The 52,256-nt window shown below is 69.3% G+C and carries 51 protein-coding genes and 1 riboswitch (1 of these 52 only partly in view); of the genes, 28 read left to right on the top strand and 23 right to left on the bottom strand.

Features of this window, described 5'->3' with window-relative positions:
• Positions 1–173 precede the first annotated feature (173 nt).
• The 5 genes from ACODT0_RS07920 to hppD form a co-directional block, all read right to left on the bottom strand.
• Positions 174–1,103 carry an MBL fold metallo-hydrolase gene (locus ACODT0_RS07920; RefSeq protein WP_489041005.1) on the bottom strand — a complete coding sequence of 310 codons (930 nt, stop codon included), beginning with the start codon at positions 1,101–1,103 and terminating at the stop codon, positions 174–176.
• On the bottom strand, positions 1,104–2,801 hold the full coding sequence (locus ACODT0_RS07915) for an AMP-binding protein (RefSeq protein WP_489041004.1): 1,698 nt from the start codon (positions 2,799–2,801) through the stop codon (positions 1,104–1,106).
• Positions 2,802–2,959: 158 nt separating this feature from the next.
• The gene (gene phhA / locus ACODT0_RS07910; protein WP_395349897.1) at positions 2,960–3,832 is read right to left on the bottom strand and encodes a phenylalanine 4-monooxygenase; all 873 of its coding nucleotides are present in this window, start codon (positions 3,830–3,832) and stop codon (positions 2,960–2,962) included.
• 15 nt (positions 3,833–3,847) lie between these two features.
• A complete protein-coding gene (locus tag ACODT0_RS07905) occupies positions 3,848–4,654 on the bottom strand; it encodes a transporter substrate-binding domain-containing protein (protein ID WP_489041003.1) in 807 nt (268 codons plus the stop codon).
• A gap of 29 nt (positions 4,655–4,683) precedes the next feature.
• Positions 4,684–5,811: a 4-hydroxyphenylpyruvate dioxygenase gene (hppD, locus tag ACODT0_RS07900; RefSeq protein WP_057597001.1), complete on the bottom strand. Its 1,128-nt coding sequence runs from the start codon at positions 5,809–5,811 to the stop codon at positions 4,684–4,686.
• Positions 5,812–5,959: 148 nt separating this feature from the next.
• Here hppD and ACODT0_RS07895 point away from each other — a divergent pair, with 148 nt between their 5' ends.
• From ACODT0_RS07895 to lnt, 4 genes are all read left to right on the top strand, one after another.
• Positions 5,960–6,433 (top strand): Lrp/AsnC family transcriptional regulator, encoded by a 474-nt coding sequence (locus tag ACODT0_RS07895; protein ID WP_261217297.1) that lies wholly within the window; start codon positions 5,960–5,962, stop codon positions 6,431–6,433.
• Between the two features lie 109 nt (positions 6,434–6,542).
• Positions 6,543–7,271: a GNAT family N-acetyltransferase gene (locus ACODT0_RS07890; RefSeq protein WP_057596998.1), complete on the top strand. Its 729-nt coding sequence runs from the start codon at positions 6,543–6,545 to the stop codon at positions 7,269–7,271.
• A gap of 120 nt (positions 7,272–7,391) precedes the next feature.
• On the top strand, positions 7,392–8,270 hold the full coding sequence (locus ACODT0_RS07885) for a CorC family transporter (protein ID WP_057596996.1): 879 nt from the start codon (positions 7,392–7,394) through the stop codon (positions 8,268–8,270).
• Positions 8,270–9,793 (top strand): apolipoprotein N-acyltransferase, encoded by a 1,524-nt coding sequence (gene lnt, locus ACODT0_RS07880; protein ID WP_489041002.1) that lies wholly within the window; start codon positions 8,270–8,272, stop codon positions 9,791–9,793. The genes ACODT0_RS07885 and lnt overlap by 1 nt, the downstream gene beginning before the upstream one ends.
• 1 nt (position 9,794) lies before the next feature.
• Here lnt and ACODT0_RS07875 read toward each other — a convergent pair whose 3' ends face one another.
• The 8 genes from ACODT0_RS07875 to ACODT0_RS07840 form a co-directional block, all read right to left on the bottom strand.
• Complete coding sequence (locus tag ACODT0_RS07875; RefSeq protein ID WP_489041001.1) at positions 9,795–11,174, bottom strand: FAD-binding oxidoreductase; 1,380 nt, start codon at positions 11,172–11,174, stop codon at positions 9,795–9,797.
• 7 nt (positions 11,175–11,181) lie between these two features.
• Positions 11,182–11,985, bottom strand: coding sequence for an ABC transporter permease (locus tag ACODT0_RS07870; protein ID WP_479670938.1), 804 nt, complete (start codon positions 11,983–11,985; stop codon positions 11,182–11,184).
• Positions 11,982–12,812 carry an ABC transporter ATP-binding protein gene (locus ACODT0_RS07865; protein ID WP_422095811.1) on the bottom strand — a complete coding sequence of 277 codons (831 nt, stop codon included), beginning with the start codon at positions 12,810–12,812 and terminating at the stop codon, positions 11,982–11,984. The genes ACODT0_RS07870 and ACODT0_RS07865 overlap by 4 nt, the downstream gene beginning before the upstream one ends.
• Positions 12,813–12,825: 13 nt before the next feature.
• Positions 12,826–13,806, bottom strand: coding sequence for an ABC transporter substrate-binding protein (locus ACODT0_RS07860; RefSeq protein WP_422095812.1), 981 nt, complete (start codon positions 13,804–13,806; stop codon positions 12,826–12,828).
• Positions 13,807–13,871: 65 nt separating this feature from the next.
• Entirely contained in the window at positions 13,872–14,735 is an 864-nt protein-coding gene (locus tag ACODT0_RS07855) for a creatininase family protein (RefSeq protein ID WP_489041000.1), read from the bottom strand.
• A gap of 40 nt (positions 14,736–14,775) precedes the next feature.
• A complete protein-coding gene (locus tag ACODT0_RS07850; protein ID WP_489040999.1) occupies positions 14,776–16,047 on the bottom strand; it encodes an amidohydrolase family protein in 1,272 nt (423 codons plus the stop codon).
• On the bottom strand, positions 16,044–16,631 hold the full coding sequence (locus ACODT0_RS07845; RefSeq protein ID WP_261217275.1) for an NAD(P)H-dependent oxidoreductase: 588 nt from the start codon (positions 16,629–16,631) through the stop codon (positions 16,044–16,046). Before ACODT0_RS07845 ends, ACODT0_RS07850 begins: the two co-directional genes overlap by 4 nt.
• 124 nt (positions 16,632–16,755) lie before the next feature.
• Positions 16,756–17,436, bottom strand: a complete 681-nt coding sequence (locus tag ACODT0_RS07840; protein ID WP_172705738.1) for a TetR/AcrR family transcriptional regulator — start codon at positions 17,434–17,436, stop codon at positions 16,756–16,758.
• 161 nt (positions 17,437–17,597) lie between these two features.
• Here ACODT0_RS07840 and ACODT0_RS07835 point away from each other — a divergent pair, with 161 nt between their 5' ends.
• Positions 17,598–18,668: an asparaginase gene (locus ACODT0_RS07835; protein ID WP_057596982.1), complete on the top strand. Its 1,071-nt coding sequence runs from the start codon at positions 17,598–17,600 to the stop codon at positions 18,666–18,668.
• A 79-nt stretch (positions 18,669–18,747) separates the two neighbouring features.
• On the opposite strand, the gene ACODT0_RS07830 is transcribed toward ACODT0_RS07835, so the two are convergent.
• Genes ACODT0_RS07830 through ACODT0_RS07820 form a run of 3 tightly spaced genes read right to left on the bottom strand, consistent with a single transcriptional unit; the run spans position 18,748 to position 21,423 of the window.
• A complete protein-coding gene (locus ACODT0_RS07830; RefSeq protein WP_261217271.1) occupies positions 18,748–19,608 on the bottom strand; it encodes a phosphatase PAP2 family protein in 861 nt (286 codons plus the stop codon).
• 10 nt (positions 19,609–19,618) lie between these two features.
• Positions 19,619–20,437 (bottom strand): metallophosphoesterase family protein, encoded by an 819-nt coding sequence (locus tag ACODT0_RS07825; protein WP_057597927.1) that lies wholly within the window; start codon positions 20,435–20,437, stop codon positions 19,619–19,621.
• Positions 20,434–21,423: a diacylglycerol/lipid kinase family protein gene (locus ACODT0_RS07820; RefSeq protein WP_057597928.1), complete on the bottom strand. Its 990-nt coding sequence runs from the start codon at positions 21,421–21,423 to the stop codon at positions 20,434–20,436. Before ACODT0_RS07820 ends, ACODT0_RS07825 begins: the two co-directional genes overlap by 4 nt.
• Positions 21,424–21,694: 271 nt before the next feature.
• Between ACODT0_RS07820 and glyQ the strand changes: the two genes are divergently transcribed.
• From glyQ to ACODT0_RS07785, 7 genes are read left to right on the top strand one after another with little or no spacing between them, the layout of a single operon-like run.
• Positions 21,695–22,603, top strand: coding sequence for a glycine--tRNA ligase subunit alpha (gene glyQ / locus ACODT0_RS07815; RefSeq protein ID WP_057596589.1), 909 nt, complete (start codon positions 21,695–21,697; stop codon positions 22,601–22,603).
• 15 nt (positions 22,604–22,618) lie between these two features.
• Complete coding sequence (gene glyS / locus ACODT0_RS07810) at positions 22,619–24,751, top strand: glycine--tRNA ligase subunit beta (protein ID WP_057596588.1); 2,133 nt, start codon at positions 22,619–22,621, stop codon at positions 24,749–24,751.
• Positions 24,752–24,779: 28 nt separating this feature from the next.
• Positions 24,780–25,109, top strand: a complete 330-nt coding sequence (locus tag ACODT0_RS07805) for a hypothetical protein (RefSeq protein WP_261217264.1) — start codon at positions 24,780–24,782, stop codon at positions 25,107–25,109.
• Positions 25,106–25,642, top strand: coding sequence for a DUF6036 family nucleotidyltransferase (locus tag ACODT0_RS07800; protein ID WP_093348278.1), 537 nt, complete (start codon positions 25,106–25,108; stop codon positions 25,640–25,642). The genes ACODT0_RS07805 and ACODT0_RS07800 overlap by 4 nt, the downstream gene beginning before the upstream one ends.
• On the top strand, positions 25,639–26,220 hold the full coding sequence (gene gmhB / locus ACODT0_RS07795; protein ID WP_172705816.1) for a D-glycero-beta-D-manno-heptose 1,7-bisphosphate 7-phosphatase: 582 nt from the start codon (positions 25,639–25,641) through the stop codon (positions 26,218–26,220). Before ACODT0_RS07800 ends, gmhB begins: the two co-directional genes overlap by 4 nt.
• On the top strand, positions 26,220–27,011 hold the full coding sequence (locus ACODT0_RS07790; protein WP_489040998.1) for a lysophospholipid acyltransferase family protein: 792 nt from the start codon (positions 26,220–26,222) through the stop codon (positions 27,009–27,011). The genes gmhB and ACODT0_RS07790 overlap by 1 nt, the downstream gene beginning before the upstream one ends.
• 55 nt (positions 27,012–27,066) lie before the next feature.
• Positions 27,067–28,071, top strand: a complete 1,005-nt coding sequence (locus ACODT0_RS07785; RefSeq protein ID WP_489041008.1) for a M48 family metallopeptidase — start codon at positions 27,067–27,069, stop codon at positions 28,069–28,071.
• A gap of 109 nt (positions 28,072–28,180) precedes the next feature.
• Here ACODT0_RS07785 and ACODT0_RS07780 read toward each other — a convergent pair whose 3' ends face one another.
• The 5 genes from ACODT0_RS07780 to ACODT0_RS07760 all read right to left on the bottom strand — a co-directional run bounded on the left by ACODT0_RS07780 (position 28,181) and on the right by ACODT0_RS07760 (position 33,682).
• Positions 28,181–29,311, bottom strand: a complete 1,131-nt coding sequence (locus ACODT0_RS07780; RefSeq protein ID WP_413762712.1) for an IS481 family transposase — start codon at positions 29,309–29,311, stop codon at positions 28,181–28,183.
• 156 nt (positions 29,312–29,467) lie between these two features.
• A complete protein-coding gene (locus ACODT0_RS07775) occupies positions 29,468–30,244 on the bottom strand; it encodes an SDR family oxidoreductase (RefSeq protein WP_489040997.1) in 777 nt (258 codons plus the stop codon).
• Positions 30,245–30,339: 95 nt separating this feature from the next.
• On the bottom strand, positions 30,340–31,272 hold the full coding sequence (locus tag ACODT0_RS07770; protein WP_261217246.1) for a pseudouridine synthase: 933 nt from the start codon (positions 31,270–31,272) through the stop codon (positions 30,340–30,342).
• The gene (locus tag ACODT0_RS07765; protein WP_489041007.1) at positions 31,269–32,570 is read right to left on the bottom strand and encodes a leucine-rich repeat-containing protein kinase family protein; all 1,302 of its coding nucleotides are present in this window, start codon (positions 32,568–32,570) and stop codon (positions 31,269–31,271) included. Before ACODT0_RS07765 ends, ACODT0_RS07770 begins: the two co-directional genes overlap by 4 nt.
• 50 nt (positions 32,571–32,620) lie before the next feature.
• Complete coding sequence (locus tag ACODT0_RS07760; protein ID WP_057596582.1) at positions 32,621–33,682, bottom strand: MBL fold metallo-hydrolase; 1,062 nt, start codon at positions 33,680–33,682, stop codon at positions 32,621–32,623.
• Positions 33,683–33,808: 126 nt separating this feature from the next.
• On the opposite strand from ACODT0_RS07760, the gene ACODT0_RS07755 reads away from it, so the two are divergent.
• From ACODT0_RS07755 to iaaH, 8 genes are all read left to right on the top strand, one after another.
• Positions 33,809–34,252 carry a MerR family transcriptional regulator gene (locus ACODT0_RS07755; protein WP_057596581.1) on the top strand — a complete coding sequence of 148 codons (444 nt, stop codon included), beginning with the start codon at positions 33,809–33,811 and terminating at the stop codon, positions 34,250–34,252.
• 58 nt (positions 34,253–34,310) lie between these two features.
• Positions 34,311–35,033 (top strand): carbonate dehydratase, encoded by a 723-nt coding sequence (can, locus tag ACODT0_RS07750; RefSeq protein ID WP_057596580.1) that lies wholly within the window; start codon positions 34,311–34,313, stop codon positions 35,031–35,033.
• Positions 35,034–35,055: 22 nt separating this feature from the next.
• Entirely contained in the window at positions 35,056–36,876 is a 1,821-nt protein-coding gene (aceK, locus tag ACODT0_RS07745) for a bifunctional isocitrate dehydrogenase kinase/phosphatase (RefSeq protein WP_489040996.1), read from the top strand.
• A 136-nt stretch (positions 36,877–37,012) separates the two neighbouring features.
• Entirely contained in the window at positions 37,013–38,197 is a 1,185-nt protein-coding gene (locus tag ACODT0_RS07740; RefSeq protein ID WP_489040995.1) for an acetyl-CoA C-acyltransferase, read from the top strand.
• Positions 38,198–38,283: 86 nt separating this feature from the next.
• Positions 38,284–39,531 (top strand): glutamate carboxypeptidase, encoded by a 1,248-nt coding sequence (locus ACODT0_RS07735; RefSeq protein WP_489040994.1) that lies wholly within the window; start codon positions 38,284–38,286, stop codon positions 39,529–39,531.
• A gap of 31 nt (positions 39,532–39,562) precedes the next feature.
• Positions 39,563–40,690, top strand: a complete 1,128-nt coding sequence (locus ACODT0_RS07730; protein WP_057596576.1) for an acyl-CoA dehydrogenase family protein — start codon at positions 39,563–39,565, stop codon at positions 40,688–40,690.
• 13 nt (positions 40,691–40,703) lie between these two features.
• The gene (locus ACODT0_RS07725; RefSeq protein ID WP_479670931.1) at positions 40,704–41,537 is read left to right on the top strand and encodes a metallophosphoesterase; all 834 of its coding nucleotides are present in this window, start codon (positions 40,704–40,706) and stop codon (positions 41,535–41,537) included.
• A 179-nt stretch (positions 41,538–41,716) separates the two neighbouring features.
• On the top strand, positions 41,717–43,180 hold the full coding sequence (iaaH, locus tag ACODT0_RS07720) for an indoleacetamide hydrolase (RefSeq protein WP_479672457.1): 1,464 nt from the start codon (positions 41,717–41,719) through the stop codon (positions 43,178–43,180).
• A gap of 1 nt (position 43,181) precedes the next feature.
• Here the strand turns inward: iaaH and ACODT0_RS07715 are convergent, their stop codons facing one another.
• A complete protein-coding gene (locus ACODT0_RS07715; RefSeq protein ID WP_398497549.1) occupies positions 43,182–43,934 on the bottom strand; it encodes a helix-turn-helix transcriptional regulator in 753 nt (250 codons plus the stop codon).
• 229 nt (positions 43,935–44,163) lie between these two features.
• Between ACODT0_RS07715 and ACODT0_RS07710 the strand changes: the two genes are divergently transcribed.
• The 4 genes from ACODT0_RS07710 to ACODT0_RS07695 all read left to right on the top strand — a co-directional run bounded on the left by ACODT0_RS07710 (position 44,164) and on the right by ACODT0_RS07695 (position 48,088).
• Positions 44,164–44,529: a YchJ family protein gene (locus ACODT0_RS07710; protein ID WP_489040993.1), complete on the top strand. Its 366-nt coding sequence runs from the start codon at positions 44,164–44,166 to the stop codon at positions 44,527–44,529.
• Positions 44,530–44,581: 52 nt separating this feature from the next.
• Positions 44,582–44,687: riboswitch (TPP riboswitch) on the top strand.
• 91 nt (positions 44,688–44,778) lie between these two features.
• Entirely contained in the window at positions 44,779–46,659 is a 1,881-nt protein-coding gene (thiC, locus tag ACODT0_RS07705) for a phosphomethylpyrimidine synthase ThiC (RefSeq protein ID WP_261217217.1), read from the top strand.
• 318 nt (positions 46,660–46,977) lie between these two features.
• The gene (locus ACODT0_RS07700) at positions 46,978–47,667 is read left to right on the top strand and encodes an HAD family hydrolase (protein ID WP_057590691.1); all 690 of its coding nucleotides are present in this window, start codon (positions 46,978–46,980) and stop codon (positions 47,665–47,667) included.
• A gap of 94 nt (positions 47,668–47,761) precedes the next feature.
• Complete coding sequence (locus tag ACODT0_RS07695; RefSeq protein ID WP_489040992.1) at positions 47,762–48,088, top strand: thioredoxin family protein; 327 nt, start codon at positions 47,762–47,764, stop codon at positions 48,086–48,088.
• Here ACODT0_RS07695 and ACODT0_RS07690 read toward each other — a convergent pair.
• Positions 48,076–48,993 (bottom strand): LysR family transcriptional regulator, encoded by a 918-nt coding sequence (locus tag ACODT0_RS07690; protein ID WP_489040991.1) that lies wholly within the window; start codon positions 48,991–48,993, stop codon positions 48,076–48,078. The genes ACODT0_RS07695 and ACODT0_RS07690 overlap by 13 nt on opposite strands.
• Positions 48,994–49,063: 70 nt before the next feature.
• On the opposite strand from ACODT0_RS07690, the gene ACODT0_RS07685 reads away from it, so the two are divergent.
• The 4 genes from ACODT0_RS07685 to ACODT0_RS07670 form a co-directional block, all read left to right on the top strand.
• Positions 49,064–50,062, top strand: coding sequence for a D-2-hydroxyacid dehydrogenase family protein (locus tag ACODT0_RS07685; RefSeq protein ID WP_489040990.1), 999 nt, complete (start codon positions 49,064–49,066; stop codon positions 50,060–50,062).
• A complete protein-coding gene (locus tag ACODT0_RS07680; protein ID WP_479670928.1) occupies positions 50,059–50,520 on the top strand; it encodes a hypothetical protein in 462 nt (153 codons plus the stop codon). The genes ACODT0_RS07685 and ACODT0_RS07680 overlap by 4 nt, the downstream gene beginning before the upstream one ends.
• A gap of 69 nt (positions 50,521–50,589) precedes the next feature.
• Positions 50,590–51,396, top strand: coding sequence for a helix-turn-helix transcriptional regulator (locus ACODT0_RS07675; RefSeq protein ID WP_413762232.1), 807 nt, complete (start codon positions 50,590–50,592; stop codon positions 51,394–51,396).
• Positions 51,397–51,493: 97 nt separating this feature from the next.
• Positions 51,494–52,256: the 5' portion of an aromatic ring-hydroxylating dioxygenase subunit alpha gene (locus tag ACODT0_RS07670; RefSeq protein WP_489040989.1), read on the top strand. 308 nt of this gene lie beyond the right edge of the window; the window shows 763 of its 1,071 coding nt (coding positions 1–763); it begins with the start codon at positions 51,494–51,496; the stop codon falls past the right edge of the window.

Genomic DNA, 52,256 nt, shown 5'->3' with positions numbered 1-52,256 from the left:
CGATGATAGTGCGGGTTCCCGTGTGAAAGTAGGTCATCGTCAGGCTATTACAGCCAAAAAAGCCCCAACCAAACGGTTGGGGCTTTTTTACTTGCGCAAGCAAAAGCAACGCAGAAGCAGAAACAAAAAGCGCATCGACCGAAACGATGCGCTTTTTTATTGGCAAATTCAATTCAGAGATTCCGGATTTCGTATTCGGTTAATTCAGCCGCCTTTGCCGCGACGAGCTCGCCCAGGATCTCCTGTGCCAAGACATCCAGTGCTACACCCTGGAAGAACCGCGCGCACACCATGGCCAGATAAGGCGTCTCGCGCACCCAAGCCATCCAATCCGAGCGCGACATCCTCTGCTTTTCAAGCAGCTTGAACTTGATCAGTACCTTGATCGCATGCCGCGCATGCTTTGCGGGATCCCGCTGCAGCCCCTCGAGCCGTCGCCGCGCCACCTTCAACGCACCTGCCACGTCCGTGAAGATCGTTCCGTGCCCCGGAATCACGATCAATGGCGCCAATCGCTCGATCAGATCCAGGGTGGCCCCCATCTCTCCAAACGACGGTTCGCCCTTCAGTTCCGGAAAAGCGATGCCGAATCCGTTCTCCCACAGCGCATCCGCCGACACCAAGGTCCGCGACACAGGCTCGAAAAGAATGACCGAGTGCGGATCGTGACCAGGCGCCGCATGAATCTGCCAGTGCAGCCCGCCGACCTCGCGCTCCGTCCCAGGCTGTAGCAGCCCTGAGGCGCGAAACCGCGGGCAGCTCTGCCCCGTCGCCCGGAAGCTCAGCGCTTCTTCATCCCAGCGCTCCACCAGCGCCGCCTCGCCCGGCGGGATCTCGATGCGAAGGGCCGGATAGCGCGCCTGCAGCGCCGCATTCCCGCCGCAATGGTCGCTGTGCAGGTGCGTGTTGAGCACCTGGTCCAACTGCCGCCCGTCCAATGCCGACTCGACCAGCGCCACCGTCTGCTCGGCATGCGCCACATAGCCGGTGTCGACCAGCGCCGTCTCATCGGCCCCGATCACGAGGATGTTGTTGGACGACAGCCACCCACGCTCGAGCACGACGACATTCGCCGGCAACCCGGCGACCGCCGCCGCGCTCATTCAATGGCCCGCGGAGGCGGTGGTGCGGAGTTCGCGGCGCAGGATCTTGCCGACGTTGGTCTTGGGCAGCGCATCCCGAAACTCGATGTGCCGTGGGCGCTTGTAGCCGGTGAGTTGTCCATTGCAGTATTGCAGCACAGCCTCCTCGGTCAGGCTCGGGTCGCGGCGCACCACGAAGACCTTGATCGCCTCGCCCTGCTTTTCGTCGGGCACGCCGATGGCCGCGCATTCCACCACGCCGGGGCACAGCGAGATCACGTTCTCGAGTTCGTTCGGGAACACGTTGAAGCCGCTGACCAGGATCATGTCCTTCTTGCGATCGACGATGCGGCTGTAGCCGTCCTCCTGCATCACGGCGACGTCGCCGGTGCGCATGAAGCCGTCGGCGGTGAAGGCCGCCGCCGTCTCGGCCGGCTGGTTGTAGTAGCCCTTCATCACGTTCGGTCCCTTGATGCAGAGCTCGCCCGATTCGCCGATCGGCATCGAATTGCCCTCATCGTCCTTGATCGCGATCTCGATGCTCGGCAACGGCAGGCCGATGGTGCCGGTGAACCTGGTGTTCGACACCGGGTTGTTGGTGCCGATCGCGCAGGTCTCGCTCATGCCCCAGCCTTCGATCATGGGGCAGCCGGTGGCCTCGAACCAGCGCTTCGCCGTGCCTTCCGAGGCCGCCATGCCGCCGGCCTGGGAGACGAACAGCGTCGAGAAGTCGATGGTCTTGAACTCGGGATGCATCAACAGCGCGTTGAACAGCGTGTTCACCGCCGGCAGCATGTGGAAGGGCCGCTTCTTCAGCACCGCGATGAACTTGTCGAAGTCGCGCGGGTTCGGCACCAGCGTCATGTGCGAGCCCTGGCGGATCACGAGCAGGCACAGCGTGAGCGCGAAGATGTGATACAGCGGCAGCGCCGCGATGCTGTTGACCTTCGCGAGGTCGCCCGCGCGCGCGAGCGCCGGCGTGAACCAGGCCTCGGCCTGCAAGGTGGCGGCCACGATGTTGCGATGCGTGAGCACCGCGCCCTTCGACAGCCCGGTCGTGCCGCCCGTGTACTGCAGGAAGGCGATCGAATCGAGCGTGCTCTTGTCGGCGGCCAGCGTGCGGCCGCGTCCTTCGGCGAGCGCCTGCGAGAACGGCGTGACCGTGCGGCCATCGCTCAGCGGCAGCTTGAACGGCGGCACCATCTTCTTCAGGTGCCGCACCGCGAGCGTGATCCAGCTGCCGTAGAGGCCGCCGAGCAGGTCGCCCATCGCCGTGATGACCACGTGCTTCACGGGCGTCTTCTCGATCACCTGCTCGAGCGTGGAGGCGAAGTTCTCGAGGATCACGATCGCGGTCGCGCCCGAGTCCTTGAGCTGGTGCTCGAGCTCGCGCGCGGTGTACAGCGGATTGACGTTCACGCAGGTGTAGCCGGCGCGCAGCACGGCACACATGGTGACCGCGAACTGCGGGATGTTCGGCAGCATGATCGCCACGCGCGCGCCGGGCTCGAGCCCGCGCGATTGCAGCCAGGCGCCGAGCGCCTTCGACTGCGCATCGAGCTCGCCGTACGACATCCAGCGTTCCATGCACACCGAGAACGGGCGGTCGGCATAGCGGCCGAAAGCCTCGTCGAACATGTGGGAAAGCGATCGGTACTGCTCGGGATCGATCTCGTGCGGTACGCCGGCCGGATAGTGCTGTCGCGCGGATGTCTGCATGCAAGCTCCTTTGGCGCGGATTGTGGGAGCCGCAAAGGACAAGCGACCAGCGGGCTTGTCCTAGGTAAATGCATCGGCTGTCGCCTGCGCGATAGCTGCCGATCGATGCATGGAGCCAGCGGGAGCCGCGCGCTTGGCGCAGCTGCCGATAAGAAAGCTCAGGCCTTGCCGGATTCGCCGGGCTGCAGCACGCCTGCGGGAATGTCGGCCGCGGTTTCCAGCGCCCGGTACAGCGGCGCGAAGTCGGGCTCGGTCAGGTCGAACAGCTGCGCGAAGCTGTCGATGACGAAGTAGTTGGCCTGGTAGGTGTCGATCTTGTAGAGCGTGCGCATGGTGCGCAGCAGGTCGAGCGGCAGCCGCAGCGGCTCGTTCGAGCGCACCGCGTGCTGCAGCTCGCCGACCGAGCTCAGGATGCCGGCGCCATAGGCGCGCAGTCCATCGGGCTGGCGGATCAGCCCGAACTCCACCGTGTACCAGTACAGCCGCGCGAGCTTCTCGCCGGCATCGAGCTCATGGGCCTTGATACCGCCCGCGCCATAGCGCTGCACGTAGTCCGCGAAGGTCGGGTCGAACAGCATCGGCACGTGCCCGAACAGGTCGTGGAACACGTCGGGCTCGACGATGTAGTTGAACTCCTCGGGCTTGCGGATCCAGTCGGTGACCGGAAACTTTCGGTTCGCGAGCAGCGTGAAGAAGGGCAGCTCGGGAATCAGCCCCGGCACCGCCACGATCTCCCAGCCAGTGGCCTTGTGCAGCCGCTCGTTGAGCTCCTCGAAGCGCGGGATGCGGTCCTTCACACCCAGCAGCGGCAGCGCCTTGATGAAGGCATCGCAGGCCAGCCCAGGCAGTTGCGCGGCCTGGCGCTCGTAGAGCCGCTTGTAGGTGTCGTGGTCGGCTGCCGTGTAGCTGGCCCAGTCCTGCGCGCAGGTGTAGTCGGCCTGCACCGTGCCGCCGCGCGAATAGTCGCCGCGCGGCGGGCGATCGGAGGCGCCGTAGACGGCGGGCGTGACGACGGTGGCAGGGGTGTCCATGGGTGCTTCGGTTGATTACTTGAGCCAGCGATCCATGACGCGCTGGAACTCGCCGCCGGCCTGCTGCAGGTGCAGCCATTGGTCGACATAGGCCTTGAAGGCCATGTCGTCGCGCGGCAGCATCCAGGCCATTTCGCCGTATTGCAGCGGCTTGTCGGGATGGATCGCGCACAGGCCCGGCTTGAGCTTCTGCTGCACGATCGCCTCGGCCGACTCGGTCACGAACACGTCGGCGCGATTGGCGAGGATCTCGTCGAAGATCGTCACGTTCTCGCCGTGCAGCGTGAGCCGGGCCTGCTTGAAGTTGGTGCGGGCGAAGCGTTCGTTGCTGCCGCCCGGATTGAAGAAGACGCGCGTGGTCGGCTTGTCGATGTCGGCCACGCTCTGGTACTTGGCCACGTCGGCGCAGCGCGCGATCGGCGTCTTGCCGTTGACCATGTAGGGCGCGCTGAAGAAGGCGCGCTTCTGGCGATCGGTGGTCACCGACACGCCGCCCACGGCGATGTCGCACTTGCCGGCCGCGAGGTCGGGCAGCAGGTTGGCCCAGGTGGTCTTGATCCACTCGGGCTTCGCGCCCAGGCTGCTGCTGAAGCCGGCCATCAGGTCGACGTCGATGCCTTCGAACGAGGCATCGGCCTTCTGGAAGCTGAACGGCCGGTAGTCGCCCGGCGTGCAGACGCGCAGCACGGCCGCCTTCTGCACGCTGTCGAGGTGCGAGCCCGCGGCGACGCCGGCCGGCGCGCCTCCCGGCCCCGCCGCGCATCCCGAGAGAACGACCGCCGCGGCGAGGGTGGTCAGGCCGATCGAGAGGATGTTGCGCATGCGGAGCTCCTGGAGGGTGGAAGGAGCGCTTATTTTGCGGCGGTCAGCACGCCGCGGCGCATCTGGTCGAGCTCGATGCTCTCGAACAGCGCCTTGAAGTTGCCGTTGCCGAAGCCGTCGTCGCCCTTGCGCTGGATGAACTCGAAGAAGATCGGGCCGAGCTGGTTCTCGCTGAAGATCTGCAGCAGCAGCGCGTCCTTCTTGCCGTCGATCAGGATCTTGCGCTTCTGCAGCTCTTCGACGCTCTCGCCGTGGCCCGGGATGCGCTTGTCGACCAGCTCATAGTAGGTATCGATGGTGTCCAGCAGGGTCACGCCCTTGGCGCGCAGCGCGTCGACCGTCTGGTAGAGGTCGTCCGAGCCCATCGCGATGTGCTGGATGCCTTCGCCCTTGTACATGTCCAGGTACTCCTGGATCTGGCCGGCCTGTTCCTTGCCCTCTTCGTTGATCGGGATGCGGATCTTGCCGCAGGGGCTGGTCATGGCCTTGCTCTTCACGCCGGTGACCTGGCCCTCGATGTCGAAGTACTTGATCTCGCGGAAGTTGAACAGCTTCTCGTAGAAGCCGGCCCAGGTGTTCATGCGGCCGCGGTAGACGTTGTGCGTCAGGTGGTCGATGTAGGTCAGGCCGTTGCCCTTGGTGGTCAGGGCGTCCTGCGAGGCCACGCCCGGCAGCGGTTCGAAGTCCACGTCGTAGAAGCCGATGTTGCCGATGTCGCCGGGCTTCGCGCCGTTTTTGCCGGGCCAGCGGTCGACCAGGTAGATCAGGCTGTCGCCGATGCCCTTGATGGCGGGAATGTTCAGCTCGCCCGGGCCGGCCTTGTCGGCGAAACCCCAGGCGCCCAGCGAGGTGGCGCGCTCGTAGGCGGCCTTGGCGTCGTGCACGCGGAAGGCGATGGCGCACACGCTCGGGCCGTGCTCGCGCGCGAAGCGCTGCGCGAACGAATCGGGCTCGGCATTCAGGATGAAATTGATCTCGCCCTGGCGGTACAGCAGCACGTTCTTGTGGCGGTGCTTGGCGATGGCCGTGAAGCCCATGCGCTCGAAGACCTTGCCCATGGCGACCGGATCGGGTGCCGCGTATTCGATGAATTCAAAGCCGTCGGTGCCCATGGGGTTGTCCCAGGGCGTGAAGGCGGGCGCGTCGGCGTGGCTCATGGCAGTCTCCGAAGAAGTGGGGATCGAGGGGAAGGAAAAGGATGGCGGCTCGGCCAGTGCAGCAATGTAGGTCGATTGCCGCTCATGATTTCAGCGTTTGCGGGCGCCTTCTTTGGTCATGTTGCAGGAAAAGTGCAAAAATACAATGATGGAAGCACTCGACAAGATAGATCGGATGATTCTGCGCACGCTGCAAGCAGATGGCCGCGCCACCTACGACCAGATCGCCGAGCAGGTCAGCCTCTCGCCCAGCGCCGTGCTGCGGCGGGTCAAGCGGCTCGAGGAGCAGCGCGTGATCGACCGCTACGTGGCGCTGGTCAAGCCCGAGGCCGTCGGGCTGGGGCTTACGGCCTATCTCAACGTGCGGCTCGAAAAGCACACCGAGAGCCACAAGCGCAACCCCATGGACCTGTTCCGCGCCAGCGTGCAGACCTGGCCCGAGGTCGTCGAGTGCGCCGCCCTCACGGGCGAGATGGACTACCTGCTGCGCGTGGTCGTGGCCGACATGGCCCACTACAGCCGCTTCATCATGGACACCCTGCTCAAGCACCCGAGCGTGCAGGACTGCAAGACCAGTTTCGTGCTCGACCGTGTCAAAGCCACCACAGCCGTGCCGGTCTAGGCAGGAAAAAGTTGCTCCATGCACACGCTTTCGGGTATTGATTCACAAATGAGTCACGAAAGTGTCCCGTCGGGCTTGCGGGTTAAGGGAAAACCCTTACATTCAAGCCATGCTTACCGCCAAGGACCTCCTCAGGGCATCCCTCGGCCTCGGCTCTTTTCTGAAGGCGCCGATGGTTGAGGCCCAGCCACGCGCCGCCACCGCGCCGCAGCCCGTCATGGTGCCGATCCGCTCGATCGGCCCGCGCGAGCGCGACCGCATCGCCAGCCACCTGCTGGCGCTCAGCGCCCACGACCGCTACCTGCGCTTCGGCTATGCCGCGGGCGACGAGCAGGTGCAGCGCTATGTCGACGGCCTCGACTTCGACCGCGACGAGCTGTTCGGCATCTACAACCGCAAGCTCGAGCTGATCGCGATGGCCCACCTGGCCTTCGCGCCCGACCACCAGCCCAGCGACTGCGCCGAATTCGGCGTTTCCGTCTCGGCCCATGCCCGCGGACGCGGCTATGGCGCCCGGCTGTTCGAGCGTGCCGTGGTCGTGGCGCGCAACGAGGGCGTGGGGATGCTGTTCATCCATGCGCTCAGCGAGAACGCCGCGATGCTCAAGATCGCGCGCAATGCCGGCGCCACCGTGGTGCGCAGCGGTTCCGAATCGGAAGCCCACCTGCAGCTGCCGAGCGCCACCTTCGACAGCCGCATGAGCGAGATCGCGCTCGAGCATTACGCGGCAGTCGACTTCCACCTCAAGACGCGCGCGAAGCAGTTCTGGGCCTTTCTGGCCAGTCTTCAGGAAGTCCGCAGCGGCGTGCGCAGCGCGCGCGGCAAGTCGGCGCAATAAGGCCCTCGAGCGGCCCGGCCCTGCCCGGGAACGCTCCTTGCATACCCCCAGGCGGACCCGGTAGAGCCTGTCACATGCAATCCGGTATCCTTGCACTCCCCCCAACTACGCCCTCCCGCAGTGGCCGAACCTCACCCTGAACGCGCACCCGTCGAACGGGAAGACAAGCGCGGCTTTCTCCAGAAGCTCGCCGAATTCATCCATCCCGGTCCGGACTCGCGCGACGAGCTGATCGAAACCCTGGCGGATGCCGAAGACAACCAGGTGATCGGCGCCGAATCGCGCGTGATGCTCGAAGGCGTGCTGCGCATGGCCGACATGACGGCCGGCGACGTGATGGTCGCGGCGCCGCGCATGGACCTGGTGAACATCGACGCGCCCTACGACGCGCTGCTGCACCTGGTCATCGACACCGCGCACTCGCGCTTCCCAGTGTACGAGGGCGAGAAGGAAAACATCATCGGCATCCTGCTCGCGAAGGACCTGCTCAAGCTGCAGCGCGCGCCGGGCCTGAACATCCGCGCGCTGCTGCGGCCCGCCACCTTCGTTCCCGAGAGCAAGGGCTTGAACGACCTGCTGCGCGAGTTCCGCGGCAACCGCAACCACCTGGCGATCGTCATCGACGAGTTCGGCCGCGTGGCCGGCCTGATCACCATCGAGGACGTGCTCGAGCAGATCGTCGGCGAGATCGAGGACGAGTTCGACATCGCCGAGGACGAGGGCGACATCTTCGGTCTGGCCGACCACACCTACCGCGTCTCGGGCGACACCCCGATCGAGCGCGTGGCCGAGGCCTTCGGCATCGTCTTCGACGAGGAACAGCTCAGCGAGGACTTCGACACCATCGGCGGCCTGATCGCGCACGAGATGGGCCACGTGCCCAAGCGCGGCGAGCACCATGCGATCGGCGGCTTCGACTTCGTGGTGCTGCACACCAAGGGCGGCGCGGTGCGCTGGTTCAAGGTGTCGCCGGCCCGCGGCGGCGACGCGGCCGACTGATGCGCGCCGCACTGCTGGCCCTGGCCTTCCTGCTGGCCGGACTGGGGCAGGCCGCCTCGATCGCCATGCCCGGCTCGGGCCGGCCGCTGTGGCTGCTGCAACTGGTGTCGCTCGGCGTCCTTGCCTTCGGGCTGCGCCGACTGCGCGACGAGAACGCGGGCTGGCGCCGCGCCGGATTGCATGCCTGGCTGTTCTCCACCGCCTGGCTCAGCGGCACCTTCTGGTGGCTCTTCATCTCGATGCACACCTACGGCGGCCTCGCCGCGCCGCTGGCCGCGATCGCGGTGCTCGCACTCGCCGCCGCGCTCGGCCTGTACTACGCCCTGGCCGGCGCCTGGTTCGTGCGGCGCGGTCCGCGCGGCACGGTCACCGGCGCGCTGGTCTTTGCCGCGCTGTGGACGCTGGCCGAACTGGTGCGCGGCAGCTGGTTCACCGGCTTCCCCTGGGGCGCGGGCGGCTATGCGCATGTCGAGGGCCCGCTCGCGGGCTGGGCGCCGTGGGTCGGCGTCTACGGCATCGGCGCCGTCGCGGCCCTGGCCGCCGCGCTGGTCGCGCTGGCTCGCCCCGCGGCCCGTGCCGAACTCGCGGGCGCCGCGCTGCTGGTCGCGGTCGTGTTCGGCTTTCCGCTCGTGGCCCAGCCCTCGCGCGGCGAAGCCGCGGGCACGCTGCAGGTCGCGCTGCTGCAGGGCAACATCGCGCAGGACGAGAAATTCGTTCCCAACGGCGGCATCGAGAACGCGCTGCGCTGGTACGGCGAACAGCTGCGCGATGCCAGAGCCTCGCTGGTGGTCACGCCCGAGACCGCGATCCCGCTGCTGCCGCAGCAACTGCCCGCGGGCTACCTCGAGGCGATCCAGGCGCGCTATGCGAGCGGCAGCCAGGCGGCCGTGGTCGGCCTGCCGCTGGGCGACCGCCAGGGCTATACCAACACCGTGCTCGGCTTCCGGCCCGGCGCCACCTCGGCCTACGCCTACAGCAAGCACCACCTCGTGCCCTTCGGCGAGTTCATTCCCTTCGGCTTCCGCTGGTTCATCGACATGATGAGCATCCCGCTCGGCGACTTCCGCAGCGGCGGCCTCGCGCAGCCCGCGCTCGCCTGGCAGGGCCAGCGCATCGCGCCGAACATCTGCTACGAGGACTTGTTCGGCGACGAGATCGGCGCCAACTTCCGCGACGCGGCGACGGCACCGACCATCCTGCTCAACGTCAGCAACATCGCCTGGTTCGGCGACTCGATCGCCATCGACCAGCATCTCGCGATCTCGCGCATGCGCGCGCTCGAGTTCGCGCGGCCGATGGTGCGCGCCACCAACACCGGCGCCACCGTGGTCATCGACGCCGAGGGCCGCGTGACCCATGCGCTGCCGCGGCTCACGCGCGGCGTGCTCGAGGCCCCGGTCGAGGGCCGCACCGGCCTCACGCCCTATGCGCGCTGGGTCGCGCACCTCGGGCTGTGGCCGCTGTGGGGCCTGGCCTGCGCGATCGTCGCGGTCGCCTTCGTGCGGCGCCGCCGCGCGGCCTGACTCAGGCCGCCAGCGCGGCCGCGCGCGGCTTCACCGGCCAGTCGCGCAGCTTGCCGGGGTTCAGCAGGCCCAGCGGATCGAAGCGCCGCTTCACGGCGATCACCTCGGGCGGCAGCGGCCCGCCGGCCTTGCCGTCCTCGACGATGTTCACGTGCGGGTTGTTGATGTGCACCTCGTGCTCGCGGTGGATCTGCATGATCTCCTGCAGCCGTTCCTCGGTGCTGAAGCGCACCAGCTGCAGGCCGCTGCAGGTCATCAGGCCCGCCACGTTGCGGATGAACTCCAGGTGCATCATCACCTCGCCGCCCAGCAGCTTCTCCATCTCGATGACCTGCGCCACGTGGCGCCCCGGCACGAAGCCGCTCTGCAGGTAGGTCAGGGTCGGGTCGACCTTGAGCGCGTGCAGCGTCGTGTGGTTCCAGGTGAACTCCATCAGGGTGCGGTTGCTCTTCTGCACCTCGGCCGCGGTCTTGCGGTAGCTCACGGTGCCGCCGAAGCTCTCGACCAGCTGCAGCAGCGCCGGCTCGCTGGCCTCGGCCACCAGCGACAGCACCGTATGGCAGCCCTTGGGCAGGTGCGCCGCGAGTTGCGCCAGGTGGTCGGAGATCGGCGCCGCATAGAACGACACCTCGCGCTTCACGATGCCCGGCGCGTTCGCGAGCCGGTCGGCGAAGTTCAGCGCGCCCTCGAAATCGGAGAAGGTCACGAGCGTCTCGAGCCACGGATGCGCGGGCGCCAGCGCGACCTCGAGCTCGAGCACCAGCCCGTTGGTGCCCCACAGGTGATGCATGCGCATCGCCTCGGCGCCGCGCAGTTCCACCACCTGGGGTTCGGCCTCGATGGTCATCGCGCGGATGCCGAGCACGTTGCCGGGCGCGCCCAGCGGCCCGTAGTTGATCGAGCCCACGCCGCCGAAGCCGCCGCCGAACAGGCCGCCGAGCGTGGCGCTGCGGTAGGTCGAGGGCACGCAGCGCATCTCCTGGCCGCTGGCCCTGGTCTGCTTCTCGAGTTCGCCCAGGCGGATGCCGGCCTGAGCGCGCGCCACGCCGGGCCGTACCCAGAGGCAGGCGTTGTAGCCGGTCATGTCGAGCACCACGCCGCCGGCCAGCGGCGTGGTCTGGCCGTAGTTGCCGGTGCCGCTGCCGCGCACCGTGATCGGCACGCCGTGGCGCGCGCAGGCGCCGACCACCGCGCGGATCTCGTCCTCGCTGCGCGGGCGCACCACCACCTCGGCATGCTTGCCCTCGAGCTGGCGCTTGAGCACCGGGCTGAACCAGGAGAAGTCCTGCGACAGCCGCACGACGCGGCCCTCGTCGGTGATCCAGTCGAGGTCGGGGAGTTCGAGCAGCAGCGGCCCGATGGAGGATTCTTGTGCGTTCATGTTGGGATCAGTCCTGGGAAAGTTCGCTCGCATGCCACGAGCCCAGCGCCACCTTGGTGAGCCAGGCCATCAGCACGAAGAGCGCGACGCCGGTGAGGGAAATCAGCAGCAGCGCGGCGAACATCCGCGGGATGTTCAGCTGGAAGCCCGCCTGCAGGATCTGGTAGGCCAGTCCCGCGCCCGAGCCGCCGGTGCCGGCCACGAACTCCGCCACCACCGCGCCGATCAGCGCAAGGCCGCTGGAGATGCGCAGGCCGCCGAAGAAGTAGGGCAGCGCGCTCGGGATGCGCAGCCGCACCAGTTGCTGCCAGCGCGTGGCGCGGTTGAGCTTGAAGTAGCTCTGCAGGTCGGGGTCGATGCTGCGCAGGCCCAGCGTGGTGTTGCTGATGATCGGGAACAGTGCCACCAGCGCCGCGCACACGGTCATCGCGGCTGTCGGGTTCTTGACCCAGATGATGATCAGCGGCGCCACCGCCACGATCGGCGTGACCTGCAGCAGCACCGCGTACGGAAAGAGCGCGGTCTCGATGCGCTTGCTCTGCACGAACAGGAACGAGATCAGCACGCCCGCCACCGTGGCGAGCACGAAGGACAGCACCGTGATCTTGAGCGTGACCAGCAGCGCGTTGCCCAGCGGCGCCCAGTCGGTCACCAGCGTCTGCAGCATCAGCCAGGGCGAGGGCACGAGGTAGGGCGGCAGCTCCATCGCCACCACCATCCATTGCCACAGCGCGATCAGCAGCAGGCCGATCGCCAGGGGATAGAGCACGCGCTGCACGCGCGGCTGGCTCAGCAGCGGCGTGCGGCTCATCGCGCATGCTCCTCGTCGGCATGGCTGGCGCGCAGCAGGCTGTCCTGCAGCCGCTTGGCATGGCGCGCGAATTCGGGCGTGACCATGAAGTCGGCGCTGCGCGGATAGGGTTCGTCGATCTGGAACTGCTCGACCACGCGGCCCGGCCGCGCGGCCATCATCACCACGCGGCTCGATAGGAACACGGCCTCGTGGATCGAGTGCGTCACGAAGATCACCGTGAGCTTCTTCTTGCGCCAGAGCTCGAGCAGGTCGGCGTCGAGCTTGTGGCGCGTGATCTCGTCGAGCGCGCCGAAGGGCTCGTCCATCAGCAGCAGCTCGGGCTGCGTGACCAGCCCGCGCGCGATCGACACCCGCATCTGCATGCCGCCCGAGAGCGCGCGCGGCAGTGCGCTGGCGAACTTCTCGAGGCCCACCAGCGCCAGCGACTCCATCACGCGCGCATCGGCCTCCTTGCGCGGCACGCCGGCCAGGTCGAGCGGCAGCCGCACGTTGGTCTGCACGCTGGCCCAGGGCATCAGCGTGGGCGACTGGAACACGAAGGACATCCGGCGCGCGCTGTCGTGCAGCTGGCTCACCGGCTTGCGCCACACCAGCAGCCGGCCGTCGCTGGGCTCGAGCATGCCCGCCACCATCTTGAGCAGCGTGCTCTTGCCGCAGCCCGAGGGGCCGAGCAGCGTGACGAACTCGCCCTCGGCGATCGACAGGTCGACCGGCAGGAGCGCCTGCGTGCCGTTGGGATAGGTCTTCTCGGCCGAGAGCACTTCCACCGCGGGCACGGCAGGCACCGTCGGCGGCGCGAGGGTGTGGGGGTCGATGCGGTTCATGGCGTGGCGACGGTCAGGGCAGCACCTTCGCGTCCTTCACGAACTCGGTCGTGTAGGTCTTCGCGAGCTCGACCTTGGCCGGGTCGAGCAGCTTGGCGCTCACGAGGAAGTCGTAGCTGGCCTTGGCGCGCGCATCGGTCATCACGCCGATGCCGAGCTTGCCGGCGTCGCCGCCCGTGATCATTCCCATCTCCTTGAGCTTGGCCACGCTGTAGGCGAGCTGGTCGTCGGTCATGTTGGGGTTGTCCTTCTTGATCAGCGCGTTGGCGGGCGCGGGATCGGCGAGGTAGCTCTTCCAGCCTTCGGCCGAGGCCTTGACGAAGGCCGCCACCTGCTTGCCGCGCTCCTTCACCGTCTTCTCCATGCACGACACCGTGGTGGCATAGGCCGGGAAGCCGTGGTCGCTGAACATCAGCACGGTGCTCTTCACGCCGGCCTTCTGGATCGCGTAGGGCTCGGAGGTCAGGTAGCCCTGCTGCGCCGTGTTCCTGTCGGCCACGAAGGGCTGGATGTTGAAGGTGTAGGGCCGGGTCTGCTCGTCCTTGAGGCCGAACTTGGCCTTGAGCCAGGGCCAGTAGCCGCGGTTGGCCTGCGCGCCGATCAGCAGCGTCTTGCCCTTGAGGTCCTCGAAGCCCTTCACGTCGTCGTGCGCGATCAGCACCTGCGGGTCCTTCTGGAAGAAGGCCGCCACATTGACCACCGGCACGCCGCCCTCGCGCACCTGCATCATCTGGATGTCGCTCGAGCCCATGATGCAGTCGGCCTGGCCGGCCGCCATCATCTGCGTGATGTTGACCTGCGGGCCGCCCATCTTGATGGTCACGTCGAGGCCGTACTTCTTGTAGATGCCCTGCGCCACGGCCTGGTAGAAGCCGCCGTGCTCGGCCTGCGCGTACCAGTTGGTCATGTAGGTGAACTTGTCCTCGGCCTGCGCGGGCGCGGCGAGGAAGGCGATGGCGGCGGCGCCGGCCAGGGACAGTGCGAAGGAGCGCATGGGAGGACCTCTCTAGGGCGTGGGTGAAGAAAAACGGGAAAGACGGGCCGATGCAAGAAGCAGGCTCAGGCCGGCGCGAAGGAGGGCTGCACGAAGCCCTGCTGGTGGCCGCGCTCCCAGGTGGCTTCCTCGCGCACCACCCAGCGCAGCGCATGCAGCTCGGTCAGCGCCTGCACCCAGCTGTCGGACAGCGTGTCGAGGATCGCCTCGCCCTGCTCGCGCGTGGCGGTGGTCGGGTCGCCGATCACGCCGCTGGGGCCGAAGTCGCGCGCGGTCCAGGCGCAGGCCGGGCGGCCGTCGGCCGACAGCAGCTTGATCGGAAACGGCGGCGGGAAGTTGGCCACCGCGCGTTCCATGTGCACCGTCTCGGGCGCGAGCGCGAGCATCAGCGCGGTCTCGGAATGGCCGGCATGCATCGCGAGCTTCTTCTCCTGCTCGCTGACCTGCTTGCTGGCCGCGCTCGGCAGGCGCGACACGCCGTGCGGCACCACCACGAAGTCGCCATGGCGCAGCCGCAGCTCGCGCGCCGCCATCTCGAGCACCTGCGGCTGGCCGCCGTGGCCGTTGGCGAACAGCAGCTTGCGAAAGCCCGCGCGGTAGACCGACTCGCCGATCTCGGTCACGGTCGACAGCAGCGTGGTGCCGGTCAGCGTCATCGTGCCGGGGAAGTGCAGGTGCTCTTCCGACTTGCCGTAGGTGATGGTCGGCAGCGCGAAGGCGCGCACCTCGGCCGGCAGCTTCTCGAGCGCCTTGCCCATCACGCCCGAGCTGATCACGCTGTCGACCGAGCACGGCAGGTGCGGGCCGTGCTGCTCGATCGCGCCGCAGGGCAGCACGATGACCGTGTTCTCGCGGTCGGGCAGCGCGGCGATCTCGGTCCAGCTCAGGTAGGGCAGGAAGCGGTGGGGAGGGATGTAGCCGTGGAGCATGGGGGCGGTCCTTGGAGTGGTTCTGTTCGTCGAAGAGGGTTCAGGCGTGCCAGGTCGCCGGCACCTCGCCGTGCGCGACGCGGCCCGCGCGCAGCACCACGCGCGATGCGCTGCGCGAGGGCCAGCCGAAGCGGTCGGCCGCGCCGAAGAGCACGAGGTCGGCGGGTGCGCCGACGAGCGTCGGGCGTTGCACGGTGGCGTCGCGGCGCAGCCAGTCGGCGCGGCACAGCGCCTGCGACCAGGTCTCGAACGGCTCGTCGAGCTGCGCCACCAGCGCGGCCGTGCCCAGCGCTTCCACCGGATCGAAGCTGCCGAGCCGGCAGAACGGGTCCTGCACGTTGTCGCTCGCGAACAGCAGCGGGATGCCGCGCTCGCGGGCCTCCTTCACCAGCGTGATGCCGCGCCGGCGCGGCGTGCGGCCGGTCACGGCGTCCTGCAGCAGCAGGTTGGTGGCGGGCAGCGAGACCACCGTGATCGGCGCGCGCGCCACCGCGTCGAGCGTGGCGAGCGCCTGCGCCTCGGGCTGTTCCGCGAGCGCGCAGACGTGGCCGCAGACCACGCGGCCCTCGTAGCCGATCTCGGCCAGGATGCGCGCGGTGGCCGCCAGGCCCGTGGCCGAGGCATTGAGCTCCTCGTCCACGTGCAGGTCGATGTCGAGCTCGCAGGCCTGCGCCGAGCGCAGCAGGTTGCGCAGCGCGTTCTCGCTCCAGTTGGTGGAATGCACGAAGCCGCCGAGCAGCGCATGCGGCCCGGTGGCCTTCACCTGCTTCGCGAGCCGCAGCGCCTGCGCCGCGTCCTCGAACAGCGGCAGCTTGATCAGGCTCACCTGCTCGAGCCGCACGCGGCCTTTCCATTCCTGCGCCAGCTCGGCCATCACGGGCCAGGCCATCGGCAGGGCATCGGGCTCCCACCAGTCGACATGCGTGCGCACGTGCGTGGTGCCGCATTCCCAGGCCCATTGCAGGCCGCGCGCCGCGCGTTCGCGCACGTCGGCGGGCGTCCAGTTCACGCGGTCGGCCAGCATCGCGTCGATGGCGCCGAGCAGGCCCGGCTGCACCGCCTTCATGCGCGGCAGCGTGAAGACCTTGTCGAGGTGCGTGTGGGCGTCGACGAAGCCCGGCAGCGCGAGCGTGCCGCCGAGGTCCCAGCCCGCGGCGGGCGTCGGGGCATCGTCCGCGGGGCGCAGCGACTGCACGCGGCCGCCCTCGATCGCGAGCCGTGCGAGCACCGCCACGCCGTCGCGCTGCGGCCAGTCGGCCGGCAGCAGCCAGCGCGGCAGGCGCAGCCGGTCGAGCAGCACGGGCGCGCTCATGCGAAGCGCGCCATGGCGTTGCCGACCTTGGCCATGAAGCGCTTGAGCTGGGGCTCGGTCGCCACGTTCATGTGGTAGTGGGCGTGGTAGTCGACCCGGGCGCCATGCCCGGTCAGCCGTTTCATGTAGCGCGTGACGATCTTGCGCGGCGGGTCGCCCATGTACATCGCCACCCAGCGCGGCCGGCCGTAGGTGACCACGGCGCTGATGCGCTTGATGTGCGTGAGCATCGGCTTCACGTTGGCGGGATCGCTGATGTCGAAGGCCACGCCCGGCATGAAGAGCCGGTCGAAGTAGCCCTTGAGCATGGCCGGCAGGCCGAAGCACCAGGTCGGGAAGCAGAACACGATGCCCTCGGCCCACCGCAGCCGCTCGACGTAGGGCTTGAGCGGCAGCTGGTTGGCCGGCACCTCGTGGTAGCCCAGCCGCTCCTCGCGCGAGAGCACCGGATCGAAGCCCTCGGCATAGAGGTCGCAGTCGTCCACCTCGTGGCCGGCCGCGCGCAGGTTCTTCAACACCTCCTGATGCAGGGCGGCATGGAAGCTGGTTTCGACCGGATGGCAGTAGACGACGAGCACGCGCATGGTGTTTGACCGCTTAATCAGAGCAAGTGGTCAGGTTTAGCAAGCGACGTGCCAGCGCGGGCGCACCGGATTGGGGCCGGTGCGGTTTTGGAGGGGAGCAATGCGCCCGGAAGGCGCGTGAGTGCTAGCTTGCGCGGATGCCGCAGCCGGCCAGCACGAAGGCCACCAGCTCGCGCGCGATCGGCTCGCGGTCGATCGGCGCGTCGCTCGGCAGGCCCAGCATCACGCGCGTCTGGATCGCGTAGTCGGCGTAGCTCTGGGTCATGGCCCAGACGTGCATCAGCAGGATGCGCGCATCGAGCGGGCGCATCTGGCCGCGCGCGATCCAGCCGTTGATGATGTCGACCTTCTTCTGCGTCCAGGCGCGCGCATTGGGCCAGTAGCGGTCGAGATTGCGGCCGCCGTCGAGGATCTCGCGCGTGAAGATGCGCGACATCTCGGGGCTGTCGATCGCATGGTCGAGCTTCTTGCGGATGTAGTCGCCGAGCACCGTCGCCGGGTCGCTCGCGTCCTCGAACGAGAACACCACCTTCCACGCATGCAGCACCTGCATCAGCAGTTCTTCGTACAGCTCTTCCTTGCCGACGATGTAGTAGTGCAGCTGCGGCTTGGTGAGGCCGGCGCGCGCCGCGATGGCCTGGGTCGAGGTGCCCTTCAGGCCGTGCAGGCTGAACTCCGCGATCGCCGCGGCGCGGATCGCCGCCATGATGCGCTCGCGGCCCGGGCGCGCGCGCGACAGCGGCCCGTCGGGCGCGGGCATTTCCTGGGCGGTCGAGACGGGAAGGGCGGCGGAATCGGCGTTCATGGCGAGGGAGTGGCGCGGCGTGCGCGCGTTGGATGGTAATGCCTGCTTCCTCGCAGCCGCATGACCGCATGCCATGCCGGCATGGCCGCGCCGGGCAGCCGGGCATGGTTCATGTATCTTCTCGCCGCCTCGAAAAATTCATTCAACACAAGGAGTTCTCCATGTACCTTTCCCCCCGCTTCAGGGCCCTCGCGGCCGGTGCCGCGATGCTGGCGGCCAGCGCGCTCGCTCAGGCGCAGCAGGCGCTTCCCAACGTGGTGATCCTGGCCACCGGCGGCACCATCGCGGGCGCGGGCGCCTCGGCCGTCAACAGCGCCACCTACGCGGCCGCCAAGGTCGGCGTCGACAAGCTGATCGCGGGCCTGCCCGAGCTCTCCAAGGTCGCCAACGTGCGCGGCGAACAGGTGTTCCAGGTCGCCTCCGAGAGCCTCACCAACGACAACCTGCTCACGCTCGCCCGGCGCGTGTCGGCGCTGTCCAAGCAGAGCGACGTCGACGGCATCGTGATCACGCACGGCACCGACACGCTGGAAGAAACCGCCTACTTCCTGACCCTGACCGTGCACACGCCCAAGCCGATCGTGGTGGTCGGCTCGATGCGTCCGGGCACCGCGCTGTCGGCCGACGGCGCGCTCAACCTGTACGACGCCGTGACGGTGGCCGGCAGCAAGGACGCCGCGGGCAAGGGCGTGCTGGTGACGATGAACGACAACATCGACACCGCGCGCGACGTGAGCAAGAGCGTGAACATCAAGACCAGCGCCTTCTCGAGCCAGTGGGGCCCGCTGGGCATGGTGGTCGAGGGCAAGAACTACTGGTTCCGCGCGCCGGTCAAGCGCCACACCATGTTCTCGGAGTTCAACATCGACCAGATCAGCGCGCTGCCGCCGGTCGAGATCGCGATGGGCTACGAGGGCGTGTCCTCGACCGCCATCGACGCGCTCGCCAAGAGCGGCATCAAGGCGCTGATCCATGGCGGCACCGGCAACGGTTCGGTCGCCGACCGCATCGTGCCGAACCTGCAGAAGGTGCGCGCCGACGGCATCGTCGTCATCCGCAGCTCGCGCGTGCCCGACGGCTTCGTGATCCGCAATGCCGAGCAGCCCGACGACAAGTACGACTGGGTGGTGGCGCACGACCTGCGCCCGCAGAAGGCGCGCATCCTCGCGATGGTCGCGCTGACCAAGACCAGCGACACCAAGGAACTGCAGCGCATCTTCTGGGAATACTGATCGCTCGATCCGCGCCGGTCGCCGGGGCCGCGTTCCTTCCGCAGGGGAGGGCGCGGCCTTTTTTTCATGGGCAAGGGTTTCAGCGCGCGCGCCGCCGCTGGCGGTGCCGCGCGAACTCCAGCCCGCCCACGCACACCAGCAGCCAGGCCAGCCCGGTCAGCAGGCCCGCCACCACGTCGCTCGCGAAGTGCACCTGCAGGAAGATCCGGCTGCAGGCGATGGTGACGATCGCGGCGGCGCCGGCCATCGCCGCCGCCACGTGCCAGCGCGGCGGCAGCAGGCGCAGCGCGAGATAGACCAGCATGCCGTAGCTCACGATCGCGCCCGCGCTGTGGCCGCTCGGGAAGCTGTAGCTGGTCTCGTGCGCCAGGCCGTGGTCGTGCAGCGGCCGGGCGCGCGCGAAGATCTGCTTGAGCGCCGGGTTCAGCAGCACGATGCCCACCAGCGCCATCGACCAGCCGAGCGCCAGGCCGCGGTGCGAGCGGTGCCACAGCAGCAGCGCCACCAGCACCGCCACCGGCGCCAGCGTGGCGAAGTCGCCGAGCCGCGTGAGCCAGCTGAACGCGAGGATCACGCCGTGCGGCATGTGCTGCGCGATCGCGTCGGTCAGTGCCTGGTCGGCCAGGCCCAGCGTGCGGCCGTCGCCGAGGTTCGAGGCGATCCAGGCAAACAGGCTGGAGGCACCGAGGATCGTCGCGAAGCCCAGCACCAGCGCGAACACCAGCCGGGGCTCGTCGGGTTCTTCTTCCGCGGCCAGCGCGAGCCGGCGGCGCTGCGCCATCCAGCAGGCCAGGCCGGCGGCCAGCACCGAGGCCAGCAGCAGCGAGAGGAAGCCGCCCAGCGCATGGGCGCCGAGCTGTTCGGCATGCGCGACCAGGGCGGGCGGGGTGGGGAGGGGAGAGGAAGAAAGGGAGGAAGGGACGGGGACTGCCGATGACATGCGGCGCACCCTAAAGCGGCGCCGCCGCGCTGGCAAGCGAAAGCCTTACGGCGTCGGCGAGCACGAAGGCCTGGCGCTCGGCTGCGTAGTCCCAGCGCTCGACCATGCAAGCGTGCGCGCCATCGTCGCGCCGCACCACGTTGACCGAGTTCGGATGCCCCGCGCGCACGCGCCACGACACCGCCGTGCCCGCCTGCACCGCCCACATCGGCCGCGGGACATCGACGAGGCATTCGTGCAGCGGCAGCACGAAGGGCAGGTGGATGTGGCCGCCGAGCACCAGGTCGGCACCGGCCTGAGCCCAGCGCGCCGCGGCGGCCTCGCCGCCATGCAGCCGGTTGCCGATGTCCTCGCGCCGCGTCACCGCCACCGGCTGGTGCGTGACCACCACGCGCAGCTGCGAAGGCGCCGCCGCGGCGAGCCGTCGCGCCACGCGCTCGACCTGCGCGCGCGACACCTCGCCGTCCTCGTGGCGCCAGCGGCGCGTGGTCTTGACGCCGATCGCCAGCCAGCCGGGCAGGTCGACCACCGGCTCGAGCTCGTCGCCGAAGGCCTCGCTGTAGCGGCCGTAGGGCGCGAAGGCGCGCGCCGCGAGCTGGAACAGCGGGATGTCGTGGTTGCCCGGGATCGCCAGCAGCGCCCGCGGCGCCAGCCGGTCGACGAAGGCACGCGCTGCCGCGAACTGCGCGCGCGTGGCGCGCTGGGTGATGTCGCCCGACAGCACCAGCAGCTCGGGCGCGAGCTCGCGCGCCAGCCGCTCGAGCGCCGCCAGCACCGGCGGCTGCTCGGTGCCGAAGTGCGGGTCGGACACCTGCAGCAACACGCTCATTGCTTGGCCGCCTCGAGCTCGGGTGCCACGTCGGGCCGTATCAGCCACAGCGGCTCGGGCGAGACGCGGAACAGCAGCGGCATCTCGGCCCAGCCGATCTCGCCGTCGGTCGCCACCTTCACGCGCCGCGGGCCGCGGCTGCCCGCGCGGCCGATGCGCACCGTCATCGATTCGAAGGGAAAGCTCAGCACCTCGTCGGCCTCGCCGAGCCGCCCGAGCGCGCCGCGCAGCAGCAGCCCCGGCATCGACAGCAGGCCATGGGGCTTGAGCGCCACCGCCGCCAGCTGCCCCTGCTCGGGCGCGTCGGCATGCTCGATGCCGATCTGCAGCAGCTGCAGCGGGTTGTTGCCCACGAACAGCGTGGGCGTGCGGATCGCGCGCTCCTGGCCGCGCCAGGCCATGCGCAGGTCGAGCGTGCGGTGGCCGCGCAGCACCGTGAGCAGGCCCGCGCCGAGCGCGATCAGGCGGTTGCGCCCGTAGCGCGACTTGTAGTGCTCGCGCTCCTCGAGCAGTTGGGCATACAGGCCCAGGCTGGCGTTGACCAGGAAGGCGCGGTCGTTGAGCAGTCCGACCTGCACCGGCCGCGGCGGCTGGGTCAGCAGCACCTCGAGCGCCTGCGCGGTGTCGCGCGGGATGCCGTGGGCGCGGCTGAAGTAGTTGAAGGTGCCCTGCGGCAGCACGCCGAAGGCGCAGCCGCTGCCCAGCGTGGCCTGGGCCACGGCATTGATCGTGCCGTCGCCGCCCGCGGCCACCACCACGCCGCCGGCGGCCCGCGCGCGCTCCACCGCCTCGCGCGCCAGCGCGCGCAGGCTGCCGGGGCCGTCGTCGGCGCTGCCGCGGTCGACCGTGAAGATGCGCAGCCGGCGGTCGGCCGCGGCGCAGCCTTCCTCGATGACCTCGCGGGCCTGGACGGCGTCCTCGCTGCCGGAGGCGGCATTGAGCACGATGAAGAGCGGGGTGTTCGGGCCGGTCTCGGGCACTGGCATGGGGTCGTAGGGGGCTGGGGGCTCGTGAGAGGGAGTCGGATCGGCGCGGCGGGCGGGCGTTCCCGGCCGGCTGAAAAAGCGTCGACCGCGCGGCCGTGGAAGACAGGGGCCCGCGCGGACCCCGGTTTGTCGCACGGCCCGCGCCCGGTCCGTGGCAGGCGCCTTCCCGACCCGCTGTGGGAGAGTTGCCCTCCGCCCGTAAAATCGCGGGCTTTCGCGGCGCACCGCCGCGCTTTCGTCCAACGCCCGGCCGCGCCGGCCGGCACCCTTCATGTTGACCTTCCAGCAAATCATTCTCAAATTGCAGTCGTACTGGGCCGACAAGGGCTGCGCGCTGCTGCAACCGTACGACATGGAAGTGGGCGCGGGCACCTCGCACACCGCCACCTTCCTGCGCGCGCTCGGCCCCGAGCCCTGGAAGGCCGCCTACGTGCAGCCCAGCCGCCGTCCCAAGGACGGCCGCTATGGCGAGAACCCGAACCGCCTGCAGCACTACTACCAGTACCAGGTCGTGCTCAAGCCCGCGCCCGCGAACATCCTCGAGCTCTACCTCGGCAGCCTCGAGGCGCTGGGCTTCGACCTCAAGAAGAACGACATCCGCTTCGTCGAGGACGACTGGGAGAACCCCACGCTCGGCGCCTGGGGTCTGGGCTGGGAGGTCTGGCTCAACGGCATGGAGGTGACGCAGTTCACCTACTTCCAGCAGGTCGGCGGCATCGACTGCAAGCCGATCACCGGCGAGATCACCTACGGCCTCGAGCGCCTCGCGATGTACCTGCAGGGCGTGGACAACGTCTACAACCTCGTGTGGACCGAGGGCCTGAGCTACGGCGACGTCTACAAGCAGAACGAGGTCGAGCAGTCGACCTACAACTTCGAGCATTCCGATGCCGAGTTCCTGTTCACCGCCTTCGCCGCGCACGAGAAGCAGGCCAGGCACCTGATGGCCGAGCAGCTCGCGCTGCCGGCCTACGAGCAGGTGCTCAAGGCCGCGCACAGCTTCAACCTGCTCGACGCGCGCGGCGCGATCAGCGTGACCGAACGCGCGGCCTACATCGGCCGCATCCGCAACCTCGCGCGCAGCGTGGCGCAGAGCTACTACGACAGCCGGGAACGGCTGGGCTTCCCGATGGCACCGCGCGAATGGGTCGCGCAGATCGCACCGAAGAAGGCCGCCTGAGCGATGACGACCCCCATGAACAAGACCTCCCTGCTGGTTGAACTGTTTGTCGAAGAACTGCCGCCGAAGGCGCTGAAGAAGCTCGGCGAGGCCTTCGCGGGCGTGCTGCGCGAACAGCTCGTGGCCCAGGGCCTGGCCGAGGCCGGCTCGGTGCTCACGCCCTTCGCCTCGCCGCGCCGCCTGGCCGCGCACCTCACGCACGTGGCCGAGCGCGCCGCCGACAAGGCCGTCTCGCAGAAGCTGATGCCCGTGGCCGTGGGGCTCGATGCCTCGGGCCAGCCCACGCCCGCGCTGCTCAAGCGCCTGGGCGCGCTCGGCGCCGACGCCTCGGCCGTGCCCGGCCTCAAGCGCGCCATGGACGGCAAGGCCGAAGCCCTGTTCTACGAGAGCACCGCCAAGGGCGCCACCCTGGCCGAGGGCCTGCAGAAGGCGCTGGCCGAAGCCATCGCCAAGCTGCCGATCCCGAAGGTCATGAGCTACCAGCTCGAGAGCGGCTGCGAGCTGCCGGGCTGGAGCAGCGTGAGCTTCGTGCGCCCCGCGCACGGCCTGGTCGCGCTGCACGGCGATGCCGTGGTGGCGATCGAGGCGCTGGGCCTCAAGGCCGGCCGCGAAACGCATGGCCACCGCTTCGAGGCCGCGGTCGATCCCGTGGTGCTGCGCAATGCCGACAGCTACGCGCTGCAGCTGCGCGACGAAGGCGCGGTGATCGCGAGCTTCGAGGCGCGCCGCGCCGAGATCGCGCGCCAGCTCGCCGCGGCCGCGGTCCAGGTCGGCGGCGGCTCGGTGCCGATCCACGACGACGCGCTGCTCGACGAGGTGACGGCGCTGGTCGAGCGCCCCAACGTGCTGGTCTGCAGCTTCGAGCGCGAATTCCTCGAGGTGCCGCAGGAATGCCTGATCCTCACGATGAAGGCGAACCAGAAGTACTTCCCGCTGCTCGATGCGTCGAGCAAGCTCACCAACCGGTTCCTGGTCGTCAGCAACATCAGCCCCGACGATGCCAGCGCCGTCATCGGCGGCAACGAGCGCGTGGTGCGCCCGCGCCTGGCCGACGCCAAGTTCTTCTTCGACCAGGACCGCAAGAAGACGCTGGCCTCGCGCGTCGCATCGCTGGGCAAGGTGGTCTATCACAACAAGCTCGGCACCCAGGGCGAGCGCGTGGAACGCGTGATGCGCATCGCGCGCGCCATCGCCGAGAAGCTCGGCGATGCCAACGTGGCGCGCCAGGCCGTGCAGGCCGCCCAGCTGGCCAAGGCCGACCTCGTGACCGACATGGTCGGCGAGTTCCCCGAGCTGCAGGGCATCATGGGCCGCTACTACGCGCTGCACGACGGCCTCGACGCGGCCGTGGCCGATGCCATCGAGGACCACTACAAGCCGCGCTTCGCGGGCGACGAACTGCCGCGCAACAGCGTGGGCCTGGTGGTCGCGCTGGCCGACAAGCTCGAGACCCTGGTCGGCATGTTCGGCATCGGCAACCTGCCCACCGGCGACCGCGATCCGTTCGCGCTGCGCCGCCATGCGCTCGGCACGATCCGCATGCTGATCGAGAAGAACCTGCCGCTGGACCTCGACGCGCTGCTGGCCGGGGCCGCCGCGCAGTTCCAGGGCATCGCGGGCTTCGATGCCTCCAAGGCCACGGTCGAGCTGCAGGACTTCATTCTCGACCGCCTCGCCGGCAGCCTGCGCGAGCAGGGCGCCAGCGCGCAGGAAGTCGACGCCGTGCTGGCCCCGCGCCCGCAGCGCCTGGGCCAGGTGCCTCAGCTGCTCGCCGCCGTGCGCGCCTTCGCCGTGCTGCCCGCCGCCGCCGCGCTGGCCGCGGCCAACAAGCGCATCGGCAACATCCTCAAGAAGGCCCCCGAGGCCGACGCCCACGTCAGCGAGCTGCTGCTGCAGGAGCCCGCCGAGAAGGCGCTGCATGCCGCCATGGCGCAGGTGGTGCCCGCCGCCAACGCCCAGTTCGATGCCGGCGATTACACCGCCTCGCTGCAGACCCTGGCCGCGTTGCGCGAACCGGTCGATGCCTTCTTCGACGGCGTGATGGTCAATGCCGAGCAGGCCGACCTGCGGCTCAACCGGCTGGGGCTGCTGATGTCGCTGCATGCCGCGATGAACCGCGTGGCGCAACTCGAGCGGCTGGCGGTCTGAAGACCGTCGCTCGATAATCCGATCGCGCATGAACCGTCAACAGCAACTGGATCAGTTCTCCCTCGCCCTGCACCAGCGGGCGGTGGCGGTGCTGCGCCAGGAGCCCGCATTGCGCGAGCAGGCCCGCCGCACCCTCGAACGGTGGCGCCAGCAGTCGGGCCCCACGCGCTCCGACGTGCTGTGGGACGAGTGGGAGCGTCTTCTCGCCGGCGATGCTGGCGTGCTCGAAGATGCCGCGCTCGTCGAGTCCGAGCATGGACAGCTCATGCGCAGCGTGTCGCCACTCGGCGGCCTCGTCTCGCAGGTCGAACGAATGGCATTGCTCAAGCAGGCGCGCGAGCAGGCCGCGACCCCATGAAGCTCGAAGAACTGCAGCATGTATTGCGCGCTTCCGCGGCGATCTCGAAAGAAAGTTCTTTTGTGGTCGTCGGCAGTCAGGCCGTGTTGCTGCTGCTCGATCAACCGCCCGAGTCGCTGCTGGTATCGCGCGAAATCGATCTCTACCCCGCGCTGCATCCGGAGCGCGCCGATCTGATCGACGGTGCGATCGGTATGCACTCGAGCTTTCACGAGACCTTCGGTTATTTCGCCGATGGTGTCGGGCCCGAGACCGCCGTGATGCCCGGCGACTGGATGAGTCGTGCCAGTCTGCACTACGTCGGCGAGATCACGGCCATCTGTCCGGAACTGCACGACCTGGTCGTCTCCAAGTGCGTGGCCGGTCGCGAGAAGGACGCCGATTTCGTGCGCGAGCTGTTGAAGCAGGACCTGGTATCGCTCGATACGCTGGTGCAGCGCATCGGCATGCTGGACGCGGCGAAGTACCCGCTGCCGCATCTGGTCGCCTGGGTGAAGCGACGCAAGCTGGAGTCTGAAGGAACACCTCCATGAAACTCGTGATCCTCGACCGCAACGGCACGATCAACGTGCACCGCGAAGACTTCGTGAAGAGCGACACCGAGTGGACGCCGCTGCCCGGTGCGCTCGAGGCCGTGGCGCGGCTCAACCATGCGGGCTGGCACGTGGTGATCGCGTCGAACCAGTCGGGCCTGGGGCGCGGTCTGTTCGACATGGCTTCGCTCAATGCGATGCACGCCAAGATGCACAAGATGCTCGCGGCCGTGGGCGGGCGTGTCGATGCGGTGTTCTATTGCCCGCACAGCCCCGACGAGGACTGCGAATGCCGCAAGCCCAAGCCGGGCCTGTTCCAGCAGATCGGCGACCGCTTCGGCATCGACCTGGCGGGCGTGCCCACCGCGGGCGACAGCCTGCGCGACCTGCAGGCCGGCGCGGCCGCCGGCTGCGAACCGCACCTGCTGCTGACCGGCATGGGCGCGGCCTGCCGCGGCTTCGATCCGCTGCCTCCCGAATATCCGGCGGACACGAGGGTGCACGAAGACCTCGCCGCTTTCGTCGACTTCCTGCTCGCGCGCGAGGCGCGGGCCGAATCCATGCAGGTGGCTCTCTGATGGCGTTGCTCCGTTCCGTTCTCCACGCGCTGTGGATGTTCGTCACCGTCGTCCCCTGGGCGATCATCATGCTGGTGTGCTCGATCTGGATGCGCGGCATACCGCTCTATTGGATGGCGGCGCGCTGGCTCTCCTGGGCCGTCGGCAGCGGCGCGCGCGCGCTCCTGGGCATCCGGCTGCGCGTGAGCGGCATGGAGAACCTGCCGGCCGACAAGCTCGCGGGCGCGATCCTGCTGGTCAAGCACCAGTCCACGCTCGAGACCTTCCTGATGCCCACGCTGATGCCGCATCCGCTGGCCTACGTGTTCAAGAAGGAGCTGCTCTACGTGCCCTTCTTCGGCTGGGCCATGGGCCGGCTCGACATGATCCACATCGACCGCAGCCAGCGTGCCCAGGCCTTCAACAAGGTGGTGAGCCAGGGCCGCAAGCTGCTCGCGCAGGGCATCTGGATCATCATGTTCCCCGAGGGCACGCGCATCCCGCGCGGCCAGAAGGGCACCTACAAGAGCGGCGGCACGCGCCTGGCCTGCGAGACCGGCGTGCCCGTGATCCCGATCGCCGTGACCTCGGCCAAGGTCTGGCCGCGCAAGGCCTTCATCAAGCGCTCCGGCGTGGTCGACGTGTCGATCGGCGTGCCGATCTCGAGCGCCGGACGCAAGCCCGACGAGCTGATGCGCGAGGTCGAGGCCTGGATCGAGGCCGAGATGCACCGCCTCGATCCCGAGGCGTACCGCGATGCCGATACCACCGGTGGCGTGGCCGGCGGCGCCGCGGTCGAGAAGGTGGGTTGAAGGCGTTCGCGCCGTCGACCGTCGTTTCTTTCTTGTCGATCACCGGACATCGAGCATGCGGGAGCTGATGCAGCTGGCGCTGGACCTGTTCGGCGATGGCGCCGTGGCCGCGCCGCCGCCCGCCGCGCCGCGCGGGCGCAAGAGCCCGGGCCCGGCACGGCCGCGCGCGCGCCAGCCCGGCAGCCTCGTGCCCGACGCGCTGCCCTTCGCGGTGCCGCCGGTGGTGGCCGTGCCCACCACCACGGTGCCGCTGGTCGAGGACACGCGTCCGGCCGTGCCGCTGGCCGACACCCTGGCGCCCGCGAGCTTCGTGCATCCGCAGGCCTCGCGCGAGCTGATGCTGGGCGCGGCGCGCGTCGCCTACGAATTCAAGCGCGGCAAGCGCCGCACCATCGGCTTCGTCGTCGGCGCCGAAGGCCTGTCGGTGCGCGCGCCGCGCTGGGTCGCGCTGCGCGACGTCGATGCAGCGATCCGCGAGAAGGGCGACTGGATCCTGCGCAAGCTCGCCGAGACGCAGCAGCGCCACGCGCGCGTCGAGGCCACGCGCATCGACTGGAAGGACGGCGCGGGCTTTCCCTTCCTCGGCGAGCCGGTGGTGGTGCGGCTCGATCCGAAGCATGGCTTCGAGGGCGTGGGCGGGGCGCTCGATGCGGGCGACGGCACGGGTCCGCGGCTGCTGCGGCTGGCCGTGGCGCAGAACGCCGAGCCATCGCAGATCCGCGATGCGGCGCAGGCCTGGCTGATGCGGCAGGCACGCAAGCTGTTCATCGAGCGGCTCGATCACTTCGCGCCGCTGCTGGGGGTGCGGTGGGCGAAGCTGTCGTTGTCGAATGCGGCGACGCGGTGGGGGAGTGCGAGTGCGGATGGGTCGATTCGGCTGAACTGGCGGTTGATCCACTTTCGGTTGTCGGTGATCGACTATGTGGTGGCGCATGAGTTGGCGCATCTGCGGGTGATGGATCACTCGCATCGGTTCTGGGAGACCGTTGAAAGCGTGGTGCCGGATTACGATGTGTTGAGGCAGCAGTTGAAGGATGAGGCTGTGCCTCGGTGGGGGTGAGTTTTTCTTGCTGAGGCTGTTGGCCGGGACTCGCCCCGGCGGGCGAGTCACTTTCTTTTGTCTCGCCTGTATGGACCGGGCACATGGTGGACACATTCTGCATGGTGGCTCAGGCCTCGCGCAGGTCGATCTCGCGCAGCTTGTGGTGCACGAAGTAGACGTCGTAGCAGCCCTCTCGCCCGGGCTGCGCGCGCAGCGCGATCTCGTGGTCCTTGAGTGCTGCGGACACCTTGAAGCGCTTGCTCTTGAAGCGCACCTCCCCCAGCCAGCCGACCTTCACCACCGTGTCGTTCGGGCCGTACTCGAGCGGTGGCAGCGTCCTCGGATAGGCCCTCTCGCTGGCGCGATACCGGCTCGCCGGGGTGTTCATGCCCAGCGCCTGGTGCGGGCGCTCATGGTTGTAGATACGCCTCCAGCGATCGAACTGCTGCTGTGCCTGCGCCAGATCCTGGAAGCTGCGCCCGGCCAGCAACTCCGCCTTCAGGCTGCGATGGAAGCGCTCGTCCTTGCCGTTGGTCTGCGGGTGATAGGGGCTGCTGAAGCTCACCCGCACGCCCAGGCGGATGAGCCACAGCGCGAGTTCGCTGAGCTGGCCCGGCTCGCGCGGACTGCCCCAGGGTGCGCCGTTGTCCGCATTGATGCGCACCGGCAGACCGTAGCGGGAGAAGACGTCCTGCAACTGCTCCTTCACGCTGGCCGTTTGCTGGCGGGCACAGGCGCGCAGGGCCAGGTTGTAGCGAGAGTGGTCGTCCAGCAGCGTCAGCGGATGGCAGGGCCCCGCTGCGGTGGACACGTAGCCCTTGAAGTCGATCTGCCAGAGGCTGTTGGGCGCCTCGTGCTCGAAGCGCTGCCAGGCGGTGGCCGCACTGCTGGCCTGGGCGCTGATGAGGCCGTGGCGCTTGAGGATGGAGTTGACGGTGCTCGGAGCCAGGCAACCCTGTCCGAGGTCGCTCAGGCGCCGTGCGAGCTTGCGTGCGCCCCAGGCAGGGTGCTGCTGGCGCAGCGAGACGATGGATTGTTGAAGTTCGGGCGAGGTCTCGCCGGGGCTGTGGTGCGGGCGGCGACTGGCATCGCCCAGGCCGGCGGCACCCAGCGTGGCGCTGCGTGCGAGCCATTTGTAGCCGGTCTGCGGGCTGATGCCGAAGCGCCGGCACAGCTCACGCCGATTGGCACCTTCCTGGCGTGCCAGGGCAACGAACTCTTCTCTCAGGCTCATGGTGTCTCGGGTGCTCCAGGGCATGGTCGTCTTCCGATCGGGCGATATGCCCGATGGTGTCCACCATGTCCTCGCACATGTGTCACCCATGTCTCCGGTCCATACAGCGAGACAAGAAAAGTAAGTCGCCCGCCGGGGCGAGACCCGGCCAACAGCCTCAACAAAAACGCAGCAAGAAAATCAACGCGCGTGCGTCACACCCCCATCGACAACCAACGTAGACCCCATCACATAGTCCCCCGCATCAGAAGCCAGATAAATCGCCGCCCCCGCCATGTCCTCGGGCTTCCCGATCCGCCCCGCCGGAATCCGCCCCTTGATCTCATCCCCATGGTCCCGGGCATCCTTGTTCATGCTCGAGGCAAAGGCCCCCGGCGCGATCGCGCTCACCACGATCCCGTCCTGTGCCAGCCGCAGCGCCATGCGCCGCGTGAGTTGGATCAGCCCCGCCTTGCTCGCCGCGTACGAGTAGGTCTCCTGCGGATTCACCGAGACCCCGTCGATCGAAGCGATGTTGATCACCTTCGCCAGGTGATCGCCCCCCGCGGCCGCCTTCTTCAGCAACGGCGTCAACGCCTGCGTCAGGAAGAACGGCGTCTTGAGGTTCAGGTCCACCACCTTGTCCCAGCCGCTCTCCGGAAACTCCGCATAGGGCGCCCCCCAGGCGGCACCGGCGTTGTTGACGAGGATGTCCAGCGACGACTCATGCTTCGCGAACGCGGCGACCAGCGCCTGCGCACCTTCGAGCGTCGACACGTCGGCCGGCAGCGACACGCAATGCCCGAAGGCCGACAGTTCCTGGGCGGTCTGGTCGCAGGCCTCGGCCTTGCGCGCCGAGATGTAGACCCGTGCGCCCTGCGCCAGGTAGCCCTCGGCGATCATGCGGCCGATGCCGCGCGAGCCGCCGGTGATGAGGGCGGTGCGGCCCTGGAGCGAGAAGAGTCGGGTGGTGTCCATGTGCGGCGTCTCCTGGTGTGCGTGGGGCCGCCCGATGGAGGAAAGGCAAGGGCAGCCGGAGGCCGCAGCTTAGTGCCGGCGTCGCGCCGCGGGCGTCACCTTGGCGCCAGCAGCAGGCGCAACTGGCTGTCGAAGCGGCGCGGCTCGCCGGTCAGGGGATCGGTGAAGGCGATGGAGCGCGCCAGCAGTTGCAGCGGCCGCTCGAAGTCGTCGGTGTCGACCGGCGTCAGCACCGGATAGAAGGGGTCGTTCACGATCGGCATGCCCAGCGCCAGGCAGTGCACGCGCAGCTGGTGCCGCCGGCCCGTGACCGGCGAGAGCGCGAGGTGCGCGAGCCCGTCGAACGCCTTCAGCACCGCGATGCCGGTCTCGGAATTCGGTTCACCGGGCGCTTCCTTCACCTGCATGAAGTGCGCGTCGTCGACCAGCCGGCTGCGGTAGACCGGCGGCAGCGCGGCCGCGGCGGCCTCGCCGCCGGGCAGCGGCACGATCGCCTCGTAGTCCTTGTGCACCGTGCGCTGCGCGAACATGGTTTGGTAGGCGCCGCGTGTCTCGGGCCGCACGGAGAACAGCACCAGGCCCGCGGTGCTGCGGTCGATGCGGTGCAGCGGCGACAGCGCCTCGATGCCGAGCTTGCGCTTGAGCCGCACCAGCAGGCTGTGGTGCAGGTACTTGCCGGTGGGCGTGACCGGCACGAAGTGCGGCTTGTCGACCACCAGCAGGTGCTCGTCGCGGTACAGCACCTGCTCCTCGAACGGGATCGCCGGCTCGGTGTCGAGCGCGCGGTAGTAGAAGACGCGCAGCGGCGCCTGGTAGCGGCGCTCGGGCGTGACGGGCACGCCGTGCTCGTCGACCACCTCGCCGTCGCGGATGCGCTGCATCCAGGCCTCCGGTGCGATCGCGGTGAAGCGCGCGATCAGGAAGTCGGCAATGGTCGGCCAGTGGTCCTCGGTCGGCAGGCCGACGCAGCTCGCGCTCACGCCGTCGCGCATCGGCAGCGGCGGATGGGCGAGGCGGCCGCGGCTCATGCGAGAGTCTCTTCGAGCAGCGCGGCGATCTCCGCGGCCGAAGGGCGCGAGGCCACCTCGGGCTGCAGGCAGCGATCGCGCAGCGCCGTCATCGCAGGAGGCGGTTCATCGCAGCGCGCGGCCAGTTCCTCGAGCAGGCAGCCGAAGGCGCGCACCTCCAGTTGCCGCGCGCGCGCCGCGTCGCCGGCGGGCAGCGCATCGGCGAGCCAGGCGGCGCCGAAGTCGCCCAGGCGCGCGCCGTCTTCGGAATGCCAGAGGATGTTGTGCGCATAGAGGTCGCCATGCACCAGGCCGCGCGCATGCAGGTGCCGCATCGCCGCGGCGATGTCGCGCGCGATGCGCAGCGCGGTGCCTGCGGACCAGCGGGCGTCGTCGGCATAGACGTCGCGCGTGCACGAGGCCAGGCTCGGCGGCCCCGCGAGCGTGCGGAACGACGCCGGTACGCGCGCCATCACCAGGCCCTGCGTGCCCTCGGGATGGCCGTCGATGCGGCCCTGCGCGCCGATCAGGGTGGCATGGGCGCCGGCCGCGATGCTGGCGGCGAGTTCGCTGCGTGGCCAGCCGTCGCTGGTGACGGCCCCCTTGAAGAGCTTGACCGCGACCGGCTCCCGCTCGTTCAGCAGCGCCTCGTGGATCACGCCCGAGGCGCCTTCGCCGAGCCGTGTGCCCAGTTGCAGCGCGTGCCAGTCGATGCGCGGCACCGCGGGCGCGATCGCCGCGGCCTCCTCCTCGCGTGCATCGAAGGCATTGCCCGCGGCGGCCAGCCACGACAGCCGCGGCATCGACCACAGCCAGCCGGGCGGCGCCGCGAAGCGGTTGGCGGAGATGCGCAGCAGCTCGAGCCGCGTGCAGCCGGCCAGCGTCTCGGGCAGGCTGTTCAGGCGGTTGCCCGCGAGCATCAGCTTCTGCATGCGCGTGCAGTCGCCCAGCGTGTCGGGCAGGCGCTCGATCGCGTTGTCGGTCAGGATCAGCCAGCGCAGCGAGGGCGCGAGCGACGCGGCCGGCACCTCGGCGATGCGGTTGGCCTTGAAGCCGACGATGTCGAGGTTCGCGCAGTCGCCGATCGATTCGGGCAAGCGCGTGAAGCGGTTGTCGGAGCAGAACAGCACGCGCAGCCGGTGCAGCCGGCCCAGGTCGTCGGGCAGGCGGTCGAGCGCATTGCCCGTGAGGTTCAGCACCTCGAGCGTGTCGGCCAGCTCGAAAACTTCGCGCGGAAATTCCTCGAGGCCGCAGCTCAGGTCGAGCCGCGTGGCGCCCGTCAGCCTGCCCGCGCGCAGATCGGCCAGCGTGTGCGACATGTTCATGCCCGCGAGTCTATGCGCGGCCGTGCGCCGCGCTGTGCCGGAACTCAGGCCAGGGCGCCGAAGCGGTAGATGCCGTCCGCGCCCAGCTCGCGCTTCACCTGCCCCGAGAACCAGAGCAGGTGCAGGTGCGCCACGGTCTCGCCCATCGCGAAGGTCATCTGGTGCAGGTCGAGTTCGCGCTTGAACAGGATCGGCAGTCCCTCGAAGGCCGTGATCGGCCGTGCCAGCGCGACCTCGAGCAGCTCGGCCAGGCGGTCGCGGTGGTGCTCCTGCAGCTGTTCGACGCGGCGGTGGATGCCGGTGAAGGGCTTGCCGTGCGCGGGCAGGCCGAGGGTGTCGGCGGGCAGCGACTTGAAGCGCTCGATGCTGTCGAGGAACAGGCGCAGCGAATTCGCCTCGGGCTCGCCCGCGTACACGCTCACGTTGGTCGAGATGCGCGGCAGCATCATGTCGCCGCCCAGCAGCAGCTTGAGATCGTCGCAGTACAGCGCGATGTGCTCGGGGGCATGGCCGTAGCCGCTGATGCAGCGCCAGGCATGGCCGCCGATGTCGATGCTCTCGCCGTCGAGCATGCGCACGAAGCTCTCGGGCACCGAGGGCACCATGTTGGCGTAGTAATTGGTGCGGCCGCGGATCTTGTCGAGCGCCTCGGGGTTGGCCAGGCCGTGCGCACTGAAGAAGCGCGCGGCATGCTCGCCGCCGGCGAGCGTGTCGCCGCTGCTGCAGAGCACGCGCGCCACGTGGTAGTCGGTGGAGCTGATCCACAGCGGCACGTTCCAGCGCTTGCACAGCCAGTCGGCCAAGCCGATGTGGTCGGGATGCATGTGGGTGACGATCACGCGCACGATCGGCAGGCCCTGCAGCTGGGTCTCGAAGATCTGCTCCCACTGGGCCCGCGCCTCGTCGCGCGAGATGCAGCAGTCGACCACGGTCCAGCCCTCGACGCCGCGGTAGTTGTCGCGCAGCAGCCAGAGGTTGATGTGGTCGAGCGCGAACGGCAGCCGCATCCGGATCCAGCGCACGCCGGGCGCCACTTCGAGGGCCTCGCCGGGGGCGGGCAGGGTGTCGCCGAGGGGGTAGTGGAGTTCGCGTTCGAGCAGATTCATGTAGGATTGACGTTTACGTAAACGTCATGGGTTGAGGGCACCATTGTAGAGAGCGCGGCGCAAATGTGCTGTCGCCCCCGCAACGCCCCCTTCCCGGCGCCTCCCGTGTTCCTTGAACAAGCCCTCATGCCAGCGCAAACCTTCACCATCAGCCAGCTCGCGAAGGAATTCGACCTGACGACGCGGGCGATCCGCTTCTACGAGGACATGGGGCTGCTCACGCCCGAGCGCGCGGGCCTGCAGCGCATCTACAGCGCGCGCGACCGGGCCCGGCTCACGCTCACGCTGCGCGCCAAGCGCCTGGGCCTGAGCCTGACCGAGGCCAAGGACATCCTCGACATGTACGACAGCCCGCGCGACACGGTGCCGCAGCTCGAGCGCTTCCTCAGCATCCTGGGCGCCCACCGCGCGCAGCTCGAGGGCCAGCTCGCCGAGCTGCAGGCCAATATCGCAGAAGTGCGCGCTCACGAAAAGAAGGGCCAGACAGCGCTGGCGCGCGCGCAGAAGGCCGAAACCGCCGCCAGGCCCAAGGCCACCAGGCCACCGCGACCGGCCAAGGCCACCGCCTGAGAGCCCGGCGCCGGGCGCCGCCGCATCGAATCCCCTCCACCTCACCGACAATCCCCGCATGTCCGAATCCCTCGACGACCTCTTCGCCCACAACCGCGCCTGGTCCGCGCAGATGGAACGCGACCGGCCTGGTTTCTTCTCCAGCCTGGTCAAGCAGCAGACGCCGCGCTACATGTGGATCGGCTGCTCCGACAGCCGCGTGCCCGCCAACCAGATCACCGGCCTCGAGCCCGGCGAGGTGTTCGTGCACCGCAACGTGGCCAACATCGTGGTGCACTCCGACCTCAACGCGCTGTCGGCGATCCAGTTCGCGGTCGAGCACCTGAAGGTCGAGCACATCATGGTGGTGGGCCACTACGGCTGCGCGGGCGTGAAGGCCGCGCTCAACGGCACCCGCATCGGCCTGGCCGACAACTGGATCCGCCACATCCAGGACGTGCGCGACCGCCACCACGTGATGCTCGACGGCTTCGCGGAAGAAGTGCGCGCCGACGCGCTGTGCGAACTCAACGTCGCCGAGCAGGTGGTCAACGTGGCCGTCAGCACGGTGATGGTCGACGCCTGGAGCCGCGGCCAGAAGGTCACGATCCACGGCTGGACCTTCGGCGTGCACGACGGCCTGCTGCAGGACCTGGGCATGAGCGTGGAAGGCGACAAGTCGCTCGAATCGCTCTACAAGGCCGCGGTGCAGCGCGTGCGCCACAAGTACAGCCGCCCCGGCGAGCTGGTGACCCGGCTCACCGGCAAGCCCGCCGCGGCGCCGACGCCCGCCGCCGGCTGAAGGCGCGCCTTCTCCCCGGTCCATGTTCCCGCAGCGCCTCGACTCCCCGCTGGCCTACGACATCGCGAAGGCGATGATGGACGGCTTCAACCGGCACTACACGCTGTTCCGGGCCGAGTCGTCGCGCGCCAAGCACCGCTTCGAGACCGCCGACTGGCATGGCCAGCAGCGCGCGCAGCGCGAGCGCATCGAGTTCTACGACCTGCGCGTGAGCGAGGCGGTGGCGCGGCTCGAGAAGGAGTTCAAGGCCGGCGAGCAGCCGATGGACGTCTGGCACCAGGTCAAGCTGCACTACATCGGCCTGCTGGTCGACCACCACCAGCCCGAGCTGGCCGAGAGCTTCTTCAACTCGGTCACCACCAAGATCCTGCACCGCGCGTACTTCCAGAACGACTTCATCTTCGTGCGCCCGGCGATCAGCACCGAGTACATCGAGCCGCGCGGCATGCCCACCTACCGCGCCTACTACCCGGCGCACGCCACGCTGGCCGACCACATCGAGCAGATGCTCGACGACTTCGCGCTGCTCGGCAGCTGGGCCCACAAGCGGCGCGATGCCGAGCGCGTGGCGGACGCGATGCAGGCGCGCTTCCACCAGGTCAAGCTGCGCGCCAACTTCCAGCTGCAGGTGCTCTCGGGGCTGTTCTACCGCAACAAGGGCGCCTACGTGGTCGGCAAGATCATGAACGGTTTCGTCGAGCTGGCGTTCGCGCTGCCGATCCTGCACGACGGCCAGGGCCGCTTCCACGTCGATGCGGTGCTGTTCGGCGAGGACGACCTGCAGATGCTGTTCAGCTTCGCGCGCGCCTACTTCATGGTCGACATGGAGGTGCCCTCGGCCTGCGTGCAGTTCCTGCGCTCGCTGATGCCGCGCAAGCCGCGCGCCGAGATCTACAACGCGCTGGGCCTCGCCAAGCAGGGCAAGACGCTGTTCTACCGCGACTTCCTCTCGCACCTCAACTACTCGAGCGACCGCTTCCGCATCGCGCCCGGCATCAAGGGCATGGTGATGCTGGTGTTCGACCTGCCCTCGTTCCCGTTCGTGTTCAAGGTCATCAAGGATTTCTATCCGCCGCCGAAGGACACCACGCGCGAGCAGATCAAGGGCAAGTACATGCTCGTGAAGCAGCACGACCGCGTGGGCCGCATGGCCGACACGCTCGAGTACAGCGACGTGGGTTTTCCGCTCGACCGCTTCGAGCCCGCGCTGATCGAGGAGATCCGCAAGTTCGCGCCCAGCCAGCTCGAGATCGGCGACCGCGACGGCAACGGGGAGATGGAGCTGGTGCTCAAGCATGTCTACATCGAGCGCCGCATGATCCCGTTGAACATCTACCTGCAGGAGGCCTTCGACATGCTCGCGCATCCCGAGAGCCCGGCGCAGGCCAGGCGCGCCAGGGAGCAGCTCGAGCAGGCGGTGATCGAATACGGCAATGCGATCAAGGACATGGTGGCCGCCAACATCTTCCCGGGCGACATGCTGTGGAAGAACTTCGGCGTCACGCGCGGCGGCAAGGTCGTGTTTTACGACTACGACGAGATCGAATACATCACCGACTGCCAGTTCCGCAAGGTGCCCGCGCCGCGCAACGAGGAAGAGGAGATGAGCGGCGAGGTCTGGTATTCGGTCGGCCCGAAGGACGTGTTCCCCGAGACCTTCGAGCCCTTCCTGCTGGGCAACAAGGACGTGCGCGAAGCCTTCATGGCGCACCACGCCGACCTGCTCGACGCCGCCTTCTGGCAGCACCACAAGGAACGCATCCAGGCCGGCCAGATGCTGGACGTGTTCCCGTACGAAGAGTCGCAACGCTTCCACGACGAGGAGCAGGTGGCGCATTCCTGAAAACCAACAGCCGGACGCAGAGGACGCGAAGGTTTCGCGAAGAGCGCGAAAGAGATATGAAGACATTCGAATGTCTTCTTTCGCGTCCTCTGCGTCCGGAAGTCCGATTTCCTTTCCAACTCCAAGGAGCACTGAAATGTCCGAATCCATCGTCATCGTCGGCGTCGCCCGCACCCCCATGGGCAGCTTCCAGGGCGACTTCTCCTCCCTCGCGGCGCACGACCTCGGCGGCGCCGCGATCAAGGCCGCCGTCGAGCGTGCCGGCATCGCGCCCGACAGCGTGGGCGAGGTGCTGTTCGGCAACTGCCTGATGGCGGGCCAGGGCCAGGCGCCCGCGCGCCAGGCGGCCTACAAGGGCGGCCTGCCCGACAGCGCCGGCGCGGTCACGCTCAGCAAGATGTGCGGCTCGGCCATGAAGGCCGCGATGCTCGCGCACGACCTGCTCCTGGCCGGCACGCACGACGTGATGGTGGCCGGCGGCATGGAGAGCATGACCAACGCGCCCTACCTGATGCTCAAGGGCCGCGGCGGCTACCGCATGGGCCACGACCGCATCTTCGACCACATGATGCTCGACGGCCTCGAGGATGCCTACCAGCCGGGCCGCTCGATGGGCACCTTCGGCGAGGACTGCGCGGCCAAGTACAAGTTCACGCGCGAGCAGCAGGATGCCTTCGCCATCGCCAGCGTCGAGCGCGCCAAGAAGGCCACCGACACCGGCCTGTTCAAGGACGAGATCGTGCCGGTCACCGTCAAGGGCCGCGGCGGCGACACGCTGATCGCCATCGACGAAGGCCCGGGCAAGGTCAAGCTCGACAAGATCCCGACGCTCAAGCCCGCGTTCAAGAAGGAGAACGGCACCATCACCGCCGCCTCGAGCTCGTCGATCAACGACGGCGCCGCCGCGCTGGTCATGATGACCGAGTCGCATGCGAAGAAGATCGGCGCGAAGCCGATCGCGCGCATCGTCGGGCATGCCACGCACGCGCAGCAGCCCGAGTGGTTCTCGACCGCGCCGGTGGGCGCCGTGGCCAAGCTGTTCAAGAAGACCGGCTGGGCCGTCAAGGACGTGGACCTGTGGGAAGTCAACGAGGCCTTCGCGGTGGTGCCGATGGCGCTGATGCACGAGCTCGACGTGTCGCACGACCGCGTCAACATCCACGGCGGCGCCTGCGCGCTGGGCCACCCGATCGGCGCCAGCGGCGCGCGCATCATGGTCACGCTGATCCACGCGCTCAAGGCGCAGGGCAGGAAGCGCGGCGTGGCCACGCTGTGCATCGGTGGCGGCGAAGGCACCGCCGTGGCGCTCGAGCTGCTGTAAAAAGCACGGCGCCGCGTCCGCAGGCCTGCATGGCCGGCGGACTTTCATTGTTTCAGAGAACGAATCGCAGAAAAGCAGGAGGTCCCATGCGTCCCTTTCATTCACGCAACGTCATCGCCGCCGTGCTCGCGGGCGCCCTGCTCGCGCCGGCCGCCTGGGCGCAGAAGCGCGACAACGTGCTGTTCCAGGCCGCCACCGACGAGCAGCCCGCCGTCATCAAGACGCTCGAGAAGCTGGTCAACATCGAGACCGGCACCGGCGACGCCGAGGGCATCGCCGCGGCGGGCAACTTCCTCGAGGCCGAACTGAAGAACCTGGGCTTCACCGTCACGCGCAGCAAGTCGGCCGGCCTGGTGGTGGGCGACAACATCGTCGGCAAGCTCAAGGGCCGCGGCGGCAAGAACCTGCTGCTGATGTCGCACATGGACACCGTCTACCTCAAGGGCACGCTCGTCAAGGCGCCGTTCCGCATCGAGGGCGACAAGGCCTACGGCCCCGGCATCGCCGACGACAAGGGCGGCAATGCCGTGATCCTGCACACGCTCAAGCTGCTCAAGGACTACGGCGTGCGCGACTACGGCACCATCACCGTGCTGTTCAACACCGACGAGGAGAAAGGCTCCTTCGGCTCGCGCGACCTGATCCAGGAAGAGGCCAAGCTGGCCGACTACGTGCTCTCGTTCGAGCCCACCGGCGCCGGCGACGAGAAGCTCTCGCTCGGCACCTCGGGCATCGCCTACGTGCAGGTCAACATCACGGGCAAGGCTTCGCACGCGGGCGCCGCGCCCGACCTCGGCGTGAACGCGCTGGTCGAGGCCTCCGACCTGGTGCTGCGCACCATGAGCATCGACGACAAGTCGAAGAACCTGCGCTTCAACTGGACCATCGCCAAGGCCGGCAACGTCTCGAACATCATCCCGGCCAGCGCCACGCTCAACGCCGACGTGCGCTATGCGCGCAACGAGGACTTCGATGCCGCGATGAAGACGCTCGAGGAGCGCGCGCAGCAGAAGAAGCTGCCCGATGCCGATGTGAAGGTGATCGTCACGCGCGGTCGCCCGGCCTTCAATGCCGGCGAAGGCGGCAGGAAGCTGGTCGACAAGGCGGTGGGCTACTACAAGGAAGCCGGCGGCACGCTGGGCGTGGAAGAACGCACCGGCGGCGGCACCGACGCGGCCTACGCGGCGCTGTCGGGCAAGCCCGTGATCGAGAGCCTGGGCCTGCCGGGCTTCGGCTACCACAGCGACAAGGCCGAGTACGTGGACATCAGCGCGATCCCGCGCCGCCTGTACATGGCCGCGCGCCTGATCATGGACCTGGGTTCCGGCAAGTAACGACGACGAGAACGACACGAGGAGACACGCCATGCTGCTGAGCACCGACCAGGAAGCCATCCGCGACGCCGTGCGCGATTTCGCGCAGGCCGAACTCTGGCCCCACGCGCCGAAGTGGGACCGCGAACACAGCTTCCCGAAGGAAGTGCACCAGGGGCTCGCGGCGCTCGGTGCCTACGGCATCTGCGTGCCCGAGGAACACGGCGGCGCCGGCCTCGACTACCTCACGCTCGCGCTGGTGCTCGAGGAGATCGCGGCCGGCGACGGCGGCACCAGCACCGCGATCAGCGTGACCAACTGCCCCGTCAACGCGATCCTGATGCGCTACGGCAATGCGCAGCAGAAGAAGCAGTGGCTCGAGCCGCTCGCGCAGGGGCGGATGCTCGGCGCCTTCTGCCTGACCGAGCCGCAGGCCGGCAGCGATGCCTCGAGCCTGCGCACCACCGCGCGCAAGGACGCCGACGGCTATGTGATCGACGGCGTGAAGCAGTTCATCACCAGCGGCAAGAACGGCCAGGTGGCGATCGTGATCGCGGTCACCGACAAGGCCGCGGGCAAGCGCGGCATGAGCGCCTTCATCGTGCCGACCGACGCGCCGGGCTACCAGGTGGCGCGGCTCGAGGACAAGCTCGGCCAGCACAGCAGCGACACCGCGCAGATCAACTTCGACGGCTGCCGCATCCCGGCGGAGAACCTGATCGGCGCCGAGGGCGAGGGCTACAAGATCGCGCTCGGCGCGCTCGAGGGCGGCCGCATCGGCATCGCCGCGCAGAGCGTGGGCATGGCGCGCAGCGCCTTCGACGTGGCCGTGGCCTATGCCAAGGAGCGCCAGGCCTTCGGCGGGTCCATCTTCGATCAGCAGGCCGTGGGCTTCCGGCTCGCCGATTGCGCCACGCAGCTCGAGGCCGCGCGCCAGCTGATCTGGCATGCCGCGAGCCTGCGCGATGCCGGCCGCCCCTGCCTCAAAGAGGCCGCGATGGCCAAGCTGTTCGCGAGCGAGATGGCCGAGCGCGTGTGCAGCGCCGCGATCCAGACCCTGGGCGGCTACGGCTACGTGAACGACTTCCCGCTCGAGCGCATCTACCGCGACGTGCGCGTGTGCCAGATCTACGAAGGCACCTCGGACATCCAGAAGCTGCTGATCCAGCGGGCGCTGTGAGCCGGCCGCGCTGATGCGCCGCCCCGGATGGCGCGCCTTCGCGGCGCTCGCGCTGGCCGCGCTCGGCCTCTGGAGCGTCGCGATCGAGCCGCGCTGGGTCGCGGCACGCACCGAGACGCTGGACAGCGCCGCCTGGGGCGCGCAGCCGCGGCTGCGCATCGCGGTCGCGAGCGACTGGCACCTGACCGAACGCAGCCTCTGGCGCGTGACCGACGTGGAGCGCGCGCGCCGCATCGTCGACGACATCAATGCCGCGCAGCCCGACGTGGTGCTGCTGCCCGGCGACTTCCTGGCCGGCCACGGCGGCGACGAGCCGCTGCCGATCGAGACCATGGCCGGCGTGCTCGGGCGGCTGAAGGCGCCGCTGGGCGTGTACGCCGTGCTCGGCAATCACGACTGGTGGCACGACGGCGCGCGCATCGCGCACGCGCTGTCGGCGCAGGGCATCGTGGTGCTCGAGAACGACGCCGTGCCGCTGCCCGGGCGCGAGCTCTGGGTGGTGGGCATCGGCGACCACTCCACCGATCATTCGCAGCCCGATCGCGCCCTGTCGCGCGTGCCGGCCGGCGCTCCCACGCTGGTGTTGATGCACGACCCGGCGAGCCTGGCCCGGATGCCGCGCCTCGCCGCGCCCGCGCCGGTGCTCACCGTCGCCGGCCACACCCATGGCGGCCAGGTCTGGGTGCCGGGCTACGGCGCGCCGATCGTGCCCGGCGCGGCGCCGCGCACCTGGGCCTATGGCTGGATCGAGAACCGCGGTCGGCGCATGTACGTGACCAGTGGCCTGGGCGTGAGCATCCTGCCGGTGCGCTTCAACATGCGGCCCGAGTGGGTGATGTTCGAGTAGGGCTCCCTCATCGCGCATCCGCGCCTTGTCATCGGTTTCGACGACAGACAGCCGCCGCGCGGCGGCGCACGATGGCGGCCTTCCGTTCGTTCATCGAGGCCGTCTCCATGACCCGTTCTTCCTTCGTTCCCTTGCGCCGCCCGGCGCGTCTCGCCGCGTCCGCGCTGGCCGTGCTCGCAATGAGCGCCATCGGCGCCCACGCCCAGCAACCGGCCGCGCCCGACATCGCCACCCTGACCGCCAGCGACGCGGTGCGCGAGCTCTGCGCCGGCCGGCTGACCAGCGAGCAGCTGGTCACGGCCTACGTCGCGCAGGCCAGGGCGAAGGCCAATCTCAACGCCTTCATCACGCTCGACGAACAGGGCGCGCTCGCGGCTGCGCGCGCCGCCGATGCCGCGCGCAAGCCGGGCGCGGCCTGCAAGCCGCTCGATGGCCTGCCGGTGGCGATCAAGGACAACATCCAGGTGCGCGGCCTGCCCGCCAGCGCCGGCACGCCCGCGCTCAAGGGTTTCGTGCCGGCGGCCGACGCGCCGGTGGTCGCGAAGCTGCGCGCGGCCGGTGCCATCGTGCTGGGCAAGACCCACATGCACGAGCTGGCCTTCGGCGTCACCGGCTACAACCCGGCCTTCCCCTCGGGCCCCGAGGTCGGCGTGCGCAATGCCTACGACCCGCGCCGCATCGCGGGCGGCTCCTCCTCGGGCAATGGCGCGGCGCTGGGCGCGCGCATGGTGTCGGCCGCGCTGGGCACCGACACCGGCGGCTCGGTGCGCATTCCCTGTGCCTTCAACGGCTGCGCGTCGCTTCGGCCCTCGATGGGGCGCTATCCGCAGCAGGGCATCGCGCCGATCTCGCACACGCGCGACACCGCCGGCCCGATGGCGCTGTCGGTGGCCGACCTGGTGCTGCTCGACCGCGCGATCGCGGGCGGCGCGGCGGTGCGTCCCGCCGACCTGAAGCGCGTGCGGCTCGGCGTGGTGCCGGCCTTCTTCGCCAACCTCGATGCCGACACCCGTGCCGCCACCGATGCCGCGCTGGCCAAGCTGCGCGCGGCCGGCGTCACGCTGGTCGAGCTCGAGATGCCGAAGCTCGCCGAACTCAACGGCGCGGTGGGCTTCCCGGTCGCGCTCTACGAGGCGAACGACGACATGGCGGCCTACCTCGCGAAGTACGACACGGGCATCGACCTCAAGCAGCTCGCCGCGGGCATCGCCAGCCCCGACGTCAAGGGCACCTTCGACGGCCTGGTGCTGCCGCGCAAGCTGCCGGCCGCGAACGGCACGGTCGACGCCAGGCCGGCCTACGACAACGCGATGCGCGTGGCGCGCCCGGCGCTGCAGAAGCTCTACCGCGACACCTTCACGAAGCACCGGCTCGACGCGCTGGTGTTCCCGACCGTGCCGCAGGTGGCGCTGCTGGCCGCGCCCGAGGCCAGCAGCCCCGAGAACTTCGGCGCGCTGATCCAGAACACCGACCCCGGCAGCAACGCCGGCATCCCGGGGCTGCAACTGCCCTCGGCGCTGGGCGCGACCAGCGGCCTGCCGATCGGGCTCGAGCTCGACGGCCCCGCGGGCAGCGACCGCCGCCTGCTGGCGCTGGGCCTGGCGATCGAGCCGCTGCTCGGACGGCTGCCGGCGGCGAAGTAGTTCAATCGCGCGGCAACACGCCCGCGAGCGCCGAACGGCGCTCGATGCCGAGCTTGTCGAAGATGCGCCGCAGGTAGGTGCGCACCGTGGGCACGCCCACCGCCATGCGGCGCGCGATGTCCTTGTCGGTGAGCCCTTCGCGCACCGCGCGCGCCACCTGCTGCTCGCGCGCGCTGAGGCTGGCCCAGGGCGAGGCGGCGATGTCCTGCGCCGCGGCGCGGGGTGCCTGCGCGCGCTGCCGGGCCCGCAGCAGCGCGCCCGCGAAGGCGGGCTCGATCAGGTCGAGCATCAGCGTCTCGCGCGCGCCGAAATCGCCGCGCTCCTTGCGGCGCCAGATGCGCAGGTCGCCGAGCGCGCGCTCGCCGTCGAAGGTGTGAAGGTTCAGGCCCCAGTGCAGGCCGTCGCGCGCGAGGAAGTCGTTGAAGAAGGGCGTGCGCATCAGTTCGCGCTGCGGCATCACCTCGGTCACGCGCGTGGCGCGGCGGCGCGACTGCAGCACGAAGGTGATCGGGTCGTGGTGCTGGTGCCACTGCGCATAGGTGTCGAGGTTGGCCGGCGCCATGTTGATCGCCACGCGCGAGCCGAAGCCGCCGCGCTCGGCGTCCCAGACGAAGGACGCGAACTGGTCGGCCCGCAGCAGGCCGAGCAGCGCATGGCCGAGGCGCTCGCGGATCTCGCGCTCGCCGCATTCGTCGCGCGCGAGCAGCGTGAACACGCCGCGCAGGGCCTGCTGTTCGGAAGCGCTCAGGTACATGGCCGTTGTTCCTCGATGGTGTGCGTTGTCTTCCCGTGGTCAACCCCGGTCTCCGGGGCGCCACGTTAGCGGGTAGCAAGCGGCACGCCAAGGGTGGATGCCCGCGGCCCCAGGGCTTGCCCTCTGGAGGGCCCGGCCCGCGCGGTGTTCCAATAGGGGCCTCCATGCCCAGCGTTCCCGATCCCTCCACGGCCGCACCGACCGCCGCGACAAGCCCATCGCCTACGCGATGTGCTGCGGCCGCTACCTCGACGACTTCGAGCACACCCCCGCCCCCGATGCCGAATCGCTGATGCGTTCGCGCTATACGGCCTTCGTGCGCGAGCGTGCCGAGTACCTGCTCGGCACCTGGCACGCGAGCACGCGGCCGGCCTCGCTCGACTTCGAGCCCGGCGTGCGCTGGCTCGGGCTCGACGTGCGCGGCCGCTCGATGAGCGATGCCGACCATGCCGAGGTCGAGTTCGTCGCGCGCCAGCGCGGCGCTTCGGGCACGGCCTCGCGGCTGCACGAGCGCAGCCGCTTCGTGCGCGAGTCCGACGCCGCGGGCCTGCCGCGCTGGTACTACGTCGACGGCGACCTGCAAGCCCGGGCCTGATACCCCGCATTGACGCGGGCGGTTGACGGCGAACGCCGGCGCTCGCACAATCGGCCCCGCTCCGGGGTGCACGCATGTGGCGTGCTGAGATGGCAAAGCTGCCGACCCGCGAACTTGATCCGGGTCATACCGGCGTAAGAAGAGCTGCACTCCCTGGCTTCGGTCCGTCGTCCTTCCCCACCCGGGATGGCGCCCACAGCCCACCGAGCGATTGCGGAGCACCCTTTCCATCCACAAGGAGTGCCCCGCATGAATGCCCCCGACAAGTTCACCTCCCTGCTCTCGCTCACGCGCGAGCCCTTCCCCGCGTCGCACAAGTGCGTCATCCCCGGCAGCCGGCCCGACCTGTTCGTGCCGGTGCGCGACGTGAAGCTCACCAACGGCGAGACCGTGTCGCTCTACGACACCTCGGGTCCCTACACCGACCCGAAGGTCGAGATCGACGTGCGCCGCGGCCTGCCCGACGTGCGCGGTGCCTGGATCGCCGAGCGCGGCGACACCGAGAGCTACGAGGGGCGCGTGCACCATGCGCTCGACGACGGCGCCAAGAACGAGGACCGCGACGCGCAGCGCCTGGCCGAGCTGCGCGCCGGCGCCTCGGCGCTGCAGCGCACGCCGCGCCGCGCGAAGTCGGGCGCCAACGTCACGCAGATGCACTACGCGCGCCGCGGCATCGTCACGCCCGAGATGGAGTACGTGGCGCTGCGCGAGAACGGCAAGCGCGAGTGGATGGCCGAGTACCTCGCCAACGAGGAGCGCGCCAGGCGCGTGGCCGGCAACCCGATGGGCGCGAGCATCCCGCGCATCATCACGCCCGAGTTCGTGCGCGACGAGGTGGCGCGCGGCCGCGCGATCATTCCCGCCAACATCAACCACCCCGAGGTGGAGCCGATGGCGATCGGGCGCAACTTCAAGGTGAAGATCAACGCCAACATCGGCAACTCGGCCGTCACCTCGAGCATCGAGGAGGAAGTGGAGAAGCTGGTGTGGGCGATCCGCTGGGGCGCCGACAACGTGATGGACCTGTCGACCGGCAAGAACATCCACACCACGCGCGACTGGATCGTGCGCAACAGCCCGGTGCCCATCGGCACCGTGCCGATCTACCAGGCGCTCGAGAAGGTGGGCGGCGTGGCCGAGGACCTGACCTGGGAGATCTACCGCGACACGCTGATCGAGCAGGCCGAGCAGGGCGTCGACTACTTCACCATCCACGCCGGGCTGCGGCTGCCGTTCATCCACCTGACGGCCGACCGCATGACCGGCATCGTCTCGCGCGGCGGCTCGATCATGGCGAAGTGGTGCATCGCGCACCACAAGGAGAGCTTCCTCTACACGCACTTCGAGGACATCTGCGACATCATGAAGGCCTACGACGTGAGCTTCTCGCTCGGCGACGGCCTGCGCCCCGGCAGCGGCGCCGATGCCAACGACGAGGCGCAGTTCGCCGAGCTGCGCACCCTCGGCGAGCTCACGCAGATCGCCTGGAAGCACGACGTGCAGACCATGATCGAAGGCCCGGGCCATGTGCCGATGCACATGATCCAGTCGAACATGGACGAGCAGCTCAAGCACTGCCACGAGGCGCCGTTCTACACGCTGGGCCCGCTGACGATCGACATCGCGCCGGGCTACGACCACATCGCGAGCGCGATCGGCGCGGCGATGATCGGCTGGGCCGGCACGGCGATGCTGTGCTACGTGACGCCGAAGGAGCACCTGGGGCTGCCCGACCGCGACGACGTGAAGCAGGGGATCATTGCCTACAAGATCGCGGCGCATGCGGCGGACGTGGCGAAGGGACACCCGGGAGCGCGCTCGCGCGACGATGCGCTGAGCAAGGCGCGCTTCGAGTTCCGCTGGCAGGACCAGTTCAACCTGGGGCTCGATCCGGATACGGCGCGCGAATTCCACGACGAGACGCTGCCGAAGGATTCGAGCAAGGTGGCGCACTTCTGTTCGATGTGCGGGCCGAAGTTCTGCTCGATGAAGATCACGCAGGAGGTGCGTGAGTACGCCGCGGCCAAGGGGGTGGCGGAGGCACTGGCTGTGGAGAAGGGGATGGAGGAGAAGTCGAAGGAGTTCGTGGCGGGTGGGGGGGAGATGTACATCCCTATTCGGGCTGTTTGACTTTTTTGAGGTTGTCGGCCGGGTCTCGCCCCGGCGGGCGAGTCACTTTCTTTTGCTTCGCCAAAAGAAAGTAACCAAAGAAAAGGCGACCCCGCTGTCTGTGTCCCTCCGCTTCGCTGCGGGCAACCTGCGGTGCTCGGAGAAAGCGGGGGTCCGCAGAACTCGCTGCACTTCGTTCCGCTCAGACAGCTGCGGCCCTGATCCCGCTTTCTCCTGCGCTCCTCGGCACAGCCAGAGGGGAGTGACTCGGGCCTTTGCTTCGCTCGGCCCTTGGGGACTGGCCGGGCCTTCGCTTTGCTCGGCCGGTACCATCTCCCCATGTCTTCTTTTCCCTTCGCCGCGGTTCTCTTCGACTGCGACGGTGTCCTCGTCGACTCCGAACCCATCACCAACCGCGTGCTTGCCGAGATGCTCGGCGAACTGGGCTGGCCTCTCACCACCGACGAATCGATGCGCATCTTCACCGGCAAGGCGGTGAAGGACGAAGCCGACCTGATCGAGTCGAAGACCGGCTTTCGCATCACGCCCGAATGGCTGCATGGCTTTCGCGAGCGCCGCAACGAGGCGCTCGAGCGGGACCTGACGGCGATTCCGAATGCGCCCGCCGCGGTGCGCGCGCTGTTCGAGCAGCTCGACGGGCGCATCGCCTGCGCCTCGGGCGCGGATCGCTTCAAGGTCGAGTTGCAGCTCGAGAAGGTCGGCATCCTCGAATGCTTCGCGGGGCGGATCTTCAGCGGGCACGAGATGCCGCGCTCGAAGCCGGCGCCCGACGTGTACCTCGCGGCGGCGGCGGCGCTGGGCGTGGACCCGAAGCGCTGCGCGGTGGTCGAGGACACGGTCACGGGCGCGATGGCGGGCGTGGCGGCGGGCGCGACGGTGTTCGGCTACAGCACGGGCGAGTCGGGCCACAGCGGGCCCGAGGCGCTGCGCAGCGTCGGCGCGGTGCAGGTGTTCGGCGACATGGCCGAACTGCCGGCACTGCTCGCGGCGCACCGGCCCATCGGCTGAAGCGAACACCCACCGGCGGCAGGGCTGCCGGCTTTCTGGTCGAATGGACGACCGCCACCGCTCACCACGCAACGCCCACCAGGAGCCCCCGCGCATGACCTCCGAGTACAAGACCGAACAGCCCGACCGCAGCGAGATCGACGCCCTGCAAGGCCCCGCGGTGGTCGAGTTCGGCACCAACTGGTGCGGCGTCTGCAAGGCCGCGCAGCCGGACATCGCCGCCGCCTTCGCGCAGCATCCGGGCCTGCGCCACATCAAGGTCGAGGACGGCAGCGGGCGTCCGCTGGGCCGCTCGTTCGGCGTGAAGCTGTGGCCCACGCTGGTGTTCATGCGCGACGGCCGCGAAGTGGCCAAGCTGGTGCGGCCCACCGACAGCGCCTCGATCGCCGAGGCGCTCGCGAAGATCGCTCAGCCGGCCTGAGCGCGCCGGCCGCGCGCCGGCCTGGCCATCGACAGGATCAGGCGGTAGAGCGCCTGCGCGGCGGGCGACAGCACCGCGCCCTTGCGCGACAGCAGCGCGAAGCTGCGCCGCACCGTGGGCCGCGCGAGCGCGATCAGCACGATGCGCGGATAGGTGCCGTCCTGCACGGCCAGCCGGGGTACCACGGCGGCGCCCACGCCCTGCGCCACCAGCCCGACGGCCGTCGAGCTGCGCTGCACCTCGTAGACGAAGGGCAGGTCGAGCCCGCTCGGTGCCAGCGCTGCATCGAGCAGCGGGCGATTGCTGCTGCCCGGCCCGGGCACGATCAGCGCGTGGCCCTCGAGCTGCGACCAGGCGATGCTGCGGCGGCGCGCCAGCGGATGGTCGTCGCGGCAGGCCAGCACGAAGCGGTCGTCCAGCAGCGGCACGCGCTCCAGAGCGGGGTCGTAGGACTCGGCGATGCTGATGCCGAACTCGGCCTCGCGCTGCAGGATCGCGCCCGCCACGCCGGCCGAGGCGTGGTCGAGGATGCGGATGTGGTTGCCCGGGTGCAGCGCGCTGTAGGCCTGGATCACCGCGGGCAGGAACTGCACGCCCACCGTCGGCACGCAGGCCAGCGTCACGTTGCCGCGCGAGGCCTGGCCGGCCTCGCGGATGCCGAGCATGGCCGAGGAGATGTCGGCGAGCAGCCGCCGCGCCTGCGGCAGGAAGCTCTGGCCGATCGCGGTGAGTGCCAGCGAGCGCGTGGTGCGCTCCACCAGCCGTACGCCGAGCACCGCCTCGAGGTTCTGCAGCCGGCGCGTCAGCGCCGTGGAGCTGATGTGCAGCGAATCGGCACCGGCATGGAAGCTGCCGTGCTCCGCCACGGCGAGGAATGCCTGCAGGCCGAGCATGTCCACTTTCATGAGGCGATTGCAGCAATGGTCCAGATAAATTCATTTTACGCAGCCGGGTTGCGGGCACAGAATCCGCCGCATGAACATCACGGTGCTGGACGACTACTTCGACACGCTGCGCACGCTGCCCTGCTTCGCCAAGCTCAAGGGGCACGAGGTGACGGTGTGGAACGACCACGTGGACGAGCCCGACGAACTGGTGCGCCGGCTGTCGCAGGCCGACGCGGTGGTGCTGATCCGCGAACGCACCGCGCTGCGCGCGCCGGTGCTCGAGCGGCTGCCGCGGCTGCGGCTGATCAGCCAGCGCAGCGTCTATCCGCACATCGACGTCGAGGCCTGCACGCGGCTGGGCATCGTGCTGTCGTCGGACCAGCACGCGGGCACGCCTTCGTACGCGGCGGCCGAACTCACATGGGCGCTGCTGCTGTGCGCGGCACGGCGGATTCCGCAGCAGATGGCGTCGCTGCAGCGCGGCGGCTGGCAGACCGGCGTGGGCGGCACGCTGCGCGGCAGGACGCTCGGGATCTACGGCTACGGCCGCATCGGGCAGGCGGTGGCGGGCTACGCCGAGGCCTTCGGCATGAAGGTGCGCGTGTGGGCGCGGCCCGAATCGATGGCCCTGGCGCGCGCGGACGGCCGCGAATGCGCGCCCGACCGCGAGAGCTTCTTCGGCGACTGCGACGCGGTCTCGCTCCACATGCGGCTGGTGCCGGCCACGCGCGGCATCGTGCGGCGCGAGGACCTCGCGCGCATGAAGCCCGATGCGATCCTCGTGAACACCAGCCGCGCCGGCCTGATCGAGCCCGGTGCGCTGGTGGCGGCGCTGCGGGCCGGCCGGCCCGGCATGGGCGCGGTCGACGTCTACGAGACCGAGCCGCTGCTCGATCCCGCCGATCCGCTGCTGCGGTTGCCGAACCTGGTCTGCACGCCGCACATCGGCTACGTGACGCGCGAGGAGTACGAGCTGCAGTTCTCCGACGTGTTCGACCAGATCGTGGCCTTTGCCGGCGGGCAGCCGAGCAACGTCGTCAATCCCGAGGTGCTCGGCCGCCTGCGCGCCGCGTCCACCCCGGCATGAACGAGGCGCTGCAGCGGCTCGCCGCCGCGGCCCGGCTGGAGGATGCGGCGCAGGAGCCGCTGCGGCTGCGCTTCGGCTTCGCCTGCGTGCAGCGCGTGCGGCATCTGCTCGAGGCGCCCGAGGCGCTGCAGGGCCTCGACGTGCTCGGCGCGTACCTCGAAGGCCGCGGCAGCCGCGTCGAACTCGCGCAGGCGGCGCAGCGCATGGCGCGCATCGCCGCCAGCCATCCGGGCTCCGGCTCGATCGATGCGTCGGCCCATGCGGCGGTGTCCGCGACCTACGCGGTGTTCCAGGCCGTGGCCGGGCGCGCGCTGCAGGCCGCGGAGTACGCGGCCTACGCCACCGTCTATGCCTATGGCGCCTACGCGATCGCGGACCCCGAGGCCTTCGCCGAGGAGTTCGCGTGGCAGGCCCGGACCTTCGCCGCGTTGAGCCGCGGCCACGCGGCGGCCGCCTGAAGGCCGGCGCGGGTTAATCCCGATCCGCCGCCGCTTCGTGCGGCGCGCCCGCGGGGGGACAATTTCCGCATGCAAGCCATGTGGCGCGTTCCGGCCCTCGCCAGCCAGCAGTCGCTCGACCTGCGGGCCGTGTCGCTGCTGCTCGACGTGCCGCGCGACCTGGCGCCCGCGCGCGCGATGCTGCACTTCCTCAATGCGCTGCTGCCGGTGGAGTACATCTCGCTGGTGCAGCATGCGCCCGATGCACCGGTGCAGATCGAGGGCCACTCCCATGGCGCGGGGGTGCGCAACGTCACGCGCGACTGCTTCGCGCAGTACCGGCGCCACTTCTACGGTTTCGACGATGCGACGGGCATCGCGCAGCGCATGGCGGGCACGGGCGGCGAGGTCGACGAGGTGACGGCGCTGCACATGCATGCCGAGCAGATCCCCGACCCCGGCTGGCGGCGCCAGATCTACGAGCGCGAGCACCTGAGCGACCGGCTCGCGCTGCTCTACCTGCCGGTGGCCCGCGGCCGCGCCTTTTCGGTCAACCTCTACCGGCGCGACTCGATGGGCCGCTTCGCGCCCGGCGAGATCGAGCGCGTGCTCGCGGTCGCGCCGCTGCTGCGGCAGGTGCACCGGCATGCGCTGGGCACCGGCGCGGGCGCGCTCGACATGGACAGCCGCATCGCGCTCGCGCAGGCCCGGCTCGCCGACACGCCGCTGAGCCGCCGCGAGCGCGAGGTCTGCGCGCGCATCGCCTGCGGGCTCACGGCCGACGGCATCGCGGCCGACCTCGACATCGCGCTGTCGAGCGTGCACACGCTGCGCAAGCGCGCCTACGGCAAGCTCGGCATCCACGACCGCGCGGCGCTGGTGCGGCTGGCCGGCTGAGGCCGCATACCCACCAACGTCCCCTGCGCGGGGGACGCGCGCCGCGGCGCATGCGACCACCATCGAAGACAGATCATTCGATGGAGACGAGAAGCGCATGTTCATCCGCAACTGCTGGTACGTGGTCGCCTGGGACCACGAGATTCCCGCCGAGGGCCTGTTCAACCGCACCGTCATCGGCGAGCCGCTGCTGCTGTACCGCACCGCGCAGGGCGAGGTGGTGGCGCTCGAGGACCGCTGCTGCCATCGCCATGCGCCGCTGTCCAAGGGCCGGCGCGAGGGCGACTGCGTGCGCTGCGGCTACCACGGGCTCAAGTTCGATGCGCGCGGCCTCTGCGTCGAGGTGCCGGGCATGGCGACGGTGCCGCCGCGCGCACGGGTGCGCAGCTACCCGGTGGCGGTGCGCAACCGCTGGGTGTTCGTGTGGATGGGCGAGGCCGAGCGCGCCGACACGGCACTGCTGCCCGACAACTTCTCGTGCGACCACCCCGAGTGGCGCCACATCCCGGGCTACCTGCACTACGACACGCCCTACCTGCTGATCTGCGACAACCTGCTGGACTTCTCGCACCTGAGCTACGTGCACGAGAAGACGCTCGGCGGCTCGACCGCGATCGCGCAGGCGCGGCCCGAGATCGAGAAGATCGAGCGCGGCCTGCGCGTGACGCGCCGGGTGGAGAACGTGCCGCCGCCCGCGCACTGGTCCGGCGCGCGGCCCTTCGCGCCCGGTGCGCGCTTCGACCGCTGGTTCGTCTACGACTTCGTGCTGCCGGGCACGCTGCTGATGCAGTCGGGTGGGCGTCCCGTGGAGGACGCCGAGGGCGACATGCGCCATGCCGTCGAGCTGCACAGCTGCCAGA

The organism is Variovorax sp. FG153, assembly GCF_057809595.1.
The sequence above is the reverse complement of the archived record's forward strand: the minus strand, read 5'-3'. Positions and strand labels throughout refer to the sequence as shown.

What these genes read in the sequence shown, in the direction of transcription:
- ACODT0_RS07920 (WP_489041005.1), bottom strand. Translation starts at nt 1,103, where the DNA reads ATGAGCGCGGCGGCGGTCGCCGGGTTGCCGGCGAATGTCGTCGTGCTC.
- ACODT0_RS07915 (WP_489041004.1), bottom strand. Translation starts at nt 2,801, where the DNA reads ATGCAGACATCCGCGCGACAGCACTATCCGGCCGGCGTACCGCACGAG.
- phhA (WP_395349897.1), bottom strand. Translation starts at nt 3,832, where the DNA reads ATGGACACCCCTGCCACCGTCGTCACGCCCGCCGTCTACGGCGCCTCC.
- ACODT0_RS07905 (WP_489041003.1), bottom strand. Translation starts at nt 4,654, where the DNA reads ATGCGCAACATCCTCTCGATCGGCCTGACCACCCTCGCCGCGGCGGTC.
- hppD (WP_057597001.1), bottom strand. Translation starts at nt 5,811, where the DNA reads ATGAGCCACGCCGACGCGCCCGCCTTCACGCCCTGGGACAACCCCATG.
- ACODT0_RS07895 (WP_261217297.1), top strand. Translation starts at nt 5,960, where the DNA reads ATGGAAGCACTCGACAAGATAGATCGGATGATTCTGCGCACGCTGCAA.
- ACODT0_RS07890 (WP_057596998.1), top strand. Translation starts at nt 6,543, where the DNA reads ATGCTTACCGCCAAGGACCTCCTCAGGGCATCCCTCGGCCTCGGCTCT.
- lnt (WP_489041002.1), top strand. Translation starts at nt 8,270, where the DNA reads ATGCGCGCCGCACTGCTGGCCCTGGCCTTCCTGCTGGCCGGACTGGGG.
- ACODT0_RS07875 (WP_489041001.1), bottom strand. Translation starts at nt 11,174, where the DNA reads ATGAACGCACAAGAATCCTCCATCGGGCCGCTGCTGCTCGAACTCCCC.
- ACODT0_RS07870 (WP_479670938.1), bottom strand. Translation starts at nt 11,985, where the DNA reads ATGAGCCGCACGCCGCTGCTGAGCCAGCCGCGCGTGCAGCGCGTGCTC.
- ACODT0_RS07865 (WP_422095811.1), bottom strand. Translation starts at nt 12,812, where the DNA reads ATGAACCGCATCGACCCCCACACCCTCGCGCCGCCGACGGTGCCTGCC.
- ACODT0_RS07860 (WP_422095812.1), bottom strand. Translation starts at nt 13,806, where the DNA reads ATGCGCTCCTTCGCACTGTCCCTGGCCGGCGCCGCCGCCATCGCCTTC.
- ACODT0_RS07855 (WP_489041000.1), bottom strand. Translation starts at nt 14,735, where the DNA reads ATGCTCCACGGCTACATCCCTCCCCACCGCTTCCTGCCCTACCTGAGC.
- ACODT0_RS07850 (WP_489040999.1), bottom strand. Translation starts at nt 16,047, where the DNA reads ATGAGCGCGCCCGTGCTGCTCGACCGGCTGCGCCTGCCGCGCTGGCTG.
- ACODT0_RS07845 (WP_261217275.1), bottom strand. Translation starts at nt 16,631, where the DNA reads ATGCGCGTGCTCGTCGTCTACTGCCATCCGGTCGAAACCAGCTTCCAT.
- ACODT0_RS07840 (WP_172705738.1), bottom strand. Translation starts at nt 17,436, where the DNA reads ATGAACGCCGATTCCGCCGCCCTTCCCGTCTCGACCGCCCAGGAAATG.
- ACODT0_RS07835 (WP_057596982.1), top strand. Translation starts at nt 17,598, where the DNA reads ATGTACCTTTCCCCCCGCTTCAGGGCCCTCGCGGCCGGTGCCGCGATG.
- ACODT0_RS07830 (WP_261217271.1), bottom strand. Translation starts at nt 19,608, where the DNA reads ATGTCATCGGCAGTCCCCGTCCCTTCCTCCCTTTCTTCCTCTCCCCTC.
- ACODT0_RS07825 (WP_057597927.1), bottom strand. Translation starts at nt 20,437, where the DNA reads ATGAGCGTGTTGCTGCAGGTGTCCGACCCGCACTTCGGCACCGAGCAG.
- ACODT0_RS07820 (WP_057597928.1), bottom strand. Translation starts at nt 21,423, where the DNA reads ATGCCAGTGCCCGAGACCGGCCCGAACACCCCGCTCTTCATCGTGCTC.
- glyQ (WP_057596589.1), top strand. Translation starts at nt 21,695, where the DNA reads ATGTTGACCTTCCAGCAAATCATTCTCAAATTGCAGTCGTACTGGGCC.
- glyS (WP_057596588.1), top strand. Translation starts at nt 22,619, where the DNA reads ATGAACAAGACCTCCCTGCTGGTTGAACTGTTTGTCGAAGAACTGCCG.
- ACODT0_RS07805 (WP_261217264.1), top strand. Translation starts at nt 24,780, where the DNA reads ATGAACCGTCAACAGCAACTGGATCAGTTCTCCCTCGCCCTGCACCAG.
- ACODT0_RS07800 (WP_093348278.1), top strand. Translation starts at nt 25,106, where the DNA reads ATGAAGCTCGAAGAACTGCAGCATGTATTGCGCGCTTCCGCGGCGATC.
- gmhB (WP_172705816.1), top strand. Translation starts at nt 25,639, where the DNA reads ATGAAACTCGTGATCCTCGACCGCAACGGCACGATCAACGTGCACCGC.
- ACODT0_RS07790 (WP_489040998.1), top strand. Translation starts at nt 26,220, where the DNA reads ATGGCGTTGCTCCGTTCCGTTCTCCACGCGCTGTGGATGTTCGTCACC.
- ACODT0_RS07785 (WP_489041008.1), top strand. Translation starts at nt 27,067, where the DNA reads ATGCGGGAGCTGATGCAGCTGGCGCTGGACCTGTTCGGCGATGGCGCC.
- ACODT0_RS07780 (WP_413762712.1), bottom strand. Translation starts at nt 29,311, where the DNA reads ATGCCCTGGAGCACCCGAGACACCATGAGCCTGAGAGAAGAGTTCGTT.
- ACODT0_RS07775 (WP_489040997.1), bottom strand. Translation starts at nt 30,244, where the DNA reads ATGGACACCACCCGACTCTTCTCGCTCCAGGGCCGCACCGCCCTCATC.
- ACODT0_RS07770 (WP_261217246.1), bottom strand. Translation starts at nt 31,272, where the DNA reads ATGAGCCGCGGCCGCCTCGCCCATCCGCCGCTGCCGATGCGCGACGGC.
- ACODT0_RS07765 (WP_489041007.1), bottom strand. Translation starts at nt 32,570, where the DNA reads ATGTCGCACACGCTGGCCGATCTGCGCGCGGGCAGGCTGACGGGCGCC.
- ACODT0_RS07760 (WP_057596582.1), bottom strand. Translation starts at nt 33,682, where the DNA reads ATGAATCTGCTCGAACGCGAACTCCACTACCCCCTCGGCGACACCCTG.
- ACODT0_RS07755 (WP_057596581.1), top strand. Translation starts at nt 33,809, where the DNA reads ATGCCAGCGCAAACCTTCACCATCAGCCAGCTCGCGAAGGAATTCGAC.
- can (WP_057596580.1), top strand. Translation starts at nt 34,311, where the DNA reads ATGTCCGAATCCCTCGACGACCTCTTCGCCCACAACCGCGCCTGGTCC.
- aceK (WP_489040996.1), top strand. Translation starts at nt 35,056, where the DNA reads ATGTTCCCGCAGCGCCTCGACTCCCCGCTGGCCTACGACATCGCGAAG.
- ACODT0_RS07740 (WP_489040995.1), top strand. Translation starts at nt 37,013, where the DNA reads ATGTCCGAATCCATCGTCATCGTCGGCGTCGCCCGCACCCCCATGGGC.
- ACODT0_RS07735 (WP_489040994.1), top strand. Translation starts at nt 38,284, where the DNA reads ATGCGTCCCTTTCATTCACGCAACGTCATCGCCGCCGTGCTCGCGGGC.
- ACODT0_RS07730 (WP_057596576.1), top strand. Translation starts at nt 39,563, where the DNA reads ATGCTGCTGAGCACCGACCAGGAAGCCATCCGCGACGCCGTGCGCGAT.
- ACODT0_RS07725 (WP_479670931.1), top strand. Translation starts at nt 40,704, where the DNA reads ATGCGCCGCCCCGGATGGCGCGCCTTCGCGGCGCTCGCGCTGGCCGCG.
- iaaH (WP_479672457.1), top strand. Translation starts at nt 41,717, where the DNA reads ATGAGCGCCATCGGCGCCCACGCCCAGCAACCGGCCGCGCCCGACATC.
- ACODT0_RS07715 (WP_398497549.1), bottom strand. Translation starts at nt 43,934, where the DNA reads ATGTACCTGAGCGCTTCCGAACAGCAGGCCCTGCGCGGCGTGTTCACG.
- ACODT0_RS07710 (WP_489040993.1), top strand. Translation starts at nt 44,164, where the DNA reads ATGTGCTGCGGCCGCTACCTCGACGACTTCGAGCACACCCCCGCCCCC.
- thiC (WP_261217217.1), top strand. Translation starts at nt 44,779, where the DNA reads ATGAATGCCCCCGACAAGTTCACCTCCCTGCTCTCGCTCACGCGCGAG.
- ACODT0_RS07700 (WP_057590691.1), top strand. Translation starts at nt 46,978, where the DNA reads ATGTCTTCTTTTCCCTTCGCCGCGGTTCTCTTCGACTGCGACGGTGTC.
- ACODT0_RS07695 (WP_489040992.1), top strand. Translation starts at nt 47,762, where the DNA reads ATGACCTCCGAGTACAAGACCGAACAGCCCGACCGCAGCGAGATCGAC.
- ACODT0_RS07690 (WP_489040991.1), bottom strand. Translation starts at nt 48,993, where the DNA reads ATGAAAGTGGACATGCTCGGCCTGCAGGCATTCCTCGCCGTGGCGGAG.
- ACODT0_RS07685 (WP_489040990.1), top strand. Translation starts at nt 49,064, where the DNA reads ATGAACATCACGGTGCTGGACGACTACTTCGACACGCTGCGCACGCTG.
- ACODT0_RS07680 (WP_479670928.1), top strand. Translation starts at nt 50,059, where the DNA reads ATGAACGAGGCGCTGCAGCGGCTCGCCGCCGCGGCCCGGCTGGAGGAT.
- ACODT0_RS07675 (WP_413762232.1), top strand. Translation starts at nt 50,590, where the DNA reads ATGCAAGCCATGTGGCGCGTTCCGGCCCTCGCCAGCCAGCAGTCGCTC.